At 65.3% G+C, this 55464-nt stretch carries 57 protein-coding genes, 1 tRNA gene and 1 other RNA gene (2 of these 59 cut by a window edge); 28 read left to right on the forward strand and 31 right to left on the reverse strand.

The features are described from left to right. The 3 genes from hrpB to ATE70_RS11975 all read right to left on the reverse strand — a co-directional run. Positions 1–2146: the 5' portion of an ATP-dependent helicase HrpB gene (hrpB, locus tag ATE70_RS11965; protein WP_058538115.1), read on the reverse strand. The gene continues 317 nt to the left of window position 1, outside the view; the window shows 2146 of its 2463 coding nt (coding positions 1–2146); its start codon is at positions 2144–2146; the stop codon falls past the left edge of the window. Further along, positions 2146–2526: a DUF1801 domain-containing protein gene (locus ATE70_RS11970; RefSeq protein WP_231732884.1), complete on the reverse strand. Its 381-nt coding sequence runs from the start codon at positions 2524–2526 to the stop codon at positions 2146–2148. The genes hrpB and ATE70_RS11970 overlap by 1 nt, the downstream gene beginning before the upstream one ends. A gap of 161 nt (positions 2527–2687) precedes the next feature. Continuing rightward, positions 2688–3701, reverse strand: a complete 1014-nt coding sequence (locus ATE70_RS11975) for a polyprenyl synthetase family protein (RefSeq protein WP_058538117.1) — start codon at positions 3699–3701, stop codon at positions 2688–2690. 108 nt (positions 3702–3809) lie between these two features. Between ATE70_RS11975 and ATE70_RS11980 the strand changes: the two genes are divergently transcribed. From ATE70_RS11980 to ATE70_RS11990, 3 genes are read left to right on the forward strand one after another with little or no spacing between them, the layout of a single operon-like run. Next, positions 3810–4097: a chorismate mutase gene (locus ATE70_RS11980; protein ID WP_058538118.1), complete on the forward strand. Its 288-nt coding sequence runs from the start codon at positions 3810–3812 to the stop codon at positions 4095–4097. Continuing rightward, entirely contained in the window at positions 4094–4789 is a 696-nt protein-coding gene (locus tag ATE70_RS11985) for a glutathione S-transferase N-terminal domain-containing protein (protein ID WP_058538119.1), read from the forward strand. Before ATE70_RS11980 ends, ATE70_RS11985 begins: the two co-directional genes overlap by 4 nt. Then, positions 4786–5526: a hypothetical protein gene (locus ATE70_RS11990; protein ID WP_058538120.1), complete on the forward strand. Its 741-nt coding sequence runs from the start codon at positions 4786–4788 to the stop codon at positions 5524–5526. The genes ATE70_RS11985 and ATE70_RS11990 overlap by 4 nt, the downstream gene beginning before the upstream one ends. Here the strand turns inward: ATE70_RS11990 and ATE70_RS11995 are convergent. The 11 genes from ATE70_RS11995 to ATE70_RS12040 form a co-directional block, all read right to left on the reverse strand. Next, positions 5523–6827 (reverse strand): sensor histidine kinase, encoded by a 1305-nt coding sequence (locus ATE70_RS11995; RefSeq protein WP_058538237.1) that lies wholly within the window; start codon positions 6825–6827, stop codon positions 5523–5525. The genes ATE70_RS11990 and ATE70_RS11995 overlap by 4 nt on opposite strands. Before the next feature lie 105 nt (positions 6828–6932). Continuing rightward, positions 6933–7595: a response regulator transcription factor gene (locus ATE70_RS12000; RefSeq protein WP_037510428.1), complete on the reverse strand. Its 663-nt coding sequence runs from the start codon at positions 7593–7595 to the stop codon at positions 6933–6935. A gap of 114 nt (positions 7596–7709) precedes the next feature. Continuing rightward, the gene (locus tag ATE70_RS12005; protein ID WP_058538121.1) at positions 7710–8018 is read right to left on the reverse strand and encodes a hypothetical protein; all 309 of its coding nucleotides are present in this window, start codon (positions 8016–8018) and stop codon (positions 7710–7712) included. Between the two features lie 87 nt (positions 8019–8105). Further along, positions 8106–8180 (reverse strand) — tRNA-Val (locus ATE70_RS12010). A gap of 183 nt (positions 8181–8363) precedes the next feature. After that, positions 8364–8636, reverse strand: a complete 273-nt coding sequence (locus tag ATE70_RS12015; protein WP_037510426.1) for an HU family DNA-binding protein — start codon at positions 8634–8636, stop codon at positions 8364–8366. A gap of 172 nt (positions 8637–8808) precedes the next feature. Further along, positions 8809–11205 (reverse strand): endopeptidase La, encoded by a 2397-nt coding sequence (gene lon, locus ATE70_RS12020; protein WP_058538122.1) that lies wholly within the window; start codon positions 11203–11205, stop codon positions 8809–8811. A gap of 123 nt (positions 11206–11328) precedes the next feature. Continuing rightward, complete coding sequence (locus ATE70_RS12025) at positions 11329–11664, reverse strand: YbaB/EbfC family nucleoid-associated protein (RefSeq protein ID WP_058538123.1); 336 nt, start codon at positions 11662–11664, stop codon at positions 11329–11331. Further along, complete coding sequence (locus ATE70_RS12030; RefSeq protein WP_082639430.1) at positions 11661–13379, reverse strand: DNA polymerase III subunit gamma/tau; 1719 nt, start codon at positions 13377–13379, stop codon at positions 11661–11663. The genes ATE70_RS12025 and ATE70_RS12030 overlap by 4 nt, the downstream gene beginning before the upstream one ends. A 168-nt stretch (positions 13380–13547) precedes the next feature. Further along, positions 13548–13645: signal recognition particle sRNA small type (gene ffs / locus ATE70_RS24285), an RNA gene on the reverse strand. Positions 13646–13789: 144 nt separating this feature from the next. Beyond that, positions 13790–14128 (reverse strand): 2Fe-2S iron-sulfur cluster-binding protein, encoded by a 339-nt coding sequence (locus ATE70_RS12035; RefSeq protein ID WP_156419684.1) that lies wholly within the window; start codon positions 14126–14128, stop codon positions 13790–13792. After that, positions 14125–15216, reverse strand: a complete 1092-nt coding sequence (locus ATE70_RS12040; RefSeq protein ID WP_058538125.1) for a cysteine desulfurase family protein — start codon at positions 15214–15216, stop codon at positions 14125–14127. The genes ATE70_RS12035 and ATE70_RS12040 overlap by 4 nt, the downstream gene beginning before the upstream one ends. 275 nt (positions 15217–15491) lie before the next feature. Between ATE70_RS12040 and ATE70_RS12045 the strand changes: the two genes are divergently transcribed. After that, positions 15492–16148: an alpha/beta hydrolase gene (locus ATE70_RS12045; RefSeq protein WP_037510410.1), complete on the forward strand. Its 657-nt coding sequence runs from the start codon at positions 15492–15494 to the stop codon at positions 16146–16148. A gap of 103 nt (positions 16149–16251) precedes the next feature. On the opposite strand, the gene ATE70_RS25185 is transcribed toward ATE70_RS12045, so the two are convergent. Continuing rightward, the gene (locus ATE70_RS25185) at positions 16252–16416 is read right to left on the reverse strand and encodes a hypothetical protein (RefSeq protein ID WP_197411445.1); all 165 of its coding nucleotides are present in this window, start codon (positions 16414–16416) and stop codon (positions 16252–16254) included. Positions 16417–16528: 112 nt separating this feature from the next. On the opposite strand from ATE70_RS25185, the gene rpiB reads away from it, so the two are divergent. The 8 genes from rpiB (at position 16529) to ATE70_RS12085 (ending at position 20653) form a co-directional block, all read left to right on the forward strand. Continuing rightward, the gene (gene rpiB / locus ATE70_RS12050; RefSeq protein ID WP_058538126.1) at positions 16529–16981 is read left to right on the forward strand and encodes a ribose 5-phosphate isomerase B; all 453 of its coding nucleotides are present in this window, start codon (positions 16529–16531) and stop codon (positions 16979–16981) included. Continuing rightward, a complete protein-coding gene (gene glyA / locus ATE70_RS12055) occupies positions 16978–18285 on the forward strand; it encodes a serine hydroxymethyltransferase (RefSeq protein WP_058538127.1) in 1308 nt (435 codons plus the stop codon). Before rpiB ends, glyA begins: the two co-directional genes overlap by 4 nt. 4 nt (positions 18286–18289) lie before the next feature. Further along, positions 18290–18508 (forward strand): hypothetical protein, encoded by a 219-nt coding sequence (locus ATE70_RS12060; protein WP_058538128.1) that lies wholly within the window; start codon positions 18290–18292, stop codon positions 18506–18508. A 3-nt stretch (positions 18509–18511) separates the two neighbouring features. Then, positions 18512–18979, forward strand: coding sequence for a transcriptional regulator NrdR (nrdR, locus tag ATE70_RS12065; RefSeq protein ID WP_058538129.1), 468 nt, complete (start codon positions 18512–18514; stop codon positions 18977–18979). Continuing rightward, positions 18976–19704, forward strand: a complete 729-nt coding sequence (locus ATE70_RS12070) for an RNA methyltransferase (RefSeq protein WP_058538130.1) — start codon at positions 18976–18978, stop codon at positions 19702–19704. The genes nrdR and ATE70_RS12070 overlap by 4 nt, the downstream gene beginning before the upstream one ends. A 31-nt stretch (positions 19705–19735) precedes the next feature. Next, positions 19736–19969, forward strand: a complete 234-nt coding sequence (locus tag ATE70_RS12075; protein ID WP_058538131.1) for a hypothetical protein — start codon at positions 19736–19738, stop codon at positions 19967–19969. Between the two features lie 22 nt (positions 19970–19991). Next, a complete protein-coding gene (locus ATE70_RS12080) occupies positions 19992–20282 on the forward strand; it encodes a hypothetical protein (protein ID WP_156419678.1) in 291 nt (96 codons plus the stop codon). A 146-nt stretch (positions 20283–20428) separates the two neighbouring features. Then, on the forward strand, positions 20429–20653 hold the full coding sequence (locus ATE70_RS12085; RefSeq protein WP_058538133.1) for a hypothetical protein: 225 nt from the start codon (positions 20429–20431) through the stop codon (positions 20651–20653). Between the two features lie 9 nt (positions 20654–20662). On the opposite strand, the gene ATE70_RS12090 is transcribed toward ATE70_RS12085, so the two are convergent. Next, positions 20663–20977 carry a chorismate mutase gene (locus tag ATE70_RS12090; protein ID WP_058538134.1) on the reverse strand — a complete coding sequence of 105 codons (315 nt, stop codon included), beginning with the start codon at positions 20975–20977 and terminating at the stop codon, positions 20663–20665. Between the two features lie 213 nt (positions 20978–21190). Between ATE70_RS12090 and rpsD the strand changes: the two genes are divergently transcribed. Beyond that, complete coding sequence (rpsD, locus tag ATE70_RS12095; RefSeq protein ID WP_037510385.1) at positions 21191–21802, forward strand: 30S ribosomal protein S4; 612 nt, start codon at positions 21191–21193, stop codon at positions 21800–21802. Between the two features lie 57 nt (positions 21803–21859). Here rpsD and ATE70_RS12100 read toward each other — a convergent pair whose 3' ends face one another. Continuing rightward, a complete protein-coding gene (locus ATE70_RS12100) occupies positions 21860–23752 on the reverse strand; it encodes an alpha/beta hydrolase family protein (RefSeq protein ID WP_231740070.1) in 1893 nt (630 codons plus the stop codon). A gap of 280 nt (positions 23753–24032) precedes the next feature. Here ATE70_RS12100 and ATE70_RS12105 point away from each other — a divergent pair, with 280 nt between their 5' ends. From ATE70_RS12105 to ATE70_RS12120, 4 genes are read left to right on the forward strand one after another with little or no spacing between them, the layout of a single operon-like run. Continuing rightward, positions 24033–25715, forward strand: a complete 1683-nt coding sequence (locus ATE70_RS12105; RefSeq protein WP_058538135.1) for a M28 family metallopeptidase — start codon at positions 24033–24035, stop codon at positions 25713–25715. Between the two features lie 19 nt (positions 25716–25734). After that, positions 25735–26718 carry an agmatine deiminase family protein gene (locus ATE70_RS12110; protein WP_058538136.1) on the forward strand — a complete coding sequence of 328 codons (984 nt, stop codon included), beginning with the start codon at positions 25735–25737 and terminating at the stop codon, positions 26716–26718. 58 nt (positions 26719–26776) lie between these two features. Beyond that, positions 26777–27628, forward strand: a complete 852-nt coding sequence (aguB, locus tag ATE70_RS12115) for an N-carbamoylputrescine amidase (RefSeq protein WP_058538137.1) — start codon at positions 26777–26779, stop codon at positions 27626–27628. 22 nt (positions 27629–27650) lie between these two features. After that, entirely contained in the window at positions 27651–28292 is a 642-nt protein-coding gene (locus ATE70_RS12120; protein ID WP_058538138.1) for an FABP family protein, read from the forward strand. Positions 28293–28307: 15 nt separating this feature from the next. Here the strand turns inward: ATE70_RS12120 and ATE70_RS12125 are convergent, their stop codons facing one another. Continuing rightward, entirely contained in the window at positions 28308–28928 is a 621-nt protein-coding gene (locus tag ATE70_RS12125; RefSeq protein WP_058538139.1) for a PilZ domain-containing protein, read from the reverse strand. A gap of 588 nt (positions 28929–29516) precedes the next feature. On the opposite strand from ATE70_RS12125, the gene ATE70_RS12130 reads away from it, so the two are divergent. The 5 genes from ATE70_RS12130 (at position 29517) to ATE70_RS12150 (ending at position 34453) form a co-directional block, all read left to right on the forward strand. Beyond that, positions 29517–30494 carry a TauD/TfdA dioxygenase family protein gene (locus ATE70_RS12130; protein ID WP_331458518.1) on the forward strand — a complete coding sequence of 326 codons (978 nt, stop codon included), beginning with the start codon at positions 29517–29519 and terminating at the stop codon, positions 30492–30494. 14 nt (positions 30495–30508) lie between these two features. Beyond that, the gene (locus ATE70_RS12135) at positions 30509–31492 is read left to right on the forward strand and encodes an aliphatic sulfonate ABC transporter substrate-binding protein (RefSeq protein ID WP_058538140.1); all 984 of its coding nucleotides are present in this window, start codon (positions 30509–30511) and stop codon (positions 31490–31492) included. Next, a complete protein-coding gene (locus ATE70_RS12140; protein WP_058538141.1) occupies positions 31489–32334 on the forward strand; it encodes an ABC transporter permease in 846 nt (281 codons plus the stop codon). The genes ATE70_RS12135 and ATE70_RS12140 overlap by 4 nt, the downstream gene beginning before the upstream one ends. Before the next feature lie 11 nt (positions 32335–32345). After that, entirely contained in the window at positions 32346–33116 is a 771-nt protein-coding gene (locus tag ATE70_RS12145) for an ABC transporter ATP-binding protein (protein ID WP_058538142.1), read from the forward strand. Positions 33117–33196: 80 nt separating this feature from the next. Beyond that, the gene (locus tag ATE70_RS12150; protein ID WP_058538143.1) at positions 33197–34453 is read left to right on the forward strand and encodes a dicarboxylate/amino acid:cation symporter; all 1257 of its coding nucleotides are present in this window, start codon (positions 33197–33199) and stop codon (positions 34451–34453) included. On the opposite strand, the gene ATE70_RS12155 is transcribed toward ATE70_RS12150, so the two are convergent. From ATE70_RS12155 to phhA, 8 genes are read right to left on the reverse strand one after another with little or no spacing between them, the layout of a single operon-like run. Beyond that, on the reverse strand, positions 34447–35199 hold the full coding sequence (locus ATE70_RS12155; protein WP_058538144.1) for a maleate cis-trans isomerase family protein: 753 nt from the start codon (positions 35197–35199) through the stop codon (positions 34447–34449). The two genes, ATE70_RS12150 and ATE70_RS12155, sit on opposite strands and share 7 nt — an antisense overlap. Positions 35200–35209: 10 nt before the next feature. After that, positions 35210–36118: a fumarylacetoacetate hydrolase family protein gene (locus ATE70_RS12160; protein WP_058538241.1), complete on the reverse strand. Its 909-nt coding sequence runs from the start codon at positions 36116–36118 to the stop codon at positions 35210–35212. 22 nt (positions 36119–36140) lie between these two features. After that, entirely contained in the window at positions 36141–37277 is a 1137-nt protein-coding gene (locus ATE70_RS12165) for a cupin domain-containing protein (protein WP_231732632.1), read from the reverse strand. Beyond that, entirely contained in the window at positions 37274–38287 is a 1014-nt protein-coding gene (locus ATE70_RS12170; RefSeq protein WP_058538146.1) for a carbon-nitrogen hydrolase family protein, read from the reverse strand. The genes ATE70_RS12165 and ATE70_RS12170 overlap by 4 nt, the downstream gene beginning before the upstream one ends. Next, positions 38284–39525 carry a kynureninase gene (gene kynU, locus ATE70_RS12175; RefSeq protein WP_058538147.1) on the reverse strand — a complete coding sequence of 414 codons (1242 nt, stop codon included), beginning with the start codon at positions 39523–39525 and terminating at the stop codon, positions 38284–38286. Before kynU ends, ATE70_RS12170 begins: the two co-directional genes overlap by 4 nt. Then, a complete protein-coding gene (gene kynB, locus ATE70_RS12180) occupies positions 39522–40151 on the reverse strand; it encodes an arylformamidase (RefSeq protein WP_058538148.1) in 630 nt (209 codons plus the stop codon). The genes kynU and kynB overlap by 4 nt, the downstream gene beginning before the upstream one ends. After that, positions 40148–41053 (reverse strand): tryptophan 2,3-dioxygenase, encoded by a 906-nt coding sequence (locus tag ATE70_RS12185; protein ID WP_058538149.1) that lies wholly within the window; start codon positions 41051–41053, stop codon positions 40148–40150. The genes kynB and ATE70_RS12185 overlap by 4 nt, the downstream gene beginning before the upstream one ends. Then, a complete protein-coding gene (phhA, locus tag ATE70_RS12190; RefSeq protein ID WP_058538150.1) occupies positions 41050–41922 on the reverse strand; it encodes a phenylalanine 4-monooxygenase in 873 nt (290 codons plus the stop codon). Before phhA ends, ATE70_RS12185 begins: the two co-directional genes overlap by 4 nt. A gap of 187 nt (positions 41923–42109) precedes the next feature. On the opposite strand from phhA, the gene ATE70_RS12195 reads away from it, so the two are divergent. Then, complete coding sequence (locus ATE70_RS12195; RefSeq protein WP_058538151.1) at positions 42110–42589, forward strand: Lrp/AsnC family transcriptional regulator; 480 nt, start codon at positions 42110–42112, stop codon at positions 42587–42589. 17 nt (positions 42590–42606) lie between these two features. On the opposite strand, the gene ATE70_RS12200 is transcribed toward ATE70_RS12195, so the two are convergent. Then, positions 42607–43365, reverse strand: coding sequence for an AraC family transcriptional regulator (locus ATE70_RS12200; RefSeq protein ID WP_058538152.1), 759 nt, complete (start codon positions 43363–43365; stop codon positions 42607–42609). A gap of 176 nt (positions 43366–43541) precedes the next feature. Between ATE70_RS12200 and ATE70_RS12205 the strand changes: the two genes are divergently transcribed. Genes ATE70_RS12205 through ATE70_RS12215 form a run of 3 tightly spaced genes read left to right on the forward strand, consistent with a single transcriptional unit; the run spans position 43542 to position 46071 of the window. Beyond that, positions 43542–44498 (forward strand): alpha/beta hydrolase, encoded by a 957-nt coding sequence (locus tag ATE70_RS12205; protein ID WP_058538242.1) that lies wholly within the window; start codon positions 43542–43544, stop codon positions 44496–44498. Further along, positions 44495–45067: an FMN-binding negative transcriptional regulator gene (locus tag ATE70_RS12210; RefSeq protein WP_058538153.1), complete on the forward strand. Its 573-nt coding sequence runs from the start codon at positions 44495–44497 to the stop codon at positions 45065–45067. Before ATE70_RS12205 ends, ATE70_RS12210 begins: the two co-directional genes overlap by 4 nt. Next, positions 45064–46071: a histone deacetylase family protein gene (locus tag ATE70_RS12215; RefSeq protein ID WP_058538154.1), complete on the forward strand. Its 1008-nt coding sequence runs from the start codon at positions 45064–45066 to the stop codon at positions 46069–46071. The genes ATE70_RS12210 and ATE70_RS12215 overlap by 4 nt, the downstream gene beginning before the upstream one ends. Positions 46072–46195: 124 nt before the next feature. Here the strand turns inward: ATE70_RS12215 and ATE70_RS12220 are convergent, their stop codons facing one another. Then, complete coding sequence (locus ATE70_RS12220) at positions 46196–48388, reverse strand: TonB-dependent receptor (protein ID WP_058538155.1); 2193 nt, start codon at positions 48386–48388, stop codon at positions 46196–46198. A gap of 257 nt (positions 48389–48645) precedes the next feature. Here ATE70_RS12220 and ATE70_RS12225 point away from each other — a divergent pair, with 257 nt between their 5' ends. Further along, complete coding sequence (locus tag ATE70_RS12225) at positions 48646–50814, forward strand: S9 family peptidase (protein WP_058538156.1); 2169 nt, start codon at positions 48646–48648, stop codon at positions 50812–50814. Here ATE70_RS12225 and ATE70_RS12230 read toward each other — a convergent pair. Together ATE70_RS12230 and ATE70_RS12235 are read right to left on the reverse strand one after the other, a co-directional pair. Further along, positions 50811–51602, reverse strand: coding sequence for a sulfite exporter TauE/SafE family protein (locus ATE70_RS12230; protein WP_058538157.1), 792 nt, complete (start codon positions 51600–51602; stop codon positions 50811–50813). The two genes, ATE70_RS12225 and ATE70_RS12230, sit on opposite strands and share 4 nt — an antisense overlap. After that, complete coding sequence (locus ATE70_RS12235; protein ID WP_058538158.1) at positions 51599–52957, reverse strand: ATP-grasp domain-containing protein; 1359 nt, start codon at positions 52955–52957, stop codon at positions 51599–51601. The genes ATE70_RS12230 and ATE70_RS12235 overlap by 4 nt, the downstream gene beginning before the upstream one ends. Before the next feature lie 214 nt (positions 52958–53171). Here ATE70_RS12235 and ATE70_RS12240 point away from each other — a divergent pair, with 214 nt between their 5' ends. Continuing rightward, entirely contained in the window at positions 53172–54308 is a 1137-nt protein-coding gene (locus tag ATE70_RS12240) for a diguanylate cyclase (RefSeq protein WP_082639433.1), read from the forward strand. Positions 54309–54393: 85 nt separating this feature from the next. Here the strand turns inward: ATE70_RS12240 and ATE70_RS12245 are convergent, their stop codons facing one another. Further along, positions 54394–55464 carry the 3' portion of a sugar MFS transporter gene (locus ATE70_RS12245; RefSeq protein ID WP_058538159.1) on the reverse strand. It continues 222 nt past the right edge of the window, so 1071 of the gene's 1293 nt are visible here — the last part of the coding sequence; its start codon lies off the right edge, out of view; it ends in the stop codon at positions 54394–54396.

The following is a 55464-nucleotide window of genomic DNA, read 5'->3' on the forward strand; positions in this document are numbered from 1 at the left end:
CGGGCGTCGCATAATCCGCGGGCGCATGTTTTTCGAGCAGCTGACGCGCCGGCCAGTCGAGCGTCGCCATCAGCGCGTCGGTCAGCTTGCGGTCGCCAATGTCGCGGAGGCCGCGGCACCCCGCGAGCAGCGGCTCCAGCCAGAGCTCGAGACTGTCGGCGAGCGCGCCGGTCGAAAGCCCGTCGATCCCCGCGTAAGAAGCGCGCTGGCGCAGCGCCTGCGCCGCCGCCCCCCAGCCGATCAGCCCCAGCCCCTTGCTGCGCACCGCCGCCATCCGCACCGCGATATCGTCCTCGACATTTTCGCTGCGCCCCGCCTGACCGCTCGTCAGCGCGATCGCGCCAAGGCGCCGTTCGCGGCGGTGGTCGACGCGGTCGTTCGTGCTGTCATAGCTGCTCGCCGAATGCTGAACGATACGGTCGGCGAAGAGTGCCTCGACCTCGGCCTGCGCGATCGGCGCGGCGGCGAGGATGCGTACGCCCGCAGCATGCCCTTGCGCGTCGGCGATCGCGAGCCATTCGCTGCCCGCGAGCGGGTCGACCGCATCGATGCGATAGGCACGGCCGCCGACGCTCAGATATTCGCCGCGCTGCCCTGCCCGCTGCCGCGCAACGCGGTCGGGCCAGGCGGTCGCGATCCAGCCGCCGATCGATCGCGGTTCGACGTCGTCGGTTCCGGCCGCCAGCTTCTCGCCGATGGTCGCAAGACGCCGTGCGAGACGCCACGCGCCTTCGCTTCGCTCGTTGCGCTGCCCGCGCCAGCGCCCAAGCCGCGCCTCGACATCGACCCCGCGTCCGCCGAGCCCCGGTTCGGTGAGCAGCACCGCAAGCCGTCCCGCCATTTCGCCCTCGCCCGCGCGCGCCGCATCGAGCAGCATATGCGCGAGCGGTACCGGCAGCGGGATCGCGGCAAGCGCCTTGCCATGCCTGGTGATGCGGCCATCGTCGGCCAGCGCGCCGATCGCCTGAAGCCGCGTCTTCGCTTCGGAAATCGCGGCGGGCGACGGCGGGTCGAGCCAGCCCAGCTGGCGCGGATCGATGATGCCCCAGCTCGCGCAATCGAGCACGACGGGCATCAGGTCATTCTCGTGGATTTCGGGCGGATCGAACGGCGGCATGCCCGCGGTCGCCGCGGCCTCCCACAATCGGTACGCAACGCCCGGCCCTTGCCGCGCCGCACGCCCGGCGCGCTGGGTTGCCGACGCCTGGCTCGCGCGCTCGGTGACAAGGCGCGCAATGCCCGCGGCCTTGTCGAAGCGCGGACGGCGCGAGAGCCCGGCGTCGATGACGATGCGTACGCCATCGATCGTCAGGCTGGTTTCGGCGATGCTCGTCGCGAGGATCAGCTTGCGCCGCCCATCCGGGTCGCGGACGAGCGCCTTGCGTTGCAGCGCCGGGTCGATCTGGCCGTGCAGGCGGTGGACCGCGAGCGGCAGCCGCGCCTCTTCGACCGCGGTCGCGGCGCGTTCGATGTCGGCCGCACCCGGCAGGAAGGCGAGGATGTCGCCCTCGGCCTCGTCGGCCATCGCCTGCCGCACCGCGCCGAGCACCGATGCCTCGAGCCGGTCCTCGGCGCGGCGACCGATATGGCGGAGGTCGAGCGGCCAGATCTTGCCCTCGCTCTTCACCACCGGCGCATTACCGAGCAAAGCGCCGAAGCGCACGCCGTCGAGCGTCGCCGACATCGCGACAAGGCGGAGGTCGTCGCGCAGCCCCTGCTGCGCGTCGATCGCCAGCGCGAGCGCGAAATCGCCGTCGAGACTGCGTTCGTGAACTTCGTCGAACAGCACCGCGGACACGCCATGAAGCTCGGGATCGGCGAGGATGCGGTTACGGAACAGGCCCGGCGTCATCACGAGCAGCCGCGTCGCCGCCGATTGCTTGCTGTCGAGCCGGGTGGCATAGCCGACCGTGCCGCCAACCGCTTCGCCCATCTCCTCGGCGATCCGCTCGGCCGCGCCGCGCGCCGCGAGCCGGCGCGGCGAGAGCAGCCACACCGCGCCCTTGCACCATGGCTGGTCGAGGATCGCGGGCGCAACGCGCGTCGTCTTGCCCGCGCCCGGCGGCGCAACGACAACGGCGTTGGGTTTCAGCACCAGCGCCGCCATGATATCGGGCAGCACGACATCGATCGGCAGCACCTGCATCATGTTCGCGCCGCGGGGTTGCCCAATTCGGTATTGAGGCGAAAAGCGTCGGCGGCGAGGCGCGACACCGCATCGGCGGTGATCTCGGTCGCCTCGGTCATCACCAGATTGCCCAATTCATATTTGCCGCTCGCCTTGATGCGCGGATCGAGGTCGCGCAGCCTTTTGCCCCGCCAGAAGCCAAGCAGCACGCGATGCTCCTCGGCGCGGATCAGGATGCACGGACCATTCGCCATGAAGACGAGGTTGGTCCATTTGATCGTCTCTTCGAAGGGCGCCGCGCGCCGGATCGCCGCGCGCATCATTTCGCAGCGTTCGCGCTGCCAGCCCGACAGTGCAGCGATATAGGCGTCGGGGTTTTCGGCTGCTGGACCCATCATCGCCATATGTCGTTCCCGATATGCTGGAAAGCCGATCTATTATCCTCGTCACCCCGGACTTGATCCGGGGTCCCGCTTTTCACCGTCGCTAAGCGGGACCCCGGATCAAGTCCGGGGTGACGAAAGGATGGTGTCGCCGATCTTCCCTCAAAAGTGGAGCGTCAATAGGCGCGCGCGACGGCGAAGGCGACCGCTTCGGTCAGCGCCGACTTCGCCTGGCTGGCGCTGAAACCCCCGATCGCATCGACCGCGCGCTGGCCGTAATGGCGCGCGCGCGCGAGCGTGTCGGCGATCGTGTCGTGCTTGTGGAGCAGGCTCGTCGCGTAGCCAAGATCTTCGTCCGACGTGCGGTGCCCCGTGATCGCGAGCTTCCAGAACTCGCGCTCCTCGGCGCTGCCGCGCGCATAAGCGAGGATGACGGGCAAGGTGACCTTGCCGTCGCGAAAATCGTCGCCGACGCCCTTGCCCATCGTCTCGGCATCCGAAACATAATCGATCGCATCGTCGACGAGCTGGAACGCGATACCGAGATTGCGGCCATAGGCGTCGAGCGCGGCTTCGGTCGCCTCGTCACGCTCGGCGACGACCGCGGCGATCTTGCACGCCGCGGCGAACAGCTCGGCGGTCTTGGCGTTGATGATCGCGAGATACTGGTCCTCGCTCGTCTCGATCCGGCGCTGCGCCGAGAGCTGGTTGACCTCGCCCTCGGCGATCACGGCCGAAGCGCGGCTGAGGATCTTGAGCACCTTCAGCGAGCCGTCCTCGACCATCACCTCGAACGCGCGGCTGAACAGGAAATCGCCGACGAGCACCGAGGCGCTGTTGCCCCAGATGAGGTTCGCGGTCTTGCGCCCGCGGCGCAGGTCCGATTTGTCGACGACATCGTCGTGAAGCAAGGTCGCGGTGTGGATGAACTCGACCGCGGCGGCGAGCTTGCAATGGCGGCGCCCCGGATAGTCGAGCAGCTTTCCGCACGCGAGCGTCAGCATCGGCCGCATGCGCTTGCCACCGCCAGCGATCAAATGACCGGCAAGTTCGGGGATCAGCGGCACTTCGGACTGCATTCGGTCGAGAATGACCGAATTCACCTCGTTCATGTCGGCGGCGACGAGCGCCATCATCGGGTCGAGCGAGGGCGGCCGGTCGCCGTGGAGCTGATGGATTTCCGCAGTCATAACGCGGCGAGCCTTGGCGCCGTGCCCACGATTTTGCAACGACTTTCGGCTTGCTTTGAAGCCCCGCACGGTGCCAAGCGTGCCGGAGAAGAGAGGAATCGCGCACCCATGGACGACCAACTGAGCCGATATCGCCAGAGCATCGACAATATCGACGCGGCGCTCGTCTATATGCTCGCCGAACGGTTCAAGGTGACCAAGGCGGTCGGCGAGCTCAAGGCGCGCGAAGGCCTGCCCCCCGCCGACCCCGGCCGCGAGGAGCGGCAGATCGAACGGCTGCGTGAGCTGGCCCGCGATGCCGACCTCGACCCCGATTTCACCGAGAAATTCCTGCGCTTCATCATCAACGAAGTGATCCGCCATCATCAGCAAGCCAAGCGCGAGCAAAGCGTATGAGCATCGACCATCCGATCTTCGCGCGCTGGCCGGCGCAGCACCCCGACCGGATCCAGCTTTTCTCCGCACCGACGCCGAACGGGGTGAAGGCGGGCATCATGCTCGAGGAAACCGGCCTTCCTTATGAACCGCACCGGATCGACATCATGGCGAACGAGAGCCATGATCCGGCCTTCCTCGCACTCAATCCCAATGGCAAGATCCCGGCGATCTACGATCCGCAAGGCCCGGGCGGAAAGCCGCTCGCGCTGTTCGAATCGGGCGCGATCCTGATCTATCTCGCCGACAAGAGCGGGCAGTTTCTTTCGGCCGATCCTGCCGAACGTTATGAGACGATCCAGTGGGTGATGTGGCAGATGGGCGGCGTCGGCCCGATGTTCGGCCAGCTCGGCTTCTTCCACAAATTCGCCGGCCGCGAATATGAGGACAAGCGCCCGCGCGACCGCTACGCGGCCGAATCGGCGCGATTGCTCGGTGTGCTCGACGAAAGGTTGGCGACGCGCGAATGGGTGATGGGCGCCGATTACAGCATCGCCGATATTTCATTGCTCGGCTGGGTCCGCAACCTGATCGGATTTTACGATGCGCGCGAGATCGTCGGCTTCGACCGGTTCACGCATGTCCAGCGCTGGCTCGAGGCAGGTCTCGCGCGGCCGGGTGTACAACGCGGGCTGGAAGTCACCGCGACGTGATTGGTCCTGGCGAACGGCCGCGCCCCCACGGTACGGTCAATCGCTTTGGGCTTATCCTTGCCGCCGCGCTGCTGGTCTGCCCTAGTCTCGCCGCCGCACGCGATGACGAAGCCCTCGAACCGCGTTCGGACCTTGTGCACGCCGACACCCCGCTCTGGGGTTTTGGCGATGACATTCAACCGTACAACTTCACCGACGGCGATGACTTTGGCTGCCTCAGCCGCATCGCCTATGGCGATTGGACGATCCAACAAGCAGCCGACCCTGACGCCGAACCCGAATGGATGCGGCTGACCAACTATGGCGTTTTCCACTGCGCGATCGTCGAACGAAGCGCCCATGATCGGGACTATCTGGACCGCAGCGCCTACCGCTACTCCTTCTTCGTCCACATCGGCGATACGAAACGCGACGGCAAACCGCTCGAATTATGGGTTCTTCAATCGGGCACGCGACCCGGCAGCGACTATTTGCTTCTGGCACGCATGCCCGCCGAGGAGATCATCAAGTCCTTCGACGTCTTGCAGAGGGAATGCCCGCTGTCCGCCAGGCGCACGGGTCTGCAAATGGACATCTGGCAGACCGATTATTGCAGCATTAATTCGCGTGGCGCCCTGATCGCGTTCGCCAAAGCGATGGCAAGGAAGCCACCATTGGCCAGGCTTGCCCATTTCGGCGAGCCCCCCGAAGACCCCGCCGCAACCGAACAATCGGCCGAAGCGGTTTCGGAGCCTTAACCCGCCGGCAGCCTCAGCCGCACGAGCAATCCGCCGAGGTCCTCGCTCTCCTCGAGTGCGATGCTGCCGCCGTAGATTTCGGCAACGTCGCGCACGATCGCGAGTCCCAGCCCCGTCCCCGGTTTGCCGCTGTCGAGGCGGACGCCGCGGTCGATGACGCGGTCGCGGTCGGCGGGCGAGATTCCAGCGCCATCATCCTCGATCAGGATTTCCGCCATCCCGCCTTCGCGGCCGACGGTAACAAAGACACTGCCACCGCCATATTTGGCCGCGTTTTCGAGCAAATTGCCGACGAGTTCGTCCAGATCCTGCCGCTCGACCCGCACGACGACGGTCTTGTCGCCCGCCGCATCGAGCCGTGCGTCGGGATAGAGCGCCGCGACCGCCCGCGACACGCTGTTCACGCTGTCCCACACGGTCGCGCGCGCCTGCGCCGCGCCGCGACGCCCGACCGCGCGCGCGCGGGCGAGGTGGTGGTCGACCTGCCGCTGCATCGTTGCCGCCTCGCGCCGCACGGTCTCGGCGAGTTCCGATGTCGAGCTCGTCGCGCTGTTCACCAGGACGGTCAGCGGCGTTTTGAGCGCATGCGCGAGATTGCCCGCGTGCAGACGTGCTTCTTCCGCCTGCTTCTCGTTATGCGCGAGCAGCGCGTTGAGTTCGTCGACCATCGGCTGCACTTCGAGCGGCAAGGGCGCATCGACGCGTCGGTTCTGCCCGCCGCGCATCGCCGCGATCGCGCGGCGGATGTGGCGCAGCGGCCACAGGCCGTAAAAGGTCTGGAGCGCAGCGAGGATGATGAGGCCGAGGCCCAGCAGCGCAAGGCTGGGGATCAGCGTCGCGCGTACCGCGCGATTCTGGGTGTCGAGGGCTTCGCGCGACTGCGCAATCTGGAACCGCCAGTTGGTCTTGCTGCCCGGCAGGATGACGTTGCGTTCGAGCACGCGCAGTTCCTCGTCGGGAAACTGGGTGCTGTCATAGGTGTGGATCTGGTTGTCGACATGCGGCGTCGGCGCCTTCAGCGACCGTTCCCACAGCGAGCGCGAGCGATAGGGTTCCTGATTGCCGCCGCTGATCTGCCAATAAAGCCCGCTATAGGGTTCCAGAAAGCGCTGGTCGCCGAGCGGCTCGACCAGCCGCACTTCGCCATCGGGGCCGATCTCCGACGAGCGGATCATCGCGATCAGCACATATTCGAGGCTCGAATCGAAGTTGCGCGTGATCGCACCGGTCAGCACGCGATCAAGCGCAAAGCCGCCGCCGATCAGCAGCACCGAAATCCACAGCGCCGCGATCGCGATCATGCGCCGCGCGAGCGAACCGGTGATGCGACTGGTCAGCGCCGCCGGTTTTTCCGCCGCGTCCGGGTCCTCTACGACCGCCGGGGCGACGTCGGCCTCCGTCACGGCTTACTGCGGATCGTCGAGCTGATAGCCAAGGCCGCGGATCGTCGTGATGATGTCGGCACCCAATTTCTTGCGGATGCGCGTCACGAACACCTCGATCGTGTTCGAATCGCGGTCGAAATCCTGATCGTAGATATGCTCGATCAGTTCGGTGCGCGACACGACCTTGCCCTTGTGATGGAGCAGGTACGACAGCAGCTTATATTCCTGCGCCGTCAGCTTCACCGGCTCGCCGGCCAGCGTGACGCGGCCCGAGCGCGTGTCGAGGCGCACCGGACCCGCCGTCAGCTCGCTCGACGCATTGCCCGCGGCGCGGCGGATCAGCGCGCGCAGGCGCGCGATCAGCTCTTCGGTCTGGAATGGCTTGGCGAGATAGTCGTCGGCGCCCGCATCGAGCCCGGCGACCTTGTCGGACCAGCTGTCGCGCGCGGTGAGGACAAGCACGGGAAAGTTGCGCTTTTCGCGGCGCCAGCGGTCGAGCACCGTGAGCCCGTCGATTTCGGGCAAGCCGAGATCGAGGATCGCGGCGTCGTAATTTTCGGTCGAGCCGAGGAAGTGCCCGTCCTCGCCATCGGTCGCGAGATCGACGGCATAGCCGGCCCCCTCCAGCGTCGCCTTCAGCTGCGGGCCCAGCGTGGGTTCGTCTTCGACAATCAAGATCCGCATTCAGGCGCCTTTCCTTTGCGCACCGGGCAACCCGGCCGCATGTTTCGACTGTGTATCAAGTCCGAACGATCATCGCAAAATCTCGTTGCGACGAAAGGTCGGTTCACGGGAATGTCAGGGTTTGCGTCCCACGATCCGGCCGGTGCGGGCATCGACATAGACAACGACCACCTGGCTGCCGTCCATGAATTTCAGGGCATAGATCATCCGCCCCGCATCGAACTGCGGGCCGCCGAGATAGGTCATCTCGCTATAGGGCGCGCGCGAACGGACGTCGGCGATCAGCTTGTTGAGCGGGATAACCTGTCCCTGCGCCGCGGCTTCGCGCAGATTGTCCTGGTCGCGGTTGCCGCGGGCGGTCGCGGGCGCGCCTGCCGAGAGCAGCAGCGCGGAGATGAGGGAGAGGGTCAGTGTACGGATCATGGCCGTTTCTCTAACGCGAAAGCATTGAATAGGCGATGAATGGCCGGGTCAGCTCCGGTTTCGGTTCCTGCCATGGCCGGAGGGCCATGGTGGGCGCGACAGGGATTGAACCTGTGACCCCACCCGTGTGAAGGGTGTGCTCTACCGCTGAGCTACGCGCCCGATCGGTGCATGCCGGAAGCCCGGTGTCCGAAAGTCGGACGTCCATAGCCGCTGCGACGGTGATTGCAACGGGCATTTGCTCAATCTTCACGCACAAATCGCATGGATCCCACCGGCAGATACAAATCGGGCCGCAGCTTGCGCCGCGGCCCGAGATGGTTTCACCAGAAGGCGCCTGTCAACTTAGTTGACGGCGTCCTTGAGGGCCTTGCCGGCCTTGAACTTCGGCTGGTTCGACGCCGCGATGGTCATCGTTTCGCCGGTGCGCGGGTTGCGGCCGGTCGATGCCTTGCGCTTGCTGACTGCGAAGGTGCCGAAGCCGACGAGACGGACTTCGCCGCCCTTCTTCAGCGAACCCGTGATCGCGTCGAACACGGCTTCAACCGCTTTGCTCGCGTCACCCTTGGTCAGGCCGCTCGAGTCAGCGACGGCGGCGATCAGGTCTTGTTTGTTCATGCCTAAGGAACCCCTGCAATATGGTTGGTTTAATGATTCTCATGGCCCGAAGCCATGGCGCGTCACTAACGATGTTTAGCCCCGCCTTGTCAAAGCAAAAAAGGGCGCAAAACGCCCCAAAACGTCGATTTTGCGACGAATTTGGGGCGAATTGCCGTCAAGCGGCGATGACTCAGTGCCGAATCGTCGTTTCGGGGTCGGTGCCGGAGTGAACCGGGGGCGACGCGGCAAGCTCGTCGGCCTCGGTCCATTCGATCGGAACGACCGGCGAAACGAGGGCCACGGCGAGCACTTCGTCGACGTGGCTGACCGGGATGATCTTCAATCCGGTCGTGATATTCGCCGGGATTTCAACGAGGTCTTTCTCATTCTCTTCGGGGATCAGCACGGTCTTGATGCCGCCGCGGAGCGCCGCGAGCAGCTTTTCCTTGAGGCCCCCGATTGCGAGAACACGGCCGCGCAGCGTCACTTCGCCGGTCATCGCGACATCGCGGCGCACCGCGATCCCGGTCAGCGTCGAAATCATCGCGGTGACCATCCCGACACCGGCCGAGGGGCCATCCTTCGGCACCGCGCCTTCGGGCAAGTGGATGTGGATGTCCTTGCGCGCGAACAGGCTGGGCTTGATGCCATAGGCCGGGGCGCGCGCCTTCACGAACGACAGCGCCGCCTGCACCGATTCGGTCATCACTTCGCCGAGCTTGCCGGTGGTGCGGACCTGCCCCTTGCCCGATGCGGTCACGGCTTCGATCGTCAGCAATTCGCCGCCGACCTCGGTCCATGCCAGCCCCGTGACGGCGCCGACCTGATCTTCCAGATCGCCCATGCCGTGGCGGAATTTGCGCACGCCCGCGAATTCGGACAGATTGTCGGGCGTCACGGTGACGCTTTCGGCCTTGCCTTCGAGAATGCGGCGCAGCGCCTTGCGCGCGAGACGCGCAATCTCGCGCTCGAGCGTGCGGACGCCGGCCTCGCGGGTGTAATAGCGGATGAGGTCGCGCAGCCCTTCTTCGGTCAGCTCGAATTCGCCGGCCTTCAGCCCATGCGCCTCGATCTGCTTCGCGATCAGATGCAGCTTGGCGATCTCGACCTTCTCGTCCTCGGTATAACCTTCGAGCCGGATGATCTCCATGCGGTCGAGCAGCGCCTGCGGCAGGTTGAGCGAGTTCGCGGTGGTGACGAACATGATGTCGCTGAGGTCGACGTCGACTTCCAGATAATGGTCCTGGAATTTGCCATTCTGCTCGGGGTCGAGCACCTCGAGCAGCGCCGATGCCGGATCGCCGCGGAAATCCTGGCCGAGCTTGTCGATCTCGTCGAGCAGGAACAGCGGGTTCATCGTGCCGGCCTTTTTGAGATTCGTCACGATCTTGCCCGGCAGCGAGCCGATATAGGTGCGGCGGTGGCCGCGGATTTCGGCTTCGTCGCGCACGCCGCCCAGCGACTGGCGAATGAACTCGCGCCCCGTCGCCTTGGCGATCGACTTGCCGAGGCTGGTCTTGCCGACGCCCGGAGGGCCGACGAGGCAGAGGATCGGCCCCTTCAGCTTGTTGGTGCGCGCCTGGACCGCGAGATATTCGACGATCCGGTCCTTGACCTTTTCGAGCGCATAATGGTCGTCGTCGAGGACTTCCTGCGCCTTCGCGATGTCCTTTTTCAGTTTCGACTTCTTGCCCCACGGCAGGCCGATCAGCGTGTCGAGATAGTTGCGGACAACGGTCGCCTCGGCCGACATCGGCGCCATCGCACGCAGCTTTTTCATTTCGGCCTGCGCCTTGGCCTTGGCTTCCTTCGACATTTTGAGGCTGTCGATCTTGAGCTGAAGCTCGGCCAGGTCGTCGCCGCCCTCGCCATTGTCGTTGCCGAGCTCGCGCTGGATCGCCTTCAACTGTTCGTTGAGATAATATTCGCGCTGGCTCTTTTCCATCTGGCGCTTCACGCGGCCGCGGATCTTCTTTTCGACCTGCAGCACGCCGAGCTCGCCTTCCATGAAGGCGAAGACCATTTCGAGCCGCTTCGACGGCGCGTCTTCGACGAGCAAAGCCTGCTTGTCGGAGACCTTGATGTTGAGGTTGCCCGCAACCGAATCGGCGAGGCGCGAGGCGTCCTCGATCTGCGACAGCTGCACCGCGGTTTCGGCGGGCATCTTCTTGTTGAGCTTGGCGTAATTTTCGAACTGATCGACGACCGAGCGCATCAGCGCGGCGGTATCGACGCTATCGTCGATCGTGTCGCCGACCGGCTTGACGCTCGCCATCACGGCCTTGTCTTCGTTGGTGAGCGCGAGCAGCTTCGCGCGCTCCTTGCCTTCGACGAGCACGCGGACGGTGCCGTCGGGCAGCTTCAGCAGCTGGAGCACGGTGGCGATCACGCCGACGTCGTAGAGATCGTCGCGCTGCGGGTCGTCCTCGCCCGGATCGAGCTGCGCGACGAGGAAGATTTCCTTGTCGCTTTCCATCGCGGTTTCGAGCGCGGCGACCGAGCGGTCGCGGCCGACGAACAAGGGCACGATCATGTGCGGGAAAACGACGATGTCACGAAGCGGAAGAAGAGGATAAGATTGCGTCATTACGGCTCCTGGACGGGCCCCGCGACCGGGCGCACCGCCCTTCTTATAGGTGGTTCTTCGCTAATATGGCGTAAGTTGGCACGCATTCAATGTCGCTGCGCTGAACAGCGGGGCAAAGTTGGCTCAAAATGGCAGCTTGAAGCCCGGGGGCAGCGGCAGGCCGCTCGTCATCTTGCCCATTTCTTCGTTGCTCGCCGCATCGGCTTTTTCGCGCGCGTCGTTGAACGCGGCGGCGAGCAGATCTTCGAGCATCTGTTTATCGGCGGGCACGATCAGGCTGTCGTCGATCGAGATTTGCTTGATGCGGCCCTTGGCGCTCGCGCGAATCCGTACCAGACCGCCGCCCGAAACGCCTTCGACCTCGACACTGTCGAGCTTCGCCTGCGCCTCCTGCATCTGCGCCTGCACCGTGGCGGCCGCTTCCTGCGCCGCCTTCATCATTTCTTCGATCGATTTCATGGGTTCGACTTATGGCGATTGTCGCCGGCCTCTTCAAGTTTTGCGTCGGGAAAAGCGGCCAAGGCGGCCTTCACCACCGGCAGCTCGCGGATTCGCGCGTCATTGTCGGCGAGCGTCGCGGCGCGGATTTGGCCAAGGCTTGGCCGTCCCTCGCCTTCGCCTTCCCGCACCTGCCAGCGGCTGCCGGTCTGCGCGAGCAGCGCGTCGCCCAGATCGCGCGCGAACGAGGCGCCGAGCGCGCCGACGGGCGCGAAAACGAGATTGCCGGGCTCAAGGGTGATGATTCGTAGATGATCGTAAACATCGACCGCAAGCCGATGATTTCCTGTGCTTTCGAGTAGCTGGTGGATTTGCGCCACGGTCAATGCCGACGCGGGGGAATCGAGGTTTGCGGTTGAGCGGCTTTCGACCGCGGCGACGGATTCGGCCCCGGTATTTTCCTGCGCCGCGGGCGCCGCCGGCGCGACCATCGGCGTCGCGGGCACGCCGCCCTTTTCGAGCAGCTTTGCGAGTTCACCCGGGTCGGGCATCGATGCGGCGTAAATCACGCGGAGCAGCAGCATTTCGAGATGCTCGAGCGGGTTGTTCGCGCGGAGTACCTCGTCATGCCCCTTGAGCAGCAACTGCCACAGCCGGTTGAGCGGCGCGAAACCGAGTTTTTGCGCCCAGTCGCCGATGCGTTCGCGGTCGGCTTCGGCCAGCGCGGGGTCGTCGTGGCGCGACACTTTGGCGAGCGTGATCGCGTGGGTCAGGTCCATAAGCCCGCGCACCATCGCAACCGGCTCGATCCCCAGCGCATATTGGCCGCGCGCGAGGTCGATCGCGCCGCCGGCATCGCCCTCGAGGATCGTCGCCATCAACTGTCCGATCGCCGAGCGGTCCGAGAGGCCCAGCATCACGCGAACCTGCGCCGCGCCGATCATCCCGCCGCCATCGAGATCGGCATGCGCGATCGCCTGATCGAGGATCGACAGGCCGTCGCGCACCGACCCTTCGGCGGCATTGGCGATCAGCCAGATAGCGGGCGCCTCGGCCTCGACGCCTTCTTTCTGAAGGATCGAACTGAAATGCGCGAAGAGCATGTCGGGGGTGATGCGGCGGAGGTCGAAACGCTGGCAGCGCGACAGCACCGTCACCGGCACCTTGTTGACCTCGGTCGTCGCGAACAGGAATTTGACGTGCGGCGGCGGCTCCTCGAGCGTTTTCAGGAGCGCATTGAAGGCGTTACGCGACAACATGTGCACTTCGTCGATGATGTAGATCTTGTAGCGCGCCGACACCGCAGCGTAGCGCACCGCCTCGATAATCTCGCGCACATCGTCGACGCCGGTGTTCGACGCGGCGTCCATCTCGATCACGTCGATATGGCGCCCCTCGGTGATCGCGCGGCACGGCTCGCACACCCCGCACGGGTCGATCGTCGGACCGCCCTGCCCGTCGGGGCCGATGCAATTGAGCGCCTTGGCGATCAGGCGCGCGGTCGAGGTCTTGCCGACCCCGCGCACCCCGGTCATCAGAAAGGCATGCGCCAGCCGGTCGCGCGCGATCGCGTTGCCGAGCGTGCGCACCATCGCATCCTGCCCGATCAGCTCGGCAAAGGTTTGCGGGCGATATTTGCGGGCAAGGACGCGGTACGGACCGCTCGATGGCTGCGGCGCCGTCTCGGGCAGGTCCATTCCCAGCATCGGGGTTTCGTCGTTGGCGGAATCGCTCATGCGTTCCGTATTAGGCACGGCATGCTCGCTTGTCGAAGGAGAATACGGGCGGTTCGATCCAATATCTCGTCACCCCGGACTTGATCCGGGGTCCCGCTCAGCGACGTCGACAAGCGGGACCCCGGATCAAGTCCGGGGTGACGATGCGAATTAACACGATGAGATGGTGAGGGTGGGAGCCGGAACGACCCGCAGCGAATTCGTTGCGGCTGCTTCCTTCCGGACCTGACCGGGTTGGCGAAGACTGCGTCCGCCCGACTCCCGCGGCGCATATGGCGGGGAGCGCAGGGAAATGCAAGCGTAGCCCCAATCAGATACAATCGTCATCCCGGCGAAGGCCGGGATCTCGCCGGTGCGTCAGGAAGCGAGGTCGAGATCCCGGCCTTCGCCGGGATGACGAGGGTTGGGGTTCAGCGTGGCCCCTGCATGTTGCGGCTTTCGGCGGGGATATGCACGGTGAGCCCGTCGAGATCGTCGGTCAGCACGATCTGGCACGACAGCCGGCTCGTCCGCCGCACCCCGGCGGCAAGATCGAGCATATCCTCTTCCATCTCGCTTGCGGGCGGCAGGCGGTCGAAATCCTCTTTTGCGACGATGACGTGGCACGTCGAGCAGGCCATCTGGCCCTCGCACGTCCCTTCGAGCGGCATCATATGCGCCTGCGCGACGTCGAGCAGGATCGAACCCGGCTCGGCCTCGGCCTCGGTGCGCGCCTTGCCGTCGGCGTGGATGAAGGTGACGCGCATCAGTTGACGCCCTGCAATCGCGCGGCGGCCCTGATCGCGTTGAGGCCGTCGCGCAGGTCCTGCTCGCTGGTGTAGCGGCCCCAGCCAAGGCGGATCGAGGCGCGCGCGTCGGCCTCGCTGACGCCCATCGCGCGCAGCACATGGCTGACCTTCCCCGACCCGCTGCCGCACGCGCTGCCGAGCGAGAAGGCGATTTCGCGGGCGTCGGACATCAGGCGCAGGCCGTTGACGCCCTCGCGCCGGACGTTGAGATTGCCGTGATAACGACGGTTCGCATCGCCGTTGATCGTCCATTCGGGGAGCATGTCGAGCGCGAGCGACCAGAGGCGTTCGACATGCTCGGCATCCGCATCGAACCGTTCGGCCGCGAGCGCCGCCGCGGCGCCGAAACCGGCGCAGAGTGCGGGCGACACGGTGCCCGAGCGCATCCCCTGCTCCTGCGCGCCGCCGAACATCAGCGGCGGCAGGTCGACGCCGTCCCTGACCCACAGCGCGCCGATGCCCTTGGGCCCGTGGATCTTGTGCGCGGAGATAGCGATGAGATCGGCGCCCTCGGGAATCGCGACGCGGCCATAGCCCTGTACCGCGTCGCAGAGCAGCAGGCTGTTCTTCGCGTGCGCTGCCGCGGCGAAATCGGCGACCGGCTGGATCGTTCCGACCTCGTTGTTCACGAGCATCGTGGCGACAATGCCGTTTTCGGGGATCGACGCGTCGTCGGGCGGCAGGGCCAGTCCTTTGCTATCGACGGACAGGATGTGTGCGTTCAGCCGCTCGAGACATTGCAGCGACGCCGCATGTTCGATGCTGAGCCCGGCGACGCCGCCCGGCTTCGCTTCGGCTCCGCGCAGCAGCGCCCAGTTGAGCGCCTCGGTCGCGCCCGAGGTAAAGAAGACGCGGCCGCCCTTCGGCAGCAGCGCCGCGACCTGATCGCGCGCGACTTCGACCGCCGCCGCGGCGGCGCGGCCAGCCTTGTGCGTGCTCGACGGGTTCGCAAAACCATCGCCCGCCCCCGGCCCTTCGAGCCAGCGCAACATCGCCTCGCGCGCCTCGGGAGCGAGCGGGGTCGTGGCTTGGTAATCGAGGTAAATCATGAAGTGCGTCTGCCTCCTAATCCCGTGCATGTCGAGCCATGCTCACAATCATCGTCACCCCGGACTTGATCCGGGGTCCCGCTCAGCGGCGTCGAAAAGCGGGACCCCGGATCAAGTCCGGGGTGACGAATTGGGGGGTGGCAAGGCGCCTTATTGCGAGCGATTCGCAAAAGTTGCAACATGCTACGCAATTTCTATATAGGCGCCATCTTCGCTCCGCCACCCTGCCAGCCCGGCGATTCGGCGGCCAGCCATAAAAGATAAGAGGTGCTCCCATGCCCGACGTGATTTTCCCCGGCCCCGAAGGCCGCATCGAAGGCCGTTTCTCGCCCCCGCCGCGCCCGCGCGCGCCGGTCGCGCTGATCCTTCACCCGCACCCGCAGGGCGGCGGCACGATGAACGACCGCATTACGCAGGCGATGTACAAGAGCTTCGTCGCGCGCGGTTTCGCGGTGCTGCGCTTCAACTTTCGCGGCGTCGGCCGCAGCCAGGGCACGTTCGACAACGGCATCGGCGAGCTGAGCGATGCCGCTTCGGCGCTCGACTGGGTCCAGTCGATCCATCCCGAAGCGCAGACGACGTGGATCGCGGGCTTCAGCTTCGGCGCGTGGATCGGCATGCAGCTGCTCATGCGCCGCCCCGAAATCCGCGGCTTCCTGTCGGTCGCGCCGCCGGCGAACATGTACGACTTCAGCTTCCTCGCGCCCTGCCCCTCGTCGGGCATCATCGTTGCGGGCGGGCAGGACGAGATCGTGCCGCCGAGCGCGGTGCAGAAGCTGGTCGACAAGCTGCGCACGCAAAAGGGCATCACGATCCATCACGACGAGATCCCGCGTGCCAACCATTTCTTCGAGCATGAGCTCGACCAGTTGATGAAGTCGCTCGATAACTATCTGGATATGCGGCTCGCGCCCGATTCGCCGATCCGCTGATTAACGCCCGTCGCCCCCGCGAAGGCGGGGGCCGCTGGAGGTTTATGCAGCGAGGCCGGGCAAGGCCGACAGCGGCCCCCGCCTTCGCGGGGGCGACGAGGTTCTATTTCACCGGCACCAGCCAGATCGCGACATTCGCGAACATCACCAGCGCCGCGACGAGCATCAGCAGCGCGCGGCGGCGGTCGCCCTTGCGAAAAACATAGGCTGCGCCGCCGGTCAAAAGGACGCCGGTGAGCATCAGGATGGACATGATCGTGTCGGACATGGGGCGGCTTTATCGGGGCCGTCACAAATTTGCCACCTCGCTTATGGCCAATCCGCGCCGCTTCGCCTAAAGGGCGCTCATCGATTCCCTATCGCCCCGCGGGAGCCGCATCATGCGCATTGCAATAGCCTCTGACCACGCCGCCTGGGAGCTGAAAGCAGCTCTCGCCGACTGGCTTCGCGAAGCCGGCCACGAAGTCGAGGATCTCGGCACCAACGGCCCCGACAGCGTCGACTATCCCGATTTTGGCTACGCCCTTGGCCAAGCCATCGCCGACGGCCGCGCGACACGCGGCGTTGCGCTGTGCGGGTCGGGCATCGGCATTTCGATTTCGGTCAACCGCAACCCGGCCGCGCGGTGCGCGCTGGTCGGCGAACCGCTATCGGCCAAGCTCTCACGCGAGCATAATGACGCGAACGTCATCGCAATGGGCGCGCGCCTGACCGGCGTCGACATGGCGAAAGCCTGCCTCGACGCCTTCCTCACCACCGAATTCGCCGGCGACCGCCACGCCCGCCGCGTCGACAAGCTTTCGAATCCGCCTCAACTGGAGACCAGCCGATGACCACAGACACGCTCGACAAGCCCATCAAATCGGCCGGCTATTTCACCGACGGCGTCGGCACGGTCGACCCCGCGGTCGCGGCCGCGATGAAGCACGAGCTGGAACGCGAGCAGTATCAGATCGAGCTGATCGCGAGCGAGAATATCGTCTCGAAGGCCGTGCTCGAAGCACAGGGCAGCGTATTCACCAACAAATATGCCGAAGGCTATCCCGGCCGCCGCTATTATCAGGGCTGCGCGCCGTCGGACGAGGTCGAAACGCTCGCGATCGACCGCGCCAAGCAGCTCTTCGACTGCGGCTATGCCAACGTCCAGCCGCACTCGGGCGCGCAGGCGAACGGCGCGGTCATGCTGGCGCTGACCAAGCCCGGCGCGACGATCCTCGGCATGAGCCTCGACGCCGGCGGCCACCTGACCCACGGCGCGCCGCCCGCGATGTCGGGCAAATGGTTCAACGCGGTGCAGTACGGCGTGCGCGCCGATGACCATCTCGTCGATTTCGATCAGGTCGAGGCGCTGGCGAAGGAACATCGCCCCGCGCTGATCATCGCGGGCGGCTCGGCCTATCCGCGCACGCTCGATTTCGCGCGCTTCCGCAAGATCGCCGACGATGTCGGCGCGCTGCTGATGGTCGACATGGCGCATTTCGCGGGCCTCGTCGCGGGCGGCGCGCATCCTTCGCCGATGGAGCATGCGCATGTCGTCACGACGACGACGCACAAGACGCTGCGCGGGCCGCGCGGCGGCATGATCCTGACCAATGACGAAGCGATCGCGAAGCGCATCAATTCGGCGGTCTTCCCGGGGCTTCAGGGCGGCCCGCTGATGCACGTCATCGCGGCGAAAGCCGTGGCGTTCGGCGAAGCGCTGCGCCCCGAGTTTAAGGATTATGCGAAGGCGACGATCGCCAATGCGCAGGCGCTCGCGAACCGGCTGAAGGACCGCGGCGCCGATGTCGTCGCGGGCGGCACCGACACACACCTCGCGCTGATCGATCTCCGCCCGCTCGGCGTCACCGGCCGCGACGCCGACGAAGCGCTCGAACGCAGCGCGATCACCTGCAACAAGAACGGCATCCCCTTCGATCCGCTGCCGCCGGTCAAGACCAGCGGTATCCGCGTCGGATCGCCCGCGGGCACGACGCGCGGATTCGGCATCGCCGAGTTCGAGGAAATCGGCGATATGGTCGCCGACGTGCTCGAAGCATTGCGCGACAAGGGCGAGCATGGCGACGCCGATGTCGAAGCGAACGTCCGGGGCCGCGTCCGCGCGCTATGCGAACGCTTCCCCATCTATCAGGGATAAAGCGATGGCACGGCAGCACCCCGAGGAACCGACGCTGGTCGAACTCTCGATCGAAGAGGTCAAGGCGATGGGCAAGCAAGGGCTGGCCCATCCCTCGACGCGCCCGGTGCTGATTGGCGGCGCGGTCGGCGCAGCGGTGGGCTTGCTGCTCGATGCCGTCAGCTGGCCCGTCGGCCTGTTCGGCGGCGCCCTCATCGCGCTGGTGATGCGGGTGAAACGCTAGCCCATGCGCTGCCCCTATTGCGGACATGAAGACAGTCAGGTGAAGGACAGCCGTCCGACCGAGGACGGCGCCGCGATTCGCCGCCGCCGCCAGTGCGAGGATTGCGGCGCGCGCTTCACGACCTTTGAACGCATCCAGCTTCGCGAAGTCGGCGTCACCAAGGCCGACGGCCGCCGCGAACCCTTCGATCGCGAGAAATTGATGCGCAGCATCCAGATCGCGTGCCGCAAGCGCCCGATCGACGGTGCGCGCATCGAACGGCTGGTGTCGGGCATCCAGCGCCAGCTCGAAACCTCGGGCGAGAGCGAAGTGCAGGCGGCGCAAATCGGCGGCATGGTGATGGAGGCGCTGAAAGGCTTCGACAGCGTCGCCTATATCCGCTTCGCCAGCGTCTATCGCGAGTTTACCGAGGCAAAGGACTTTGAGGAATTCGCGTCCTCGGTCACCGAGGCGGCGCGGCCGATCAAATGACCGCGGCCGCCCCGCCCCCCGTCATCGTCCTCGTCCGTCCGCAGCTTGGTGAGAATATCGGCAAGGCGGCGCGCGCGATGCTCAATTTCGGGCTGACCGAGCTCCGCCTCGTCACCCCGCGCGACGGCTGGCCCAATCCCGACGCCGGCCCGGCATCGGCGGGCGCCGACATCGTGCTCGCCGAGGCGAAAGTTTTCGAAAGCCTCGCCGATGCGGTCGCCGACTGCACCGCCATCTATGCCACCACAGTGCGCAAGCGCGGCGTGATGAAACCCGTGCTGACCCCCGAAGCGGCGGCGCGCGAGGTTCATGCCAGCGCGGGCCGCTCGGCCTATGTCTTCGGTGCCGAACGCTCCGGCCTCGAAACCGACGATGTCGCGCTCGCGCACGCGATCGTGACGGTGCCGATCAACCCCGAATTCGCCTCGCTCAACCTGGCGCAGGCGGTGATCCTGCTCGCCTATGAATGGTCGAAGGGCATCGCGCTCGCGAGCCCGCCCGAAGTGCCGCTCGACCCGCCGGCGCCGCATGCCGAACTCGAACAATTGATCGAACATCTGACGCGCGATCTCGACGCGAGCGGCTATTTTGTTCCGCCCGAGCGCACCGAGGCGACGCTGCGCACCTTGCGCACCGCGCTGACCAAGACGGGCTGGTCGCACAATGATATCAGGATGATGCACGGAATCGTGACGGCGCTTGGCAGGAAGCCCAGGGCCGGGTAACGAAAGCACATTCCTCGCTGGTGGCCGCTCGATGTTTTACCTCCTGATTTCCCTCGCCCTTTCGGCCGCCGCTCCCGAAGCGAAGACCAGCCAGCCGAGGCCCGAAACCACCCCCGCGCCCGAAAGAAAAGGCGGTCCGAAACCGATCTGTCGCACCATCATCTACACCGGCAGCCGCCTCCCCCAGCGCGAATGCCGCACCCAGGAGCAATGGGACCGCCGGGCCGACGAGACCGGTAAGTGGATGGATCAAGACAAGAATTGACAATCGATATTTGGCATGCTGCATGTCAAATCATCGCTCACCTTGCCGTGACGACCCGGTGACAATCCCCCAGGAGTTTGATTTCATGATAAGCCTACTGCTTTCGCTCGCCCTCGCGGCGGCCGGAACCGACGCGGCGAACACCCAGCCGGCGACCGAAACAGCTGCCAAACCCGAAAAAGCCAAGCCGAAGCTGATTTGCCGCCGCCTGGCCGACACTGGCAGCCGCCTGCCCGAACGCGAATGCCGCACGCAGGAAGACTGGGATCGCCAGGCCGACAGCATCAGCAAAAGGCTGCACAACGAGAAATAAATGCCGTTGGCTGGACTTCCGGGGCGCCGGTCGAACGGATGTTCGACGATCATGTCAAGACGAGGAGGGTGCGATTTCGACAACCTCTTGGCTAATGCAGGAAATATCCCTAGGAAGCCACACCCCTCCAAGGAGCGAATATTGTTATGATCTCTGCGATACTTTCCCTGGCCCTTGCAGCAACGTCGCCGACCGTCGCTGCGGATTCGCCTGCAAAGCCAGCCAAGCCCAAGAAGGTTTGCGAAAAGGTCGAAGTCACCGGCAGCACGGTGCCAAAGCGCGTATGCCGCACGGTTGCCGAACCGGCAAAGCCGAAAGACGAAGCGGCGCAGGCCGTCGTCGCGCAGCCCGCGGGCGGCAGCACCAACTAAGCCCGGACGTCAGCTATCGGCGCGCAGGCGGTCCCACCGGGTCGCCTCATAGGCGATCGATTGTTCGACCAGCTCGTTCCACACGGCGCGCAGTCGCTCGGGTTCCAGCCCGGCGGCTTCGGCTTCGCGCGCGACATTGTCGAGCACCTGGGCCTTGCGGGCTTCGTCGCGAACGCTGCCGCGGTCGGTCTTGATGCGCGCCGCAGCGTCCATATAGCCGAAACGGCGAACGAGCAGCGCGACGAGCGCGCGATCGACCTGGTCGACCCCGGCGCGGACATCGGTCATGGTTTCGCACTGTTCGGGAAGTTTGGCGGACGTCATGCGCGCTGCCTTTAGCGGCTTTTTCGACGCTGTCGAGGCATGCGTCCGACTTGCGCCGCAACGCTTGACTTTGCCGCCCTCGCCGTCTAACCGCGCGCCTTCGCAATGGACCCCGCACCCCGGTGAAGCGGCGGTCGCATATGGCATCTGTCCATATGGTGCGACCCGGGAAGCGCCGAAATCCTTCGGCACACAGCATATTGGAGACGACAAATGTCGAAGCGCCAGAGCGCCAAGTATAAACTCGACCGCCGGATGGGTGAAAACATCTGGGGTCGCCCGAAGAGCCCGGTCAACCGCCGCGAATATGGCCCCGGCCAGCACGGTCAGCGCCGCAAGGGCAAGATGTCGGACTTCGGCATCCAGCTCCGCGCGAAGCAGAAGCTGAAGGGCTATTACGGCGACATCACCGAGAAGCAGTTCAAGAAGAACTATTTCGAAGCGTCGCGCATGAAGGGCGACACCGGCCAGAACCTGATCGGCCTGCTCGAGCGCCGCCTCGACGCGGTCGTCTACCGCTCGAAGTTCACGCCGACGATCTTCTCGGCGCGCCAGCTCGTCAGCCACGGCCACGTCTATGTGAACGGCGTGAAGTGCAACGTCGCCAGCCGCCTCGTGAAGCCGGGCGACGAAGTCACCCTCGGCAAGAAGGCGCAGGAAATGGCGCTGGTCGCCGAAGCGCAGAGCCTGCCCGAGCGCGACCTGCCCGAATATCTGTCGGTTGACGGCACCAAGTCGACCTACGTCCGCGTCCCGACGCTCGACGAAGTGCCCTATCCGGTGAAGATGGAACCGAACCTGGTCGTCGAATTCTATTCGCGCTGATCGAGTTCGCTATCGAATTCAAAGGGGCGGTCCGGCAACGGGCCGCCCCTTTTCGTTTCAGTGCGGCAGAAAGGCCGAAATCTTGCGGAGCATGTCGGCGCGCGCCTCCCCTGTTTCCAGGCCGTGGCCCAGTTCGGGATATTCCACCAGCTCGACCCGCTTGCCCTTCGCCGTCAGTTCGCGTTTCATCGTCCGTGCCTGCGCGACGCGGACATTCTGGTCAAAGGTGCCGTGGAACATCAGCACCGGTGCCTTGATTGCCCCGGCATTCTGCGCCGGCGATCCTTCGCGAATATGTGGACCGGTGCCGATAAACCGCGCGTTGATCGCACCGCCGCCGGTATCCCCCTCTTCGGTGCGCAATTGCTCCAGGTCGGTGACAGGGGCGATGGCGACGATCGCTCGGAACAGATCGGGCGCGACGACACCCGACTGCAAAGCGGCATAACCACCATAGGACCAGCCCACGATCGACAATTTCGCAGGATCAGCCCCCTGCCCGGAAACCAGCCAGCGCCCCCCGTCGGTAACATCGCCCATCGCAGTCTTCCACGATTTGAACCCGTTCTTCTGATACCATTCGTCGCCATAGCCCGACGATCCGCGGAAATTGGGCTGGAGCACTGCAAAGCCTGCCTGCGCGAAATATTGTGCCAGCCAGTCGAAACCCCACTCGTCGCGCGCCGACGGGCCGCCGTGCGGCATCACGATGGCGGGCAATCCCTTGGCGTCATTGCGTCCTGGCGGAAGGGTCAGATAGGCGGGCACCATAGCCCCGTCGGCGGCGGGATAGGTGACCGGACGAACGGGCGACAGCGTCATTTCGGCCAGCGCGTCACGCTCGCCCAGCAACGGGCGCAGTTCCTTCGCCTTCGGATCGAACAGGAAATATTGGCCGGGGTCGACGTCCGAACTGGTCCGGACCAGATAGCGGCTTTCGTCGGCCGATGCATCGGCGATCATGATCTGCTTGCCACCCAGCACCTTTGAAAGCGCCGCCGTCATTTTGGCGAGCGCCGGATCCGTGAGCACCGAAACACGACGGTCGGTGGCATAGGAAACCCCGACGATACGGCCGTTGCGACCGACACGAACGATATTGTCGATATCGACTTCGGGATGTTTGAAAACGGTCGTGACGGCGCCGCTGCCGTCCAGCGCCATGGCGACAACGGCCTTGCGCCCCTCGACCGATTGCAGCCCGTAGACGCGGTCGGTGGCGGGATCGATCGCCAACGGGTTAAAGCCTTGCTCGCTCGCAATGTCATAAATGGACAGAGGCTTCCAGACGCTGTCGCCCTTTCCTCGGTAGAGGAAGCGAATGGTCGGGTCCATTTGGCCGCTATTTTGCGAATAGCCCTGCGTCGCCATCACGCGGACCTGCCCGTGGCCATCCGACAGATAATAGATCGCGTCGCGGTTCGGCGCTTCGACGCGCTTGCTTGTTCCGTTCGCGGCATCAACGCGATCGACGCCCAATCCCTCGCTCCGGCCGGCGATGAATGTGCCCGTATTGTTTTCGGGAACATAGGTTCGCGTCATCAGCAGCGACCCGTTTTCCGACGCCGACCAGTCCAGAACACTGCCGCCGCGAAAATCGGCATAGAGCGATCGCGCGCTGCGCCGGTTGCTGAGGGATTTGAGATTCCCGCCCGCCGCATCGATCGCAATGAGGTTGCTGGCGGCGACAATCTCACCCGCCAGCTTGTCACGTTGATATGTCTGGCACGCGAGCCGCGCGTTCGTCACCCAGCCGCACCAGCTCAGAAACCCATCTTCGCCACTGCTCGACAAGATCTGTTTGGGGGTCGCCCCTTCGGTCGCATCGACGACAAACAGGCGACGCATCAACTTTTCGCCATTTTCGATGAAAGCGATCCGCGTGCCGTCGGGCGACAGGCTGACATCCCGGATCGATTCGAGCGCACCGAAACGCGCCGCATTGTCCACAGCCCCCTGCGCAACCGCGCCGGAAAATGCAGGCACAGCCGCGACCAGTGCACAAAGTGGAAGCGCACCGCGCCTCATCATATCAAGTTTCAACAAAAGCCCCTCCCGTTGCCCATTTTAGGCGGTCCACGGTGAAGACCATGGCAAATTTTTCAAGCGTCTTTGGTGCCTTGCTGGCAGCTTCGGCCGAAAAATCCGCTGCTCCCGCCCCGCCTTGCATCGCGGCGCCCCGGCTGGCACAAGCCCGCTCGTCGCAAATGAAACTTTCCGAGGAATTTCCATGCTTCGTTTCCCCCGAACGACCGCAGCCGTCGCGGTTCTCCTGACCGTTGCCGCGTGCAACACCTCCGACAAGGCCGCGACGTCGGCCACCGCCATTCCCGACGTCCAGATTCCCGAACTGTCGCTCGCGACGCTTCAGGAAGTGACGAAGGAATTGTCGTCGGACGCCTATGAAGGCCGCGCGCCCGGCACCCCCGGCGAGGAAAAGACCGTCGCCTATATCATCAAGAAGTACGAGGAAGCGGGGCTGAAGCCCGGCAACAACGGCAAGTGGACGCAGGACGTGCCGCTGGTCGAAATCACCGCGAAGAATGCGACCCCGCTGACCTTCACCGGCGGCAAGACGCCGGTCACCGCGCAATATGCAAAGGACTATGTCGCGTTCAGCTATCGCGTCCAGCCCAAGACCGCGGTCAAGGACAGCGACGTCGTCTTCGTCGGTTACGGCATCAACGCCCCCGAAAAGGGCTGGAACGACTATGCCGGGCTCGACGTGAAGGGGAAGACCGTCGTCGTCCTCGTCAACGACCCCGACTGGCAGACCAAGGAAGCCAAGGGCGAATTCAACGGCCGCGCAATGACCTATTACGGACGCTGGTCGTACAAATATGAGGAAGCCGCGCGCCAGGGCGCCGCGGCGGTGCTGATCGTCCACGACACCGAGCCCGCCGCTTACGGCTGGAACGTCGTCGAATCGAGCAACACCGGCGCGAATTACCTTGCTGAAACCAAGGACGGCGGGGCGAAGGAAACGCTCGCCAACGGCTGGATCCAGCTTCCGAAGGCAAAGGAACTCTTCGCGAGCGCCGGACAGGATTTCGACAAGCTGCGCGCCGACGCGGGCAAGAAGGGCTTCAAGCCCGTCGCGCTGACCGGCGTGAAGGCGAACTTCAGCTTTGACAACGCCATTTCGAAGAAGATGTCGCGCAACGTCATCGGCGTGCTGCCGGGCGCCAAGCGTCCCGACGAATATGTGCTCTACACCGGCCATTGGGATCACCTCGGCCGCTGCACACCCGTTGCCGGCGACGACATCTGCAACGGCGCGGTCGACAATGCGAGCGGCATCGCGGGTCTCGTGACGCTGGCGCAGGCGTTCCACAAGGCGGGCGCCCCCGATCGCAGCATCGTATTCCTGTCGGTCACCGGCGAGGAATCGGGCCTGCTCGGTTCGAAATATTACGCCGAAAACCCGGTCTTCCCGCTCGCGCAGACCGTCGGCGGCGTGAACATGGACGCATTGAACGCGATCGGCCCGGCGAAGGATATCGTTGTCGTCGGCCGCGGCAAGTCCGAGCTCGATGCCTATGTCGCCAAACTCGCCCAGATGGAAAAGCGCGTGATCAAGGACGAACCGACCCCCGAGAAGGGCTTCTATTATCGTTCGGATCACTTCAGCTTCGCCAAGCTCGGCGTGCCGATGTTCAACTTCGGCAGCGGCGACGACCTGGTCGAGGGCGGCGTCGATGCCGGCAAGAAGGCGGCGGAAGATTATGAAAAGAACCGCTACCACGCGCCGGGCGACGAATATGAGGCGATCACCAACTGGGGCGGCATGATGTCCGACCTGCGCCTCTATTACGCCGCGGGCCGCATGCTCGCGATGACCGACGCATGGCCGAACTGGAACGAGGGCGACGAATTCCGCGCCGCCCGCGACAAGTCGCGTCCCGCAAAGTAAGCGGAAAGAGCGCGCGCCCATGACGCTGAAAATGCCTGCCGAATGGGCGCCGCACGACGCCGTCTGGATCGGTTTCCCGCACCTCGCCGAAGAGTGGGCGGGCGCGATCGACGAGGGACGGCGCGACGTCGCCGCCTTCGCCAACGCCGTCCATGACGGCGGCCGCGGCGAAGAGGTGCGGCTGGTGGTCAACGACGCGCGGCAGGCGGATATCGCCGCCGCGCTCGTCGATCCGGGCGTGCGCATCCTGATCCATCCGCTCGGCGATATCTGGCTGCGCGATACCGGGCCGATCATCGCCGGCACCGGCACAGCCCGCCGCGCGCGCAATTTCGAATTCAACTGGTGGGGCGAGAAGTTCGTCATGCCCGGCGATCAGGAAATCGGCGCCGCGCTCGCCGCCGGATCGGGCCTGCCAGTCGACGATCAGGACTGGGTGCTCGAGGGCGGCGGCATCGACGTCGATGGCACGGGCCTCTGCGTCACGACCGAAGAGTGCCTGCTCAACACCAACCGCAACCCGACGCTGACGCGCGAGGATATCGCGGTGCGGCTCCACCAGTCGCTCGGCATCGACCGGCTGCTGTGGCTCGGCAACGGCTTGGTCGGCGATCACACCGACGGCCATGTCGACAATCTGGCGCGCTTCGTCGGCGAAGGGCGGCTCGCGCTGCCCGTCGCGGCGGGCGCGGACGACCCCAACGCGCATATCTATGCCGATGCCCGCGCGCGCACCACGGCGTTCGGCGGGGTCGAGATCGTCGACCTGCCCTCGCCCGGCCGCATCGAGATCGATGGCGAGGTCGCGGCGGCGAGCTATATGAACTTCTACATCGGCAATAGCGTCGTCGTGGTGCCGACCTATGGCGTCGCCAATGACGTCGCAGCGGTCGACACCCTCGCCGCGCTCTTCCCCGACCGCCGCGCGGTCGGCGTGCCCGCGCGCGGGATCATCGTCGGCGGCGGCAGCTTCCATTGCTCGAGCCAGCAGCTTCCGGCCTAGCATCGGGCGCGAAGCCGCCTATATTCCGGCTCGATTCGAGCCATCACGGACCCCGCCCATGACCCGCACCATCACCGTCGCCGCGCTGCAGCTTCCCCTGCCCGGCCCCGTCCAGCCCAATATCGACGCCGTCACCGCGCTCGTCGAGAAAGCGGCGGCGAAAGGCGCGCAGGTGATTTTGCCCCCCGAGCTCTTCGAAGGCCCCTATTTCTGCCAGGTCGAGGATGAGGAATTGTTCGCATCGGCGCGCCCGACCGCCGAGCATCCGAGCGTGGTGGCGATGCAGGCGCTCGCCGCGAAGCTGAAGGTCGCGATCCCGACGAGCTATTTCGAGAAGGACGGGCCGCATTATTACAATACGCTCGCGATGATCGGTCCCGATGGTGCGATCATGGGGACGTACCGCAAGAGCCACATTCCCGACGGCCCCGGCTATGAAGAGAAATATTATTTTCGCCCCGGCAACACCGGCTTCAAGGTCTGGGACGTGTTCGGCACGCGGATCGGCGTCGGCGTCTGCTGGGACCAATGGTATCCCGAATGCGCGCGCGCGATGGCGCTGATGGGCGCCGAGCTGCTTTTCTACCCGACCGCGATCGGCAGCGAACCCTATGACGCCGATCTCGACACCAGCCGCATGTGGCGCCGCGCGATGCAGGGGCATAGCGTGTCGAACTGCATGCCGGTGATCGCGTCGAACCGCATCGGGACCGAGGGCGACGCCAATTTCTATGGCCACAGCTTTATCAGCGACGAATGGGGCGATCTTCGCCAAGAATATGGCGCCAGCGAAACCGGCGTGCTGATCGAGACGATCGACCTCGACCGCGCAGCGAAGCATCGCGCCGGCATGGGCTTTTTCCGCGACCGCAGGCCGCAGCTTTACGGGCGGCTCGTCGAGGACATCTGACAAGATAGCGCGGGGGCGAAACATGGAATTACCCGACGACATTTTTACCGAGCCCGGGGACGTCGATCCCGAGACGCTCGCCAATCTCGGCCCGCTGCGCCGTCTTGCGGGGATATGGGAGGGACAGCGAGGGGTCGACATCAACCCCAAGGCCGACGGCCCCGAGACGCGCCAATATTATGAGCGGATCGAGATGCAGCCGATCGACCCGCAGGCGAACGGGCCGCAGCTATTTTACGGGCTGCGTTACCATTTGCACGTCAACACGCGCGAAGAGGACATCGCCTTCCACGACCAGGTCGGTTACTGGCTGTATGAGGCCGCGACCGGCCTGATCCTGCAGACGCTGGCGATCCCGCGCGGGCAGATCGCGATTGCGGCGGGGCATGCCGAGCCCGATGCGAAGCGGCTGGTGCTGAAAGCGACGCGCGGCCAAACCGACTATGGCATTTGTTCGACGACCTTCCTCGAGCTCGCCTTTCGGACCGACAGCTATCAGATTACGGTGGATTTTCACGATGATGGGTCGTGGAGCTATGTTTCGGACACGACGCTGATCGTCAAAGGCCAGGACGAGCCCTTCCTCCATCGCGACCGCAACACGCTGACGAAGATCGCCGAGCCTGACCTCAACCCCTGGGCAAAGATCACCCGCGGCGGCTAGGTCCGGACCCCAAGGTCAGCTTTCGAAGCGGCGGATGCTTTCGAGGTCGGCGCGGTCGAGCGGCTGCGTCAGCCACAGGCCGCCGCGCCCGGCGCGCGACCAGCGGACGATCGCACGGCGCTTGACCCCGCCCGCGAGTATCAGGTCGAGTTCCTTGCCGACTTCCAGATGGCCGTCGTGGATGAACCCGGCACCATTTTGCGACAAATCGACCAGTTCGATGCTCGTCGTGGTTTCGTCGGTGACCGCCTGCGCCTGCGTGCTCACGGGCAGGCGCGGCTGGCGATAACCGGTGGCGCGCTGTTCGGCCGCCAATTGTTTGAGCACGTCGGCGACATCGACTTCCTTGTCGAACGACACGCCGCACCGGCCCGCGTCGGACCAGACGACTTCGCCGCGGATCACAACCGTATCCGAAAGCGCGATCTCCAGTTTCTCGCCGATCCCGATCGGAACGTCGGCTGCCAGCATCATGCCCTTGTCGGAAATATTGCGCACGCGCCACAAACCCGCATCGCCATTGCGCATCACCTTGGCGATCCGCCAGACCGTGCGATAGCGGTCGCCGCCACGACGATCCGTGTCGGCCGCTTTGTCCTGTTCCTCTACCGGGTCGGAGAGGCGACGGTGGTTCATGTCATCTACCTTATCGAAGCAGCATCGAACGGAAGCATAACTTCCCGTCTATACTGGAAAACTCACAATCCCCACGACACCGCATTACTTGAATTAAGCTTATAATTCAATCGTAGTGCAGATCATAGTTAACGTCACATCGGTCAGAAAATGCGAAAGCGCGCGGCCCGGCTGGTCGTTCGATAGCGAAGCTTTCGTATTTTACACAATTTACGGTGCGAGCGCGCCGGGATTAAGTGCCAAAGTGACCGGTTCGGCAAAGCCATTCGCGCCAGCGCGCCGGGCCGACCCAACCGAGCGATGCTTTGCGGCATGAAAGCGAAACTACGCTTGACGGCGCCAACTCTACCGATCAAGTTGAGTTGCCGGCCTGATCCCGACCGGCGAGGCGTTTTTCCCGGGATCCGCGGCTTTTGACCGGGAAGCAGCTTGCTCCGCGTTACCAACAGCTAAAGCGCGCGATGCTCAGGCGACAGCGCCAGGTATCGTGTTCCCCTCATGCAATGAGGTGATACGATGCACGTCTCCCCACCGCGATAGCGGCCTTCGTCCGAGCCGGACGCCTCTCTGAATCAAACGCACGCCGATTTGGGCGCAGCCGTTTGGCACCCCTTTATCCGGCGCCGCCCGGCGGTCGCCGCTCGCATCGTCGCGCGCTTCGGCGCCGCGACCCCAATCGACGAGGAATTCGACATGACCATCCAGACGCTCGAACATAGCGAAACCGCCACCAAATTCTTCGACATCACCCCGCTGCAACCGAGCCTCGGCGCGCTGATCAGCGGTATCGACCTCGCCCAGCCGCTGGACCGTCCGACCTATGACGCGCTGCGCGCCGCGCTGCTCCGGTACAAGGTGCTGTTTTTCCGCGACCAGAATCTGACGCGCGAGCAGCATATCGCGCTCGGCGCGGCGTTCGGCGACCTTGAGGAGCATCCGGTCTTTTCGCTTCCCGATTATCCGCAGATCCTGCCGCTGATCTCGCAGGAGCTGAGGGGCAAATATCGCCAGTCGACCGACAGCAACTGGCACGCCGACACCACATTCCGCACCGAACCCTCGGCGGCGTCGATCCTGATCCAGCGCGTTTCGCCCTCGCTGGGCGGCGATACAGTGTTCGCCAACGCCGTCGCCGCTTATGAAACGCTCGACGAGGAGACGAAGGCGCGGATCGACGGCCTGACCGCGATCCACGATCCCAGCATCTTCATCCAGTTCCTCGACACCGAAGAGAAGAAGGAGGCGCTGCGCGCCAGCTTCCCGCCGGTCGAGCATCCCGTCGTGCGCATCCACCCCGAGACGGGCGAGAAGGTGCTTTACGTCAATTCGGTGTTCACCCGGCATATCGTCGGGCTGCCCGAGGACGAGAGCAAGGCGCTGCTCGCGCGGCTGTTCGACCAGGTCAAGCGTCCCGAATTCCAGGTGCGGTGGAGCTGGCAGCCCGGATCGATCGCCTTCTGGGACAATCGCGCGACGCAGCATTATGCCGTCCCCGATTATAGCGAGGCACGCCATATGGAGCGCGTGACGATCGTCGGCGACCGCCCCGTCGGCCCGAACGCTTGATCTGAATTCAGCAGATGACACTCCCCCTCTCCCCTTTCCGCACGCTCGTCGCCGGCGCCTTCCTGTCGCTCGCGGCCTGCGGCGGCGCGGTCGACAGCGGCACGACGATCAAGATCGGCGACCAGCTCCACGCGCTCAAATCCTCGCTCGACGTGTCGGGCGAAGGCCAGCCGGCCGATTACAAGATCGAATGGGCGAATTTCGTCGGCGGGCCGCCGATCATTGCGGCGCAGACCGGCGGCTCGCTCGATGTCGGCTGGATGGCCGAAACCCCGCTGATCTTCGCGCAGGCCGCGGGCAGCCCGGTGAAGGTCGTCGCCGTGAGCAAGACGGTGGACGGCGGCGGCTCGCCCTATGCGCTCGTCGTCAAATCCGACTCGCCGATCCGCAGCATCGCCGATCTCAAGGGCAAGTCGGTGTCGTTCATGAAGGGCACGGTGCTCCATTATTTCGTCGCGCGGCTGCTCGACAAGCAGGGGTTGTCGCTGAAGGATATCAAGCCGGTGCAGGCGACCGGCTTTGGCACCGGGCTGCTCGACAAGGGATCGGCCGACGCGATCACGATCGGCGAACCCTATCTGACGCAGGCGCTCGACGCCGGGAAGGTGCGTGTGCTGGCCAGCGGCGCACCGCCGAACACGCCGGGCTTCTTCTATCTGGTGGCGTCCGACAAGGCGCTCGCCGATCCGGTGAAGGCGAAGGCGATCGGCGACCTCGTCGCGCGCGCGGCGCGGGCGACGCGCTGGCAGCGTGAGAATCCCGCCAAGGCCGCGCCGGCGCTCGCCAAACGCTACAATGTCGACGCGGCGATCGCGGAAAAGATCATCACGCGCGCGCCCGCCAGCTATGCGCCGATCAGCGACGCGATCATCGCGGCGCATCAGGACGAGGCCGATCTGTTCTTCAAGGAAGGACTGATCCGCAAAAAGCTCGACGCGTCGCAAATCTTCGACAAGCGCTACGACGATATCGTCGCCGCGCAGGAGGCGGCGAAGTGAATGCGCCGACACCGATTGCCCTCGCGGGCGACCCCGGCCGGCTCGTCCAGCCGGTCGTCCGCAGGGCGGGAACCCGATCCGAACGCTTCTCGTTCGCCCGCCGCGCCACCGGCCCGCTGATCATCGTCGCGCTGTGGGCGGCCTCGACGAGCGCGGGGTGGATCGACCGGTCGATCCTCCCCTCGCCCGCGGGGCTCGTCGCGGGGTGGCAGCAATTGTGGACCGAACAGGCGCTTGCCTCACAGATTGCCACCTCGCTCACCCGCGCGCTCGTCGGCGGCGCGGTCGGCATCGTCTTCGGACTGATCCTCGGCACCATCGCGGGCCTGTCGAAACTCGGCGAGGAAGTGTTCGACGCGTTGCTCCAGATGCTGCGCACCATCCCCTTCCTCGCGCTCGTTCCGCTGTTCATCGTCTGGTTCGGGATCGGCGAGGCGCCGAAGCTGCTGCTCATCGCGCTCGCGACGATGTTCCCGATGTACCTCAACACCTATGCCGGGGTGCGCAACGTCGACCGCAAGGTGATCGAGGCGATGCGCAGCTTCGGGCTTGGCGGGCGCCGCCTGATCCTTGAGGTCGTGCTGCCGCTCGCGCTGCCGCAGATCTTCACCGGGCTGCGCTTCGCGCTCGGCGTCTCGGTGCTCGTGCTGATCGCCGCCGAGCAGATCAACGCCTCGGCCGGGCTCGGCTACCTGCTCAACAGCGCGCAACTGTATCAGCAGGTCGACGTCATCCTCATCTGCATCGCCATCTATGCCGTACTCGGCCTCAGCGCCGACCTGATCGTCCGCACGCTCGAACGGCTGTTCATGCCGTGGCGCGCGGGCATCGCCATCCGATAGGAGACATACCGATGACCGCCGTCCTTTCGATCGATTTCGCCGCCGCCGAGCGCGTCGCCGTCCCTGACTTTTCGCACCGCCCCGTCGCGGTCGAGGTCGGCGATGTCAGCCGCAATTTCACCGGCAACAGCGTCCTCGATAGCCTGAACCTGACGATCCACAGCGGCGAATTCGTCGCGCTGCTCGGCGCGTCGGGCAGCGGCAAGACGACCCTGCTGCGCATCCTCGCGGGGCTCGATGCCCCCGATGGCGGCGAAGCGTGGGTGCCCGCGGCGCGTACCGTCGTGTTTCAGGAACCGCGGCTCGTCCAGTCGAAGAGCGTGTGGAAGAATGTCGTGATCGGCTTGCCCGGCAAGGCCGCGTCGCGTGAGCGTGCCGTCGCGGCGCTCGCCGAGGTCGGGCTCGATCATCGCACCGATGCCTGGCCCGCGACGCTCTCCGGCGGCGAGGCGCAGCGTGCGGCGCTCGCGCGCGCGCTGGTGCGCGAGCCTCGCCTGCTGCTGCTCGACGAGCCTTTCGCGGCGCTCGATGCGCTGACGCGGCTCAAGATGCAGCGGCTGATCGGCGAGCTGTGCCAGGCGCACGGCCCCGCAACGCTGCTCGTCACGCACGATGTCGAGGAAGCGATCCTGCTCGCCGACCGCATCCTTGTGCTGAAAGAAGGGCGGATCGGTTACGACACGCGCGTCCGCCTGCCGCACCCGCGCCGTGCGGGCGGCGAGGAATTCGACGCGCTGCGCGATACGCTGCTCGCCGAGCTGGGCGTGCCGCAGGCGCACTAGCGCCCCGCAATCGAACCACAGCAAAGGCTTTGACCACCCCGGCATGCATCGGCATGCTGGGGTCAGGGGGATTTGGACTCATGGTAATTTCGCGCGCACGGGCCTGGGCCACGCGCATGCCCGGATCGGGCTGGATGATCGTCGCGCTCGTCGTCGGCTTTACGATCGGCACCTTCATTGCGGCGTCCTCGCCCGTGGTCGAGGCGGCGCAGCTGGTCGGCGGCATCTGGCTCGACGGCCTCCGCATGACGATCGTCCCGCTGATCTTCGCGCTCGTTGCGACCGGCGTCGCCAGCCTCGGCATGGGCGACCATCACGAGGCCGCGCGGCTCGGGCGGCGCCTGCCGCTGGTGCTCATTGGCCTGCTGATCGTTTCGGCGGTGATCGGTGCGCTGATGGTCCCGCCGCTGCTCGGCGCGGTCACCATCGCGCCAGCCGATATCACCGCGCTGCGCAGCCTCTTCCCTGCGCCGCCCGCGCCGGCGGTCCCCGGCGCGGCCGAAACGATGCGCGCGATGATCCCGACCAATGTCGTCGCGTCGGCGGCCGAAGGCGCGGTCCTGCCGCTGGTCATCTTCGCCCTCATACTCGGGCTTGCCGTCGGCAAGATCGACCGCGACCGTGCCGAGGCGGTGATCCAGCCGCTGCGCGGGCTCGCCGACGCGATGATCGTCGTCGTCGGCTGGGTGCTCCGCGTCGCGCCCGTCGGCATCTTCGCGCTCGCGCTGGCGATCGGCGCGACCGTCGGCACCGCCGTCCTCGCGATCCTCGCCCAATATCTCGCGATCTCGATTGCCGTGACGCTGGTGCTGATCGTCCTCGGCTATGCCATTGCGCGTTTCGCCGGGGGCATCCCGCTCGGGCGCTTTGCCCGCGCCATGGCGCCGGCACAGGCCATCGCGGCGAGCACCCAATCGTCGATCGCGACGCTGCCCGCGATGATGGTGAGCGCCGACCGCATCGGCATCGAGGAACGCAACGCCGCCGCGATCCTGCCGATGGCGGTCGCGACCTTCAAGATCACCGCACCGTCGAACACGGTGATGATGGCGCTGGCGCTCGCGTGGATGGCGGGGGTCGAAGTCTCGCCGCTGCAGCTCGGGGTGGCCTTGCCGCTCGCGGTCCTGTCGTCGCTGGCGATCCTCGGCATGCCGGGACAGATCAGCTTTTACGCGTCGGTGGCGCCGACCGCGATCGCAATTGGCGCGCCGATCGAACTGCTGCCGATATTGCTCGCGATCGACGTCATTCCCGACATGGTCCGCACGGTCGCCAATGTGACGCACGATGTCGCCGCGGCGGCAGCGATCGCACCGCCCGCCTCAATCGATCAGTAGCGGCCGGACAGCAGCGCCCCGGCACCTGGGACTTCGGTCGGCAGCCCCAGGCGTGTCAGCATCTGGTGCGCAGTGCAGATCGCCGCCGACACCACGGGCAAGCCGATCGTATCCTCGATTGTCTGCACCGACGGCAGTGACGGCATCTGGACGCACGCCGACAGCACGAGCGCGTCGATGCCGGTGAGGTCGAGCTTTTTGTAATGCTCGAGCAGGTTCGCCGGATCCTGCGCCGCGACCTCCAGATTGTCCGGGATTTCAAGGGCAAGCCAGTCGCTTACCTCGATATCTTCATTCTGAATGTAGGAAACGACCATCTGCGTCAGCGGCTTCATATACGGCGCGACGAGCGCGATGCGCTTCGCCTTCAGCGCCGCCAGCCCCTCGACCAGCGCACCGGCGCTGGTGACGACAGGTGCAGCGCGGCCATTCTCGACCGTCCGCTGGTGCAGCCGCGCCTCGGACACGCGATGATAACCTTCGCCCATGCTCATGATCGCGACGAGGCAGGCATAGCCGAGCACGTCGACCGCGGCGTCGGACAGCTCGAGCGCGCAGCGGTCGGAATCGGCGTCCATCGCCGCGAGTTCTTCCTTCGTCACCTTCTTCATCCGCATCCGCGACGAGTGGAAGGTGAAGCGTTCGGGTGCGATGCCCTCGCGCGCGCGAAGCAGCGCCGGGATCTCGGTCTCCATCGTGACGTTCGAGCTCGGCACGATCTGCCCGATGCGGATGGGGCGTGTCATCTTGGACGCCTCAGACCGCGATGATCGGGTTGCGCAGCGTGCCGACGCCCTCGACGGTGCATTCGACGACGTCGCCCGGCCACATGAACTCTTGCGGCGTCCGCCCCGCACCGACCCCCGCGGGGGTGCCCGTCGCGATGATGTCGCCGGGTTCGAGCGTCATCACGCTCGAAATATCGGCGATCAACTGGTTGATATTGAACAACATGAAGCGCGTGTTGCTGTTCTGCTTTTCGACCCCGTTCACATGGGTCAGAATATTGAGATTATGCGGATCGCCGATTTCGTCGGCGGTGACGATGCACGGCCCCATCGGCGCAAAGCTGTCCTGCCCCTTCGAGACGATCCATTGCCCCGCGCGGCGGCAATCGCGCGCCGACACGTCGTTGATCACGGTGTAACCAAATACATGGTTCAACGCGTCGACTTCGGCGACACCGCGCGCGGTGCTGCCGATGATCACCGCGAGTTCGGTTTCCCAGTCGAGTTGCTGCGTCACCTTCGCATTGTGGCGGATCGGATCGTTCCACGCGACGACCGCGGTCGGCGGCTTCGAGAAGATCACCGGCTGCTGCGGCAGCTCGTTCGACGTGTCGAGCGAGCGCGCCGATTCAGCGACATGCTCGGTATAGTTTAGACCGATTCCGAAGATATTTTTGCGCGGGCGCGGGATCGGCGCGAGCAAGGTCACATTGCCCTCGGGAAGCGAGGTGCCGATCAGGTCGGCGGTGGTCGCGGCTGCGACAGCTTCCTGCAGGAAGCGCAGCGCGATCGGCCCCAGATCGATGAAATCGAGCATCGTCGAGGGCAGATCCTGCCCGATTGCATCGCCGAAATATTCGACGTCGATCACGAGGCCGTCGTGGAGAAGGCCGAGCCGCGGTTCGGTCTCGGCCGTGCGATATGTCACGAAGCGCATATTCTGTCCTGTCTGCTGCAAATCAGGCGGGTTGGTGGCCGCCATGTTCGGAATAGGCTTCCTCGATCCGGACGCCGAGCGCCTCCATCACGGGGAAATCGTTGAACGAGAAGAGGAAGGCCTCCTCGGAAGGATCGAGATTGACATGCTCGTGCCACATCCACGCGGGCACGCAGAAAATGTCGTGCGTGCCCCAGTCGAAGCGCTCGCCGCCGATGATCGAATAGCCGCGCCCGCCCGCGACATTATAGACGACATTGCCGGTGTGCCGGTGCGCCTTGCCGCGAAAGCCGGGCTTCAGCATCTGCATATGCGCGCCCATCGTCTGGAGCGCCCAGCCGCCGGTCAGCGGGTTCGAATAGCGTAGCATATGCCCATCGAACGGCGTGCCGTCGGACACTTTCGCGAGGTTCCACAGCGCGTCGCGCGTCGCTTCCCAGCGATAGACCATCACCGGCGAATAGGGCTTGTCCCACGCGCCAATGCCTTCGGGCCGTAGCGACCCGCCGCCATAGCTCAGCGGCAGATCGTCGACCGGAAACGCCGCCGTCTGCGCCGGCTGGTCATAAACCGCGTAGAAATTGGTCTCGAGGCTGTTCATCAGCGGGATGTCGAGGCCGTCCTGCCAGATCGACACCTCGCCCTCCGCGACGACGCCATGGTCGTGCCAGCAGCCGCCGGGCGTTAGCACATAGTCGTTCGCGCCCAAGGTGATGTGGTGTCCGTCGACGACGGTATAGGCGCCCTTGCCCTCCATGATGAAGCGGTGCGCCGAGGCCGTGTGCCGGTGCGCGGGCGTGATTTCGCCGGGACGCATCGCCTGCATCCCGCTGAACAGCCAGCCGCACACCGCGACATTCTCGCGCCCCGCATCGCTGTCGTTGAGCAGGGTCACGACGCGGCGCCCCGCCTCTTCGGGCTTCACCAGATCGAGCGCGCGCAGGCACATGGCGCGCATCTCTTCGTAGCGCCACAGCGTCGGGCGATAGCGCGTTTCGGGCTCCCACGGCTCGATCGCATTCGCGCGTTTCCAGAAGGCGCCGGCATTTCGCGCCGCAAGCTCTTGATAAAAGGCTTCAAGTTCGGGCGTGTCGGTCACGCGCGCGCGCCCGAGCACATCGTCGCGCGGATCGATGATCGTGCTATTGCCTGCCATCATGGCGTCTCCTCGTCGGGATCGACGGCCCGCGGCTCGTCGACAAACAGGGCCGACGCGCGGGGAGTCCGGTCGACCGTCAGGTTGAAGATGTCGAAGCGGTTATAGCCGCCGATGATGTCGTGCATCAGCTTGGGGCGGATGCAGTCGCCCAGGTCGATGTCGGCGTAGACGATGCCTTCGTCGTCGATCAGCGCCTTGCCCACCAGATTGCCGTGCGGGTCGATTACGCCCGAAAAAGCGCTGTTCGGGCGCGACAGCAGGTCACGGTTCTGCGGCCGGTCGGCGCTCATCGCGTCGATGATTTCAGGGCTTATCGCCGAGCAGGCGACGATCGTGAACACCTTGCCCTCGAAGCTGTGCGCGGTCGCGCGGATCTTGATCGCCTCGGCCATATTGTACGACGCCGGCGCGACGGGCAGCGCGATATAATTGGCGACGTGAACCAGCTCGCCCTGCGACAGCAGCGCGAAGCGCGCGAGCGTGTTGGTGTTCTCGCCGCACGCCAGCGTGCCGAGCGGCCCGACCGGCGTGTCGTAGACACGGATCGAGCTGCCATCGCCGCCCGCCCAGGTCAGTTTCTCGGCCCATGTCGGCACGAGCTTGCGGTGCCGCCCGAGCAGCGTCCCGTCGGCGCCGATGATCAGGTTGGTGTTGTAGAGCGTGCCGACGCTCACCGGATCGCGTTCATTGATCCCTATGACGACGGTGCAGCCATGATCGCGTGCAGCGTTGCAAAGCGCCGAAACCTCGGGGCCGTCGATCGACAGCGACGCGCGATACAGCCGCTCGTGCCACTCGGCGCCCTCGATCGGGGTCATCAGCCAGTTCCAATAGGGATAGGCGGAAACGAACACTTCGGGAAAGGCGACAAGCTGCGCACCATTGCCGGCCGCCTCGGCGATCAGCGCGCACGCCTTGTCGACCGTGCGCGCGGTGTCGAGAAAGACGGGCGCGGCCTGCACCGCGGCGACGCGCGACTTGGGCAGGAAAGGCGCGGACACGTCGCTCATGTCACGGCCGCCCGCTGGTGATACTGCGGCTTGTCCCACGCGCGCGTCGCGCAGGCCTTGTCGAGCCGCTCGACCGTTTCGACGATGTCGCGATAGCGCAGGTAAAGCGGCGTCAGCCCGAAGCGCAGGATGTCGGGCGCGCGGAAATCGGCGATCACGTCATATTCCTTGAGCGCCTGCACGATCTGGTAGCCCTGCGGGTGCGCATAGGCGACCTGGCTGCCTCGCTCGGCGTGGCCCTGCGTGCTCACCAGTTCGAAGCCGTATGCGTCGCACAAAGGTTGCATCTGTTCGATGAACAGGTCGCCGAGCGCGAGCGACTTGCGACGGATTTCTGCCATATCGGCTTCGAGGATCAGGTCGACGCCCACCTCGAGTGCCGCAAGGCCAAGCACCGGCGGGGTGCCGCACTGGAAGCGTTCGATCCCCGCCGCGGGATCATAATCCTCCTCGAAGGCGAAGGGCCGCGCGTGGCCGAACCAGCCCGACAGCACCGGCGTGGCGGCATGATGCCGCGCGGCTGCGAACAGATAGGCGGGCGCGCCGGGGCCGCCGTTGAGGAACTTGTATCCGCAACCGATCGCGAAATCGGCGTTCGCGCCATTGAGATCGACCGGGATCGCCCCCGCGCTATGGCTCAGATCCCATACGACGAGCGCGCCGACTTCGTGCGCGCGCTTCGTGATCGCCGCCATGTCGCGCACGCGGCCCGACTTATAGTGGACCTGCGTCAGCAGCAGCACCGCGACGTCCTCGTTCAGCGCATCGACGATCGCGTCGGGCGCAACGGTGACCGCCTTGACGCGCCCGCCCGAAAAGGCCTCGATTCCCTGCATCATATAGACGTCGGTCGGGAAGTTCGTGGCTTCCGACAGGATGACAGTCCGTTCACTCCGCAACGAAAGTGCGGCCGTCAACGCTTTGAAGATATTCACCGAAGTCGAATCGGTCGCGACGATTTCGCCGGGGTTGGCACCGATCAACCGGCCGATCTTGTCGCCGATGCGCCGCGGCGCGGTCGACCATTCGGCGCCGAGCCACGAGGTGATCAGCCCTTCGCCCCATTCGTTGCCGACAACCTTGGCGAGCCGGTCGCCGGTCGCCTTCGGCAAGGCACCGAGCGAATTGCCGTCGAGATAGATCAGCCCTTCACGGAGTTGAAAACGGTCGCGAAAAGGCGCCAGCGGATCAGCCGCGTCGAGCGCGGACACATCGGTGGCAAGCATCGTGTCGGTCATGCAATTTCCCTCAGGATGGCGCGCACCGGGCTGGCATCGGCGCCGACGATACGGAGCGGCAGCGCGACGAGTTCGTACCGGCCGGGCGGCACGTCATCGAGCACGAGGCCTTCCAATATCCGCATATCCGCCGCCTTGACCGCCTGATGCGCGTCGAGCGTCTTCGATTGTTCGGGGTCGAGCGACGCCGCGTCGGTGCCGATCAGCCGCACACCGATCTCGCCAAGCCGAGTGATGACATCGCTGGCAATCGCGGTGAAATCGGAGTCCCACTGGTCGTGCGGGAAGTGCTCATAGGTCCGCAGCAGAACGCGTTCGCTGCCTTCGATCGCATCCCAGTCGATATCGGCAATCTCGACGCGTCCGCGTGCGTGGCGCATGTCGAGCAGCACGCAAGGCCCGATATAGGCACCCAGATCGCAGTCGGCCGACGACGCGCCGTCATTGGCGTAGTGCAACGGCGCGTCGCCGTGCGTGCCCGCGTGGAGCGGCGTGAACATGCCGCCGACATTGACCGGGCAGCCATCGCCGATCACCGCATGGCTGTGCAGCGCGAAAGCGGGCTCGCCCGGCCATACCGGCACCGCGGCGTGGAGCGGCTGTGAAATGTCCCAGATCCGGCTCATGCGCCCTTCCCTTCGGCATAGTCGCCACCCTCGCGCGGCGCCGTCATGCGCGTGCGCATCGACCAGAGTTCGGGGAAGAAGCTGAGGTCCAGCGCCTTGACCAGATAATTGACCCCCGACGAACCGCCGGTGCCGGGCTTGTGCCCGATCACGCGCGCGACGGTCTTCATGTGCTTGAAGCGCCATTCCTGGAAATAATATTCGAGCGCGGTGATCTTCTCGGCGAGCGCGTAGAGATCCCAATGCACATCCGGGTCGGTGTAGATCTTGAGCCAGGCGTCCTCGACCGCGTCCGACGCCGCATAAGGCTTGGTCCAGTCGCGTTCGAGAATGTTCGCCGGAATATCAAAACCGCGCCGCGCGAGCAGCCGCAGCAATTCGTCGTAAAGCGACGGCGCCTCGAACGCCGCGCGTAGTCTTTCAGTCGCCCCCGGATCGTCCTTGTGGACGATCATCATATCCTCGCGCTTGTTGCCGAGCAGATATTCAAGCTCGCGATATTGCTGCGACTGGAACCCCGACGCGCGGCGCAGGAAACCGCGGAAGGTCAGGAAATCGTGCGGGGTCAGCGTCGCCAGCACTTCCCAGCTGTTGATCATATGCCGCTGGATCGTCGCGATGCGGTCGAGTCCCTTGCCCGCGATCTCGAGCCGGTCGGCCTTGATCGCGTCGCAAACCAGCCGCCCCTCGTGCAGCACGAGCTTCAGCCACAGCTCCATCGTCTGGTGCATGATGATGAACAGCATCTCGTCGGGCTTATCCGACACGGGCACCTGCGCCGAGAGCAGCTGCGCGGTCTGCAAATGCCGCGCATAGGTCAGGCCATTGTCCCACTGGATCGTCTCGCCGTCGATCTCGGTCTCGAAGATGTCGGTGCCGCCGTCGCGCGTCTGCCTGATCATTGCGATGCCTCTCCGCTCGCCGGCACAGCCGGCAGGTATCCTTCATAGGCGACATCGCCGCGCCAGGCATCCCCGGGTTCGAGCGCGGGTTCGTCAGCGATTTTGCGGTAGATGCTTGCGAAGTCGGTTTCTTCGGTCGCGCGCAACAAATCCTCGAACCCCGCGACGACGAAATAGGTCTGCTGGAATTCGTCGAAATTATACCGCGTGCGCATCACGCGTTCGATATCGAGCCAGATACGTTGCGGTTCGGGCGACGTCAGCGCGGAGAGCGCTTCGGCAAAGCTCGACATGAGGCCGCCGCCGAACGCGCGGAGTTCGCCGTCCTCGACCACGAGGCCGAACTCGACCGTATAGAGCCAAAGCCGACCGAGAAAGTCCGACGCCCCCAGCTTTTCGGCGCGCAGCCCAGCCTGACCATAGGCCACCAGAAAGTCCGAAAAGGCCGGATCGGTGAGCATCGGGATATGGCCGAAAATGTCGTGAAACATATCGGGCTCTTCGCTGTAGGCGATCTGCTCGGGCGGGCGGACGAAGTTGGCGGCGGGAAAGCGCTTGTTCGCGAGATGCTCGAAAAAGGGCTCGTTCGGAATCCAGCCGGGCACCGCGACGACTTCCCAGCCCGACACGGGTTTCAGCAGCGCGTTGAGCTCGGCGAAGTCGGGAACCCCCGGCCTCAGCTTGCGAAGAATGTCGAGGCCATCGAGGAACGATCGGCAGGCATAGCCATCGAGCGCCGCCGCCTGCTGATCGAACAAGCTCCGCCATGTCGCGTGCTGCTCGGCGGTAAAGGCGGCCCAGTTCTGCGGCATCGTCCAATTGGCCGCGACACCTTCGGGCGGTGCGTCGAATATATGTGTCGCGGCCATCGGTCTCTCTCCAAACCTTCGGCGCAAGTGATAGCGCGGGGCCGCGCGAACATTGTGCGGATTTCGCGGCAACAGATTGCAGAAAATCGCTAATCGTTCTGCTAATTTCCATATTTGCAGGAATTTGTTCTCAGGTTTAGAATGAGGCGGCCAGATTCTCGCATAAACCCGATTCAGGACGGAACGCATGGACAAGCTCGACTGGAAAATCGTTGCGGCGCTCGAACGCGACGGCCGGCAATCCTACGCCGACCTCGGCGAACAGGTCGGCCTGTCCAAATCGCCCTGCTGGTCGCGGGTGAAAAACCTCGAGGAAAGCGGCGTCATCGAAGGCTATGCGGCGCGGCTCGACCCGATCGCGATCGGCCTCGCGGTGCAGAGCTTCGTCGAAGTCCAGATCCGCTTCGATGCGCACACCGATTTCGAAGCCGCGGTGCTCGCGCACCCCGCGGTGGTCGAATGCCACACCACCGCGGGCGAGAGCGACTATCTGCTCAAAATCTTTGCGCGCTCGGCCGATCACCTCGACGAGCTGCTCCGCCACAATTTGTCGAAACTGCCCGGCGTGCAGCGGCTGAAGACCGTGGTGTGTCTCAAGACGATCAAGCGGCACGGCGACCTCGCGGAATGGGCGCGGACGACCGAAGGCCGCGGGCGCGGCGATTAGCGCCGCTGCAGCGGGCGTCAGTGCTTCAGATATTGACTCGGCGGCACGCCGAAGGCGCGGCGGAACATCGCGGCGAAGCCGCTGGGGCTGTCGTAACCGACGTCGTAGGTGACCTGCGTGATCGACGCGCCCGCGGCGAGCATCGACAGCGCCTCCATCAACCGCACCTGCTGCCGCCAGACGGCGAGCCCCATTCCCGTTTCCAGCTTGAAGCTGCGCGTGAAGGTGCGCCGTCCCATCGCCGCGAGCGCCGCCCAGTCGTCGATGTCGCGCGGGTCCGACGGATCGGCGATGATCGCGTTGCAGACGCGGAGCAGGCGCGGGTTCGACGGCATCGACACCTGATAGGGGGCGTTCGGCATGCGCCCGATCTCGTCGAGCAACAACGTGATGATCCGCCCCTCGCGCCCGTCGACATCATAGAGCGCGGGAAAATCGACAACCTCGAGGATCAACGATTTGACGAGGTTCGACACTTCGAAAACGCGGCACTCGTGCCCCGTCTCGCCGCCCCGACACGGCAGGTAGAGCGTGCGCAGCGACACCGCGCCGCGGCACGCGACCTCGTGCCGTGTTCCCGCGGGCAGCCATACGGCGCGTTGCGGCGGGATGACGAAGCTGGTCTCGGGCGTGCGGACCGACATCACCCCCGACGACGCGTAGAGGATCTGGATATGGTCGTGGCTGTGCATCGGATCGATGAAGCCGGCAGGATATTCATCCTGCAGCGCAATGACCGGGCGGTCGTTCGTCAGAACATCGGCACTATGCTTCATGGCCCGATCCTCACAAGCTTTGGACAAATACACAATATAGGCCGCGCGCGCCGCTGGCCAGCGATGATGCGCCCACTGGCCTGTCCGCTGCGGTGATTGGCCCAAATGGGCGATAGATGGGGACGCGCAAAAGCTATCAGGCAATCAAGGATCGTTTCGAGAAGGATAAGCGAAATATGTCAAAGGGCTTAAGCGTCATGCAGAACGACATGGCCGACCCCGATATCCGGCGCTTTGTCGACGCGATCAACGCCGCCTATGCGGAGCATGGCGCCCCGGCGGGCGCGAGCATGGCGACGCGCCGCGCCGTCGCCGAACGCGTCCGGGCGCCGTGGCGCGAGGGTGGCCCGATAATGGCGGAGAGCCGCGAAATCGACATGGGCGGCGTCCGCCTGCGGCTCCACCGCCCGGTCGCCGACGCGAAGCTGCCGGTCATGCTCTATATTCACGGAGGCGGATGGACGCTGTTCAGCATCGACACGCACGACCGGCTGATGCGCGAATATGCCGCGCGCGCGGGCATCGCGGTGCTCGGCATCGATTACAGCCTGTCGCCCGAAAGCAAGTTCCCCGTCGCGCTGGAGGAATGCGCGGCGGCGCTCGACTGGATCGCGGCAGAGGCGGATACGCTGAACCTCGATGCGACCCGCGTGCTGATCGGCGGCGATTCCGCGGGGGCGAATTTGTCGGTCGCGGCGTGCCTGTTGCAGCGCCAGCGCGGCCGTCCGCTGCCCGCCGCGATGCTGCTCAATTACGGCGCCTTCGCGCCCGAGCGGACGCCAAGCTATGCCCGCTTCGGCGCCGGCGATTATTCGCTCGAGGCCGACGAGATGGACGCCTTCTGGGCCTCCTATGTCGATGACCCTGGACAGCTTGCCGACCCGTTGGTCGCGCCGCTCAACGCCGACCTGACCCGCCTGCCGCCCGCGTTCCTCGCCATCGCCGAGTGCGACATATTGGCCGATTGCAACGACGCCTTCGCCAGCAAGCTCGAAGAGGCGGGCGTGCCGACGCGCGCGGTCACCTATCGCGGGGCGACGCACAGCTTTCTGGAGGCGGTATCGATCGCGCCCCTCGCGGGCCGCGCGCTCGACGAGCAGGCGGCGTGGATCCGTGATATCGTCGCGGCATGACCGACCTCTACACGCCGCGCGGCGCCGCCGACATCGGGCAGCTGATCGCCGACTATCCGCTCGCCTGGGTGATATCGGGTGCCTTCCATGCCAGCCCACTGCCGCTGATCGCCGAGACGGACGATGCGGGCGCGGTAGTCGCGCTGTTCGGCCATTGTGCGCTGCGTAATGCGCTGGTCGCCGATTTCCGCGCTGACCCGCGCGGGCTGATCCTGTTCAACGGGCCATCGGGCTATGTTCCGACGACTTTGTTGTCGAAGCCCGACTGGGCGCCGACGTGGAATTATGCGGTGTTGCGCTTCACCGTCGAGGTCGAATTCGTCGGCGACGAAACGCAGGGCGCAATCGAGCAGCTCGTCGCGAAGATGGAAGGTGGCGCCTGGTCGACAGCGAGCCTCGGCGCGCGCTATGAAAAGATGCTCGACCAGATCATCGCCTTTCGCGCCCACGTCCGCTCCGTCGAACACAGCTTCAAGCTCGGGCAGGATGAGAGCGCAGTGGGCTTTGCCGAGATCGTCGCGGGTCACAGCGACCGGACGCTCGCGAAATGGATGGAAGGACAAAGGTGAAGCTTTTCTTCGACGATCGCCAGACCGCCCACGCCCCCTCGCGCGAACTGCACAATGGCGACTGGGTGCCCTATGCCGAAAATATCGAGCGTCCGCGTTCGATCGTCGCACAGTTCAGCGACTGGAGCGCTGTTCGCGATTTCGGCATGGCGCCGCTGCTCGCCGTTCACGACTCCGACTATCTCGCCTTCCTCGAACGCGCGCATCGCGACTGGGTCGCGGCGGGGCGCAATGGCGACGCGATCGGCTATACCTTCCCGGTCAGGCGCCGCCGCCCGCTCAGCTTCGGCCGCATCGACGCCGATCTTGGCGCGTACAGCTATGACGCCGGGACGCCGATCGCGGCGGGTACGTGGGAATCGGCCTATTGGTCAGCGCAGGGCGCGCTGACCGCGCTCGATCATCTTCAAACCAGCGGCGAGGCGCATGCCTTTGCGTTGTGCCGCCCGCCGGGCCACCATGCCGGGCGCGACTATATGGGCGGCTATTGCTACCTCAACAACGCCGCGATCGCGGCGCGCGAGGCGCATGTTCGCCGCCTCGGGCCGGTCGCGGTGCTCGACATCGACTATCATCACGGCAACGGCACGCAGGATATCTTCTATGAAGATCCCGGCATCTTCTTCGCCTCGATCCATGCCGACCCGCGGACCGATTATCCCTTTTACTGGGGGCACGCCGACGAGACCGGCGAAGGTGCGGGCGAAGGAACGACGCTCAACCTCCCCCTCCCCCGCGGCACCGACGGGCAAAGCTATGCGCCCGCGCTCGACACTGCGCTGGCGGCGATTTCGGATTGGGGCGCGAAGTTCCTCGTCGTCTCGTTCGGCGCCGACACGCACAGCAGCGACCCGATTTCGAGCTTTGCGCTGGAGCGTAAGGATTATGTCGAACTGGCGGGACGTATCTCCGCGCTCGGTGTGCCGACGCTGATCGTGATGGAAGGTGGCTATGCCGTCGGCGACCTCGGCAAGAATGTCGCCGCGTTTCTCTCGGGCTTTTAGGAATATCCTCCTTGTGGGAGGTGGCAGCGCGAAACGCTGACGGAGGGGCTTCGCGGCCCCTCCACCATCCGCTTCGCGGACGGTCCCCCTCCCCATCGCTTCGCGACAGGGAGGATTCGGCCGATCAGTTCAGGCTGAACCTTACGCTCGCGCCCAGCGTGCGCGGCCGCGCGACCGAGCCCGCAAAGGCGAAGGGCGCGTTCAAAATGCCATATTGGTTGAACAGGTTCTTCGCGAACAAGCTGAGCTCGATCCGGTCGCTCACCGTCACCGATGCGTTGAGATCGACGAGGTGGAAATCGCCCTTGTCGAGCGTCCCGGCGAAATCGACGGGTGCGCTCGACAGATAGCGGTGCGCGATCCCGAAGCGCGGCTTCAGCGACATGTCGGGGAAGCTCAGGTCGAGCGAGTTCGACAGCGTCCATTCGGACGCACCCGGCAAGCGCGTTCCCTTTGCATAGCCGCCGCCCGGCGCGAAGCTGTCGGGCAACAGCGACGACAGCCGCGCGTCGTTATACGCGATGTTCGAGGTGAAGCTGAGGTTGCGCGTAGGGCGCAGGTTCAGGCTGATTTCGACGCCATCGATGTCCGCGCCGCCGCCGTTTACCGTGTAAGCGCGGAAATCGCCCGGCGTGAACAGGCGCGCCTGAATATTGCCCCAGTCGATGTGATAGGCGGTCAAATCGACGCTGAGCGTCCGGTCGATCAGGTCGAAGCGCGTGCCGATCTCATAATTCTTCGTCGTGTCGCTTTCGAAGGTCAGCGGCAGGCCGACCGTGGCGAGCGAATAGACGTTGAGGCCGCCGATGCGGAACCCTTCGGAATAGAGGCCATAGATCATGAAGTCCTTCGACGGCTTCCAGGTCAGCGACGCCTTCGGGATAAAATCCGAATCCTTGGCTGTAGCCGGCGCATAGTCGAAGGGCGGGATCAGATCGGCGTTCGGCAGATATTGCAGCCGCGGCGCGGTGCGGTATTCGAACAATCGCCCGCCGAGCGTCAGCGTCAGCGTATCGACGATGTCGAACGATGCTTCGCCGAAAACCGCCTTTTCGGTAACGCGGTTGCTGCTGACCGTGCGTGAGGCCAGGTCATCGGGAGCCAGCTCGCTGCCCGGCCGCCCGCCGAACTCGCCCGGATTGACATCGATATAGTCGGAGATGCCCTCGATAAAGGTGCCGTCGGTGCTGTTCGAACGCAGCCGCGTATAGTTGACGCCGAGCAGCCAGCGGAGACGCCCGCCGTCGGGCGACGCGAGCCTGAGTTCGCCATATTCGGTCTTCGACTTGCCCTTGCCGCTCGCGAGTTCGGGGGTGTCGGTGCGCGGGTCGTTGCCGCCAAAGATCGAATTGTCGAACGCCAGGTCGGCCTTTTTCTCGGTATAGCTGCCCACCGCGGTCAGCGTCGCAAAGCCCAGATCCTGCTCGATCCGCAGGCTGTGCATCATGAACTGCGTGTCCTGATATTCGGCAACGTTAGTGGCGCGTTCGAAGGTCTTGGGCGGACCGAAGATCACATAGGTCTGATCGTCGAGATCATATTCCTGATACATGCTGAGCGCCGAGACGCGCGTCGTCTCGGTCGGCGTGAAGACGATCGAACCGCGCAGACCGCGGACGCGCAGGTCGTTGCTGCCCTTCTCGCCGAGCAGCGTGTTGTCGAGATAACCGGCGTCGTAGCGCTGGAGCGCGACGAGACGGACGGCGAGCTTGTCGGTCGCGATCGGCACATTGACCATCGCCTTGACCGCATAGCTCGCCTCGCCCGCGCGCTTGGTCGTCGAAACTCCGCCCTCGAAGCCCGCATCGAAGCGCGCGGGATCGGCCTCGTTCACGACATAGTTGATCGCGCCGCCGAGCGACGAGGAGCCGAAGAGCGTGCCCTGCGGCCCGCGCAGCACCTCGACGCGGCTGACATCGAAGCTGTCGACGTCGGGGATCACGAGCGGGAAACCGGGCTCGATCAGCGGCACTTCGTTGAGATAATAGCCCGTCGTCGCCTGGTTCGCCTCATGATAGGTCGACGAGGCGACGCCGCGGATCACGACTTCGGAAACGCCCGGCTGATAGTCGTTGAAAATGACGCCGGGGACGCGGGTGATGTAATCGGAGAGGCTCTGGGCATTGAGCTTTTGCAGCGTCGCCTCGCTGACCGCCGACACCGAACCGCTGACGTCGCGAACCGACTGTTCGCGCTTCGCGGCGGTGACGACGATTTCATTGTCGTCGACCTCCTGCGCGAGCGCACCCGATGCCTGCCCCAGCGCCAGGATCGAGATGCCACATGCGGCGACCCGCCTGATCGATGCAAAGCCCATTTTTGCCTCCCTTATTGATTATGCCTATTGGTAAGAAAATCCGATGCTCAAGCTATCATGCGAAATTGGCGTGTCGGCGATGGTCGGGCCAGTTTCCAGCCGGATCGGGCCACCCCTGTGGCGCAGGAAAGCGTGGTTTCATGAGGGCTTGCGGCCAATTTGCCCGATCGGTGGATTGGGCGGCCTGATCGGCGCAGTAAGCCAACCCGGGCGACATACACTGGACGCGACATCCCCACCGGGCGAGAGAGGGTCGCATGCAGAACATCGAGGACAAGGGTCGGCGCGCGTTTATGGGGAGCGCCGCGATGGCCGCGCTCCTGCTGGGAAATCGCGCGGCGTGGGCGCTCGACCAGGGCGGCGCCGGACGCTGGCCCAAAATCGCGCCACCCCAATCGCCGCGTGTCTCGCATGTGATCGATCAATTGGGCCGCCAGCGCGACGATGCCTATAGCTGGATGAAGTTCATCCCGGCGACGGGCGAGCGCACGCGCGATAATTTGCCCGACGCCGTCGGCGCGATGCTGAAGGCGGAAAATGCGTACGCTGACGCGATCCTTGCACCGCTAGCGGGCGAACGCGCGAAGCTGCTCGACGCGATGCTCGCGCGGGCGTCGGGCGACACGGCCGCGCCGGCGCTCGAAAAGGACGGCTGGGACTACGGATCGGCGCGGCCCGCCGGCGCGGCACATGCGATCTATACGCGCAGCAAGAAGGGCGGAAAGCCCGAGCAGCTCGTCGACGAGGCGGTGCGCGCCAAGGGCCAGCCCTATTTCCGCAGCACCGGGCATCAGCCGAGCCCCGACCACCGCTATTTCGCCTGGGCCGAGGATGTGATCGGCAACGACCGCCACCGCATTGTCATCCGCGACAATCAGAGCGGCGCGGTGCGCACGATCGTCGACAAGGACGCCTATGGCTATGGCGGGCTCGTCTTCGCGCCGTCGTCGCGCTGGCTGTTCTGGATCTGGCGCGATGCGCGCAACCGCCCGACGCGACTCTATCGCACCTCGGCCGACGGCAAGGTCACCGACCTCGTCTATGAGGAAAAGGACCCCGCGATCTTCATGCAGGTGAAGCGCACGGCGGCCGACGGCTTCATCGCGCTGACCCTCGCCGGCCCCGAGACCGCCGAAGTGCGGCTGGTGTCCGCCGCCGACGAAACCGCAACCCCCGCCGCCGTCTGGCCGCGCAAGACGGGTGTGCTCTATGACATCGACGAGTGGAACGGCGGGCTGATCGCGCTCACCGATGCCGGCGACGCGTTCGACATGGCGCTGCTGCGCCTGGACCCGAAGAGCTTTCGCACCCTCGCAACGCTCGTGCCGCACCGCGCGGGCACGCCGATCCTCCAGATCCAGCCTTTCGCGGCGGCACTCGTCCGCCTCGAGCGCGTCGACGGGCTTCACCGGCTCGTCATCCTGCGCCCCGATGGGTCGGAACAGACGGTCGCCTTCGACGACCCTGCCTATGCGATCGAACTGCCGGGCGAGCAAAGCTATGGCGCGTCATCGGTGATGATCGTCCACCAGTCGCCCAAATCGCCGCGCCGCTGGATCCGCGTCGATCTGGTCAGCGGCAAGCAGGATGTCGTCCAGAAACAGGCGGTCGCCAATTTCGACCCCGACGATTATGAGGTCGAACGCCTGTTCGCCCCCGCGCCCGACGGCGAAATGGTGCCGATCACCCTGCTCTCGCGCCGTGGCGCGCCGAAAGATGGCAAGGCGCCGCTGCTCCAATATGGCTATGGCTCGTACGGCGTGCCGAGCGATCCCGAATTTTCGATCCCCGCGCTCGCGCTCGTCGATCGCGGCTGGCGCTACGCCATCGCGCATGTGCGCGGCGGGTCGGAGAAAGGGCGCCGCTGGTTCCTCGGCGGGCGCAAGTTCACCAAGCGCAACAGCTTCACCGATTTCATCGCCTGCGCGGAACATCTGGCGGCCGAAGGCTATACCGCGAAGGGCAAGGTCGTCGCCTATGGCCTGTCGGCGGGCGGGCTGCTCGTCGGCGCGAGCATGAATATCGCCCCGACTTTGTGGGGCGGCGTGATCGCGCAGGTGCCGTTCGTCGACATGCTCAACACGATGAGCGACGGCGCGCATCCGCTCGTGCCGCTGTTCCGACCCGACTGGGGCGACCCGCTCGCCGATCCCAAAGCCTATGACTATATCGCCTCGATCTCACCCTATGAGAATGTCCGGGCGGCCGCCTATCCGCCGCTGCTCTGCACCGCCGGCCTCAAGGACGACCGCGTCGCCTATTGGGAACCCGCCAAGCTGGTTGCCGAAGTGCGGCGTCGCTCGACGAGCGGCAACCCGGCGCTCTTGCACACCGACATGGACAGCGGCCACCAGGGCAGCGCCGACCTGAAAAGCGAATATCAGCAGAAGGCGCTGTTCTGGGCCTTTGCGATGCGCTGCGTCTAGAAACCGCGGAAAGACGGCACGGGCGCGAACATGAGCATAAGGAAGCCATAGGCGCTCGCGAGCAGTAGCAGCACGCCCGCGGCGCCGACCAGCCAGTCGGCGCGCAGGCGGCGGACGAGATACGCCCCGATCGGCGCGGCGATCACCCCGCCGATCAGCAGACCGATCGCCGCGGTGCTGAAGCTTTGCCAGCCCATCGTCCCGATGAACCCGGCCGCGATCGTCACGGTGACGAAGAATTCGGACGCGTTTACCGTGCCGATGACGGTGCGCGGCTCGGCGCCCTGCGCGAGCAGATTGGCGCTGACGATCGGGCCCCACCCGCCGCCGCCCGACCCGTCGGCAATCCCGCCGATCAGCCCGAGCGGCCCGACGAACTTGATGCTGCGATAGGTTTGCGGACGCCGCGCGCCGCGCCACAGCAGATAGATGCCGACCGCGCCGAGATAGGCGAGCACGACCGGCCGCGCGATGCTGTTGTCGATATTGGTCAAAATCCACACGCCGATCAGCCCGCCGACGATCCCCGGGACGACGAGGCGGCGGAACAGCCGCCAGTCGACGTTGCGCTGCATCGCATGCGCCAGCCCCGACACGCCGCCGGTAAAGCTTTCGGCGACATGCACCGCCGCCGAGGCCGACACCGGCGGCAAGCCCAGAACGAGCAACAACGCGGTACCGATGACGCCGAACGCCATGCCGAGCGCACTGTCGATCAACTGCGCCGCAAATCCCACGACAATGAAGGGCAGCAGCGCCCAGAGCGTCAGCCCGTCGAATATCGTCATTGCGCAGCGGGCCTACGGCGCGTGGTTTTCGAGGTCCGGCGCGTGAAGAGAAAGACCGCAGGGAAGCAGAGCGCGATCAATGACAGCGCACCGGCGAAGACCGGCTCGCCGCCCGCGAGCCAGGGCAGCACCGCGGCCCAGATCGACACGCCGAGCACGGTCAGGAAAATCTGTTCCTGATCGATGTCAGTGGCGACCGCGAGCGGCACGCCGCGCGCATCGGCGCGCAACGCCTCAAGGCGGCGCGCAACCGGGCTGTGCGGTGCCGCCTGCCGCCCCGGGATCAGCGACGACATCACCGACCCCAGCCCCGCGCCGACCAGCCGGACGCCGACCGCGCGGGCGAAGGCGCGCGGTTCCTGAAGCCGGTCGCCGACCGCGCGCAGGCTGAGCCGGCCGCCGAACACCAGGTCGATCAGCGCCTCGCCGGTCACCGCCTTGATCGGCCGGTCCTGCACCTGATGGCTGGCCTCGATCCAGTCGAAGATCGCACCCGGCACATCAATGCTGCACGCGCGTTCCAGCCCCTGGAACCCCGGGGCGCTGTTCGCCTCGCAGATCCGGTAGCCCTCATTGTCGAACAAGATGTCGATGCCGGCGACTTCCAGCCCCAGCGTGTCGGCGGCGCGCGCGGCGAGGTCGGCCATTTCGCCCGTCGGCGTATGGGCGATGCCGACGCCGCCGAGCGAGACGTTGGATTTGAAATGGCCCGCGGGCGAGCGCCGCTCCATCGCCGCGATCACCCGGCCGCCGATCACGAGAACGCGCACGTCGCGCCCGTGGCTCGACCGGACATAATGCTGGAACAGGAAATCGGCCTTGGCATCGGCGCTTTCGAGCAAGCCGGCGAGATCCTCGAACTGGCTGCGGTCCTCGCATTTGAGGACGCCGGTGCCGCGCGTGCCGCGCAGCGTCTTGACTATCATCGGGAAACCCAGCTCCTCCTCGACGATGTCGACCCCGATCGGGAATTTGCCGAGGATCGTCGCGGGGATCGGCAATCCGGCGCGCGCGAGCCGCTGCATCGTGTGGAGTTTGTCGGCGACAAGGTCGATCGCTTCGGGCCCGTTGATCAGGCGCACGCCGCGGCGTTCGAAATGGCGGAGCACCGCGAGCGTGAAATAGTCGGTCTCGGCGCCCGTCCGGCACAGGATGAAGTCGGGCCGGGCCAGCGAATGGCCCTCATAATGCACCGACCAGCCGTCGACCGGCGCCGCGACGATGTCAAAATTATGCGGTTTCAGGACATGCAGTTCGATCCCGCGCGCCGCCGCGGTCTCCTGAAACCGCAGGATTTCGGGGACCTCCGGCAGGGCCGGATCGAGATCCCGTTGGAAGAAAATCCAGCCCAGCAACGATCGGCTCCTTCAACATCTGGTCGAACGCATAGGCTCAGTGCCAGAAAACCGCCCGCCTGCGCAATCGTTCACGCGGCAAGTCGACCTAAGTTCCTGTTTTGCCGTTTCGATTGCGACGATCCCTCCGATCTGGACCAGACAGGATCGAAGATAAGCGCTCTCTGGCACGAATCCGGCTTAAACCTGCCCTGCGCGACACGTTAAATGTCGCATGACCACCAAAGCGACACAATCGAACGAGCCGGTAGGACGGTTCCTGGGTTGGCTGGGGCTTCGCCAATCGCGCGGCGCTCCCCCCGAAGGGGGCCATGCGCCGCCGAATGGGGCGGGGCCGTACGACCTTGCACGCCAGGCGCGATACGAACTCGCCGCATCGATCACCTCTTTCCTCGTCGATAATGACCTCGACGTGTCACCCGCCAATCTGTTGCTCGCGCACAGTGCCTTTTCGGGCCGCAATCCCCGGCTCGCGCGGCAGGTGATCGCGCAGGCGCAGACTCCCGAGGGGATCAGCCAGAAATGGCTGAACGAACTCGACGAACAGGAAGCGGGCCAGCCCGATCGCGTCGAACTCGACCGGCTGATGACCCGGCTCGAAACCAATATCGAGGCGTTCCAGGCGAATACGAAAGAAGCGCGAACCGCCACCACTGACTATGGCACCGAACTCGAGCAGCATGTCGTCGATCTCGAACAGCTGCAGAAGACGGGGCGCATCGTCTCGAGCCTCGCCGACCTTGCCAAGGTCATGCTCGAACGCACGCGCAAGGCCGAGGACGACATGCGCAAGAGCGAGGACGAGGCGAAGGCGCTGCGCCGCAGCCTCGATCGCGCCAAACGCGACGCCGAGCTCGACTATCTGACCGGTCTGCCCAACCGCCGCGCGTTCGAGGCCTTGCTCGACCGGCACTATAAGGAAGCGCGCGCCGCGGTCGAACCGCTGAGCATCGCCTTTTGCGACATCGACGAATTCAAGAAGGTCAACGATATCCACGGCCACGAGGCGGGCGACCGCGTCATCAAGGCGATCGCCGACACGCTGGCGCGGATTTCGAACGACCATTGTCATGTCGCGCGTCACGGCGGCGAAGAGTTCGTCATGCTGTTCCGCGGCCTGACACCAACGCAGGCGGCCGAAAAACTCGACGATGCGCGCGAGGCTCTGGCCGACCGGCGTCTGATCAACCGCAAGACCGACGAGCCGTTCGGCCAGATTACCTTCTCGGGCGGGGTCGCCGACGTCTTTGGCTATGGCGACACGCGCGCCGCGCTCAAGGCCGCCGACGCCGCGCTTTATAAGGCCAAGGCCGGCGGGCGGAACCGAATCGAAATCGCCGACCCGGCCTGAGTTTCTGGGATTCCCGCGGGGGGCGGGAGGCCGCGGGCGATCGCGCACCAGCGCGCGATCGCCCGCAGTTTATTTGTCTCGACCGTTACGCGGTCGCCGGACGCGCCACCCACAGCCCGAAACTCGCAATGATCGCATAACAGATCAGCGGAACCGCCAGCGCGAGCCGGATGTCGCCGCTGAGGTCGGCCACCGTGCCGAACAGGAACGGGACGATCGCCCCGCCGATGATCGCGGTGCACATGATGCCCGACCCCTGCGGCGTCCGTTCGCCAAGCCCCTCGGTCGCGAGGCTGAAGATCGTCGGGAACATCAGCGAATTGCAGAAGCCGACCAGAATCAGCGCCCAACCCGACAGTGCCCCGGTCGTCACCGCCGACAGGACGATCAGCGAAATCGCGCCCGCCGCAAAGGTCGCGAGCACGCGTCCCGGCTTCGCCAGTCGCAGGATGAAGCCGCCGAGCAACCGGCCGACCAGCGCGCCCAGCCAGTACATCGCGACCAGCTTGCCCGCCGCCTGGAGCCCCAGCCCCATCACGCTCGGTTCGGCGAGATAGGCCATCAGGTTCGAGCCGATCGCCACTTCGGCGCCGACATAGACGAAGATGCACAGCGCGCCGAACTGGACGCGGCGGTTGTGGGTCAAGAGGCCCCACGTGCCCTCGAGCTTCACATCGTCGGCTTTGGCGTGGTCGATCGCCGACCGATACATCCAGAACACCGCCGCGATCACCAGCATCAGTACGCCGAGCCACATATAGGCGGTGCCGATCGACGCGCCCTCGGCGACGCGATAGGCCTGAATCTGCGCCTCGCTCGCGGTTTCGGCGTCGATCGGCTGTTCATCGCCGAGCAGGAAGGTCGCGCCGCCATAGACCATGAGGAACACCCCGATCGAATTGAACGCCTGCGCAAAGGTCAGCCGGCTGTGCGAGGTCTCGACGGGGCCCAGCGTCGTGATCACCGGATTCATCGCCACCTGCAGGACCGTGATCCCCGCGCCGATGCAAAAGAGCGCCGCGAGGAAGCCGGGATAGGAGGCCGCTGCCGAAGCCGGGATGAAGAGGAAGGCGGCCGCCGCCACGATGATGAACCCGAGCACGAAGGTGCGGATATAGCCGAGTTTCGACATGATGATGCCGGCGGGAATCGAAAA

Origin of the sequence: Sphingopyxis sp. H053 (assembly GCF_001468225.1) — a bacterium.
GTDB lineage: Bacteria > Pseudomonadota > Alphaproteobacteria > Sphingomonadales > Sphingomonadaceae > Sphingopyxis.

Coding starts and splice junctions, on each gene's coding strand:
- rpiB (WP_058538126.1), top strand. CDS start 16,529: ATGCGCATTGCAATAGCCTCTGACCACGCCGCCTGGGAGCTGAAAGCA.
- ATE70_RS12155 (WP_058538144.1), bottom strand. CDS start 35,199: ATGACACGCCCCATCCGCATCGGGCAGATCGTGCCGAGCTCGAACGTC.
- ATE70_RS11980 (WP_058538118.1), top strand. CDS start 3,810: ATGGACGACCAACTGAGCCGATATCGCCAGAGCATCGACAATATCGAC.
- ATE70_RS12025 (WP_058538123.1), bottom strand. CDS start 11,664: ATGAAATCGATCGAAGAAATGATGAAGGCGGCGCAGGAAGCGGCCGCC.
- ATE70_RS11995 (WP_058538237.1), bottom strand. CDS start 6,827: ATGATCGCGATCGCGGCGCTGTGGATTTCGGTGCTGCTGATCGGCGGC.
- lon (WP_058538122.1), bottom strand. CDS start 11,205: ATGACGCAATCTTATCCTCTTCTTCCGCTTCGTGACATCGTCGTTTTC.
- ATE70_RS12185 (WP_058538149.1), bottom strand. CDS start 41,053: ATGATCAGGCAGACGCGCGACGGCGGCACCGACATCTTCGAGACCGAG.
- glyA (WP_058538127.1), top strand. CDS start 16,978: ATGACCACAGACACGCTCGACAAGCCCATCAAATCGGCCGGCTATTTC.
- ATE70_RS12225 (WP_058538156.1), top strand. CDS start 48,646: ATGCAGAACATCGAGGACAAGGGTCGGCGCGCGTTTATGGGGAGCGCC.
- ATE70_RS11985 (WP_058538119.1), top strand. CDS start 4,094: ATGAGCATCGACCATCCGATCTTCGCGCGCTGGCCGGCGCAGCACCCC.
- ATE70_RS12120 (WP_058538138.1), top strand. CDS start 27,651: ATGGAATTACCCGACGACATTTTTACCGAGCCCGGGGACGTCGATCCC.
- ATE70_RS11970 (WP_231732884.1), bottom strand. CDS start 2,526: ATGATGGGTCCAGCAGCCGAAAACCCCGACGCCTATATCGCTGCACTG.
- ATE70_RS12220 (WP_058538155.1), bottom strand. CDS start 48,388: ATGGGCTTTGCATCGATCAGGCGGGTCGCCGCATGTGGCATCTCGATC.
- ATE70_RS11975 (WP_058538117.1), bottom strand. CDS start 3,701: ATGACTGCGGAAATCCATCAGCTCCACGGCGACCGGCCGCCCTCGCTC.
- ATE70_RS12125 (WP_058538139.1), bottom strand. CDS start 28,928: ATGAACCACCGTCGCCTCTCCGACCCGGTAGAGGAACAGGACAAAGCG.
- ATE70_RS12160 (WP_058538241.1), bottom strand. CDS start 36,118: ATGCGCTTCGTGACATATCGCACGGCCGAGACCGAACCGCGGCTCGGC.
- ATE70_RS12210 (WP_058538153.1), top strand. CDS start 44,495: ATGACCGACCTCTACACGCCGCGCGGCGCCGCCGACATCGGGCAGCTG.
- ATE70_RS12165 (WP_231732632.1), bottom strand. CDS start 37,277: ATGATGGCAGGCAATAGCACGATCATCGATCCGCGCGACGATGTGCTC.
- ATE70_RS12085 (WP_058538133.1), top strand. CDS start 20,429: ATGATCTCTGCGATACTTTCCCTGGCCCTTGCAGCAACGTCGCCGACC.
- ATE70_RS12135 (WP_058538140.1), top strand. CDS start 30,509: ATGACACTCCCCCTCTCCCCTTTCCGCACGCTCGTCGCCGGCGCCTTC.
- phhA (WP_058538150.1), bottom strand. CDS start 41,922: ATGGCCGCGACACATATATTCGACGCACCGCCCGAAGGTGTCGCGGCC.
- rpsD (WP_037510385.1), top strand. CDS start 21,191: ATGTCGAAGCGCCAGAGCGCCAAGTATAAACTCGACCGCCGGATGGGT.
- ATE70_RS12240 (WP_082639433.1), top strand. CDS start 53,172: ATGACCACCAAAGCGACACAATCGAACGAGCCGGTAGGACGGTTCCTG.
- ATE70_RS12110 (WP_058538136.1), top strand. CDS start 25,735: ATGACGCTGAAAATGCCTGCCGAATGGGCGCCGCACGACGCCGTCTGG.
- ATE70_RS25185 (WP_197411445.1), bottom strand. CDS start 16,416: ATGTCCGACACGATCATGTCCATCCTGATGCTCACCGGCGTCCTTTTG.
- kynU (WP_058538147.1), bottom strand. CDS start 39,525: ATGACCGACACGATGCTTGCCACCGATGTGTCCGCGCTCGACGCGGCT.
- ATE70_RS12150 (WP_058538143.1), top strand. CDS start 33,197: ATGGTAATTTCGCGCGCACGGGCCTGGGCCACGCGCATGCCCGGATCG.
- ATE70_RS12000 (WP_037510428.1), bottom strand. CDS start 7,595: ATGCGGATCTTGATTGTCGAAGACGAACCCACGCTGGGCCCGCAGCTG.
- ATE70_RS12070 (WP_058538130.1), top strand. CDS start 18,976: ATGACCGCGGCCGCCCCGCCCCCCGTCATCGTCCTCGTCCGTCCGCAG.
- ATE70_RS12080 (WP_156419678.1), top strand. CDS start 19,992: ATGTCAAATCATCGCTCACCTTGCCGTGACGACCCGGTGACAATCCCC.
- ATE70_RS12195 (WP_058538151.1), top strand. CDS start 42,110: ATGGACAAGCTCGACTGGAAAATCGTTGCGGCGCTCGAACGCGACGGC.
- ATE70_RS12060 (WP_058538128.1), top strand. CDS start 18,290: ATGGCACGGCAGCACCCCGAGGAACCGACGCTGGTCGAACTCTCGATC.
- ATE70_RS12045 (WP_037510410.1), top strand. CDS start 15,492: ATGCCCGACGTGATTTTCCCCGGCCCCGAAGGCCGCATCGAAGGCCGT.
- ATE70_RS12015 (WP_037510426.1), bottom strand. CDS start 8,636: ATGAACAAACAAGACCTGATCGCCGCCGTCGCTGACTCGAGCGGCCTG.
- ATE70_RS12030 (WP_082639430.1), bottom strand. CDS start 13,379: ATGAGCGATTCCGCCAACGACGAAACCCCGATGCTGGGAATGGACCTG.
- ATE70_RS12040 (WP_058538125.1), bottom strand. CDS start 15,216: ATGATTTACCTCGATTACCAAGCCACGACCCCGCTCGCTCCCGAGGCG.
- ATE70_RS12205 (WP_058538242.1), top strand. CDS start 43,542: ATGTCAAAGGGCTTAAGCGTCATGCAGAACGACATGGCCGACCCCGAT.
- ATE70_RS12145 (WP_058538142.1), top strand. CDS start 32,346: ATGACCGCCGTCCTTTCGATCGATTTCGCCGCCGCCGAGCGCGTCGCC.
- ATE70_RS12230 (WP_058538157.1), bottom strand. CDS start 51,602: ATGACGATATTCGACGGGCTGACGCTCTGGGCGCTGCTGCCCTTCATT.
- aguB (WP_058538137.1), top strand. CDS start 26,777: ATGACCCGCACCATCACCGTCGCCGCGCTGCAGCTTCCCCTGCCCGGC.
- ATE70_RS12170 (WP_058538146.1), bottom strand. CDS start 38,287: ATGAGCGACGTGTCCGCGCCTTTCCTGCCCAAGTCGCGCGTCGCCGCG.
- ATE70_RS12005 (WP_058538121.1), bottom strand. CDS start 8,018: ATGATCCGTACACTGACCCTCTCCCTCATCTCCGCGCTGCTGCTCTCG.
- ATE70_RS12090 (WP_058538134.1), bottom strand. CDS start 20,977: ATGACGTCCGCCAAACTTCCCGAACAGTGCGAAACCATGACCGATGTC.
- nrdR (WP_058538129.1), top strand. CDS start 18,512: ATGCGCTGCCCCTATTGCGGACATGAAGACAGTCAGGTGAAGGACAGC.
- ATE70_RS12075 (WP_058538131.1), top strand. CDS start 19,736: ATGTTTTACCTCCTGATTTCCCTCGCCCTTTCGGCCGCCGCTCCCGAA.
- ATE70_RS12105 (WP_058538135.1), top strand. CDS start 24,033: ATGCTTCGTTTCCCCCGAACGACCGCAGCCGTCGCGGTTCTCCTGACC.
- ATE70_RS12200 (WP_058538152.1), bottom strand. CDS start 43,365: ATGAAGCATAGTGCCGATGTTCTGACGAACGACCGCCCGGTCATTGCG.
- kynB (WP_058538148.1), bottom strand. CDS start 40,151: ATGAGCCGGATCTGGGACATTTCACAGCCGCTCCACGCCGCGGTGCCG.